Source organism: Microbacterium sp. NPDC089320 (genome assembly GCF_040684875.1).
GTDB lineage: Bacteria > Actinomycetota > Actinomycetes > Actinomycetales > Microbacteriaceae > Microbacterium.
The window spans coordinates 96645-152134 of sequence record NZ_JBFBGY010000005.1 but is presented as its reverse complement, the minus strand read 5'-3'; the positions used below and the strand labels follow the sequence as shown (position 1 = coordinate 152134).

The following is a 55490-nucleotide window of genomic DNA, read 5'->3' as shown; positions in this document are numbered from 1 at the left end:
CGGCTTTGCGGATCGGGATGAGGCCGACGCCTGCGGCGATCGCTGCCGCGCCGGCGAGGATGAACCCGCGTGCCTCGATGCCCGCCACGACGTCGAACTGCCCGGCGAACGGCGCGATGATCGCGTCGGTCGTGGCCCGCAACGCTTCGGCGTCGGCGAGCAGGGGTGTGATGTCGCGGAAGATGATCCCCGCCTCGGGGTAGTCCGGGATGCTGCGGATCAGCGATTCGGCGCGGACGAGGGCGGGGGAGAGTTCGGTGTCTGGCACCGGTCAAGGGTACGCCACGGGCGGGGTTGACAATCATGGGAGCGCTCCCATAGAGTCGCTCATCAATGCATGGGAGCGCTCCCACGAGAGTCCCCGCATCGTCCCGAGCACCACCGCACCACCACTGCACGACCCACCACAAAGGAGTGAACTGTGAACACACGTGCCCGCAAGCGGATCCTGACGACAGCAGCCGTCGCATCCGTCTCCGCCCTGGCCCTCGCCGGCTGCGCCTCCGCCGACTCCGGCGACAGCGCGTCCGGAGACGAGGAGGTCACGCTGACCGTCACCACCTTCGGCACCTTCGGCTACGACGACCTCTACGACGAATACGAGAAGGCGCACCCGAACGTCACGATCGAGGCGACCAACATCGACACCGGCGGCAACGCCCGCACCGACGCGTTCACCAAGATCGCGGCCGGCTCGGGTCTCAGCGACGTCGTCGCGATCGAGGAGGGCTGGCTCGGCGCGATCATGGATGTGTCCGACACCTTCGTCGACCTGCGCGACTACGGCATCGAAGATCGCAAGGCCGACTGGGTCGACTGGAAGTACGGACAGGCGACGGATGCCGAGGGCCGCGTCATCGGCTACGGCACCGACATCGGCCCCAGCGGCATCTGCTACAACGGCGCCGCCTTCGAGGCTGCGGGTCTGCCCAGTGACCGCGAGTCGGTCGCCGAGCTGCTGAACGGCGACTGGGAGAACTACTTCACGGTCGGCGCCGAGTACACGGCCAAGACCGGCAAGGCCTGGTACGACCACTCCGGCTTCGTCTGGAACGCGATGGTCAACCAGCTCGACGAGGGGTACTACACCTCCGACGGCGAGCTGAACGTCGAGGACAACGCCGAGCTGAAGGAGCGCTTCGAACTGCTCGGAGCCGCGACCGAGGGCGGCCAGTCCGCCGCGCAGACCGCGTGGGACTGGAACGGCGGCAAGTCGTTCGTCGACGGCACCTTCGCCACGTTCGTCTGCCCCGGCTGGATGCTCGGCGTCGTGCAGGGCCAGGTCGAAGCCGGCGGCGGCGACGCCTCGACCGGCTGGGACTTCGCCGACGTGTTCCCCGGCGGCGCAGCCAACTGGGGTGGCGCGTTCCTGTCGATCCCTGAGAGCTCGCAGCACAAGGAGGCCGCGGCCGAGCTCGCCGACTGGCTGACGCAGCCCGAGCAGCAGGTCAAGCAGTCCGCCGCGGCGGGCAACTTCCCGTCGACGATCGACGCGCAGGAGACGCTCGCCTCCGAGGCGACGCCGAACGCGTTCTTCAACGACGCTCCCACCGGTGCGATCCTCGCCGAGCGCGCCAAGGGCGTCGTCGCCCAGTTCAAGGGCGCCGATGACTCGGTGATCCAGGAGAACGTCTTCGGTCCGGCCCTCAGCGGCCTCGACCGCGGCGAGACCGACACCCAGGGCGCGTGGGACGCTGCGATCTCGCTCCTGAACGAGCTGGTCGACTGACCCACCCCGCATCCGTTCCGGTCGCAGTTCGTGCCGCGCCGCCTTCACAGGGGCGGCACGGACTGCGACCGGAGCATCTCGGAAGCCCGGAACAGCACCAAGGAAGAGTCATGACACTCACCGATGAGCGCTCGGAGACGACGACCGCGTCGACGAAGAGCGCGAAGCGCCCGAAGACGGATGCCGCAGCGCGGCGTCCCTGGCGGCACCGCCTGTCGCGGTTCGACCAGAACGCCTCCCCGTACTTCTACATCTCGCCGTTCTTCCTGCTCTTCGGACTGGTGGGACTCTTCCCGCTGCTGTACACGGTGTGGGTGGCCGTGCACGAGTGGGATCTGCTCAAGGGGCAGGGCGAGTTCGTCGGCGCCGGCAACTTCGTCGAGATCCTCGGCGATGCGATGTTCTGGAACTCGATCGTCAACACGCTGAGCATCTTCCTGCTCTCGGCCATCCCGCAGCTCGCGGTCGCCCTGGTGATCGCCTACCTCCTGGACCGCGGCCTGCGGACCCCGACCTTCTGGCGCATGAGCGTGCTCATCCCGTTCGTCGTCACGCCGGTGGCTGTCGCCATCATCTTCTCGAGCATCTTCAACGAGGCCGACGGCCTCGCCAACAACCTGCTCAACCTGATCGGCATCGCCGACCAGGAGTGGAAGCACAACACGGCCCTCTCGCACATCGCGATCGCCGTCATGGTGAACTTCCGCTGGACCGGGTACAACGCTCTGATCCTTCTCGCCGCGATGCAGGCGGTGCCGCGCGACCTCTATGAGTCGGCCGCCCTCGACGGCGCCGGAGCGGCGCGACGCTTCTTCTCGATCACGATCCCCACCATCCGTCCGACCCTGATCTTCGTGATCATCACCGCGACGATCGGCGGTCTGCAGATCTTCGCCGAGCCGCGACTGTTCGACGTCTCGACCGCAGGCGGCATCGGCGGCAGCGATCGGCAGTTCCAGACCACCGTGCTGTTCCTGTGGGAGCTCGCCTTCTTCCGGCGAGACCTCGGCGAGGCATCCGCCGTCGCCATCCTGCTGTTCCTGCTCATCGTCGGCATCGGCGTCATCAACTTCCTGATCTCGCGACGCATCTCCACCGGGGACTCACCGAAGAGCCGGGCCGCGCGCCGCCGTGCGCGCACGGCCGCCGGCGCGGCCGCGGCGGCCGCCGCCACCACGACGATCGCCACTACGACCGAGGAGAACGCGCGATGACCGCCACCCAGGCGCTGAGCGTCCCCGAGAAGATCCGCCGCCGTCGCGGGGCGGTCGGCGGCAACGCCGGAATCGGCAGCCGTCCCGGTTTCCTCACCTACGGTCTGCTCGCCGCCTTCATCATCGGCAGCGTCTACCCGCTGTGGTGGTCGGTCGTCGTGGCGAGCGGCACCAATGCGACCCGCGGCGAGACCCTGCCGCTGATCCCGGGTGGCAACTTCGTGGCGAACGCGGCCAAGGTGTTCGACGCGATCCCGTTCTGGCTCGCTCTGGGCAACTCGGTGCTCATCTCCACGATCATCACGATCTCGGTCGTCACGTTCTCGACCCTCGCCGGCTACGCCTTCGCCAAGCTGCGCTTCAAGGGACGCGACGGACTGATGATCTTCGTGATCGCGACGATGGCCATCCCGACGCAGCTCGGCATCATCCCGCTGTTCATGCTGATGCGCGAGCTCGGGTGGACGGGGTCCATCGGCGCCGTCATCGTGCCGACCCTCGTCACCGCTTTCGGCGTCTTCTTCATGCGGCAGTACCTCGTCGACGTGATCCCCGACGAGCTGATCGAGGCGGCGCGCATGGACGGCGCGAACCAGTTCCGCACGTTCCTCACGGTCGGCATCCCGGCCGCTCGCCCCGCCATGGCGATCCTCGGACTCTTCACGTTCATGACGGCGTGGACCGACTACCTCTGGCCACTGATCGTGCTCTCGCCGCAGAATCCGACGCTGCAGACGGCGCTCAGCCAGCTGCAGTCCGGCTACTACATCGACTACTCCATCGTGCTCGCCGGTGCGGTGCTCGCGACCCTTCCGCTGCTCGTCCTGTTCGTCGTGGCGGGCCGGCAGCTGGTCAGTGGCATCATGGCGGGCGCGGTGAAAGGATGACCCCTATGACCCGTGCCTTTCCCGAGAACTTCCTGTTCGGCGCCGCGACAGCGGCGTACCAGATCGAAGGGGCGGCTTTCGAAGACGGGCGCACCGCGTCGATCTGGGATGCCTTCAGTCGCGAGCCGGGTGCCGTCATCGGCGGGGACAACGGCGATGTGGCCTGCGACCACTATCACCGCTACCCGCAGGACGTCGCCCTCATGAAGGAGCTCGGCCTGCAGACCTACCGCTTCTCGACCTCCTGGTCGCGCGCGCGCCCTGACGGCGGCGCGGTCAACGCGAAGGGCGTCGACTTCTACAAGCGCCTGGTCGACGAGCTGCTCGAGAACGACATCCTGCCCTGGCTCACGCTGTATCACTGGGACATGCCGCAGGCGCTGCAGGAGAACGGCGGCTGGACGAACCGCGACACCGTCGGACGCTTTCTCGAATACGCGGGCACCATGCACGACGCGCTCGGCGACCGCGTGAACGTGTGGACCACGCTGAACGAGCCGTGGTGCTCGTCGTTCCTCTCCTATACCGGCGGAGAGCACGCGCCGGGGCACACGAGCGTCGCCGAGGGACTGCTCGCCGCCCACCACCTGCTGCTCGCCCACGGCGAGACGGTCCGCGAGCTGCGAGTCCGGGACGAGAGCCTGAACCTCGGGATCACGCTCAATCACACGGTCGCAGACCCGGCAGACCCGACGAATCCCGCCGACGTCGACGCCGCGCGGCGCGTCGACGGCCAGTTCAACCGCTGGTTCCTCGACCCGATCTATCGCGGCGTCTACCCCGACGACATCATCCGGGACATCAGGGCCGTGGATGCCGACGCCATCGCGCGCTTCACGGATGCCGTCCATGACGGCGACCTCGACATCATCTCGCAGCGCATCGACACGCAGGGCGTGAACTACTACCACGGCGACTTCGTCTCGGGCACGGCTCCGGCGGCGGAATCCGCGAGCGGAGCGCCCGCGACAGCCCGCCCCACTCGCAGTCCCTACCCGTCGCATGAGGGCATCCATCCGGTCGAGCGCGGACTTCCGCGCACGGCGCAGAACTGGGAGGTGCAGCCCGAGGGGCTCACCCGCCTGCTGGAGCGGGTGTGGTCCGACTACGCCCAGCCCGCCGGCACGGTGCTCTACATGACCGAGAACGGCGCCGCCTATGACGACGTCGCGGTGATCGAAGACGGCGAGACGCGGGTGCACGACGCAGACCGCACCGAGTTCCTGCGCCTGCACCTAGCCGCCGTGCTCGACGCGGCGGATGCCGGGGTCGACGTGCGCGGCTTCTTCTACTGGTCGATGCTCGACAACTTCGAGTGGGCCTGGGGCTACGACAAGCGCTTCGGCATCGTGCGCGTCGACTACGACACCCAGGAGCGGAGTCTGAAGGACTCCGGTCGGGAGTACGCTCGCATCATCGCCGCTCGCGCTCTCTGACGCCGGGCGGCGGCACCAGGGAGCATCCGGCCTCGCCGCCGGACGGAGGGAGAGTCGTGTCCACACGAGCGACCATCGAAGAGGTGGCATCGGCCGCCGGCGTCTCACGGTCGACGGTGTCACGCGTCGTCAACGGCTCGACGGCGGTGAGTCCCGAAGCCCTCGAATCGGTCAAGCGCGCCATCGAGGAGCTCAGCTACGTGCCCAACCGCGCGGCTCGCTCGCTCGCCTCGCGCCAGACGCACGCGATCGCCCTGATCGTGCCTGAGGACACCACGCGGTTCTTCGGCGACCCGTTCTTCGCGGCGATCGTGGCGGGCATCACGGGCGCTCTCCGAGGCTCGGACTACCTGCTCAACCTGCTGATCGCCAGCGACGACCCCGGCGACAAGATGACCAGCTTCGTGCGCAACGGCGGCGTCGACGGCGCGCTCATCGTCTCGCACCACACCAGCGATGCGTTCATCGACAGGGTCGCCGACGCCGTGCCCGTGGTCTGGGGCGGCCGACCCGTGCGCATCCGCGAGGGCGACTACGTGGTCGACGTCGACAACGTCGCCGGCGCCCGCACCGCGACCCAGCACCTGATCGAGACCGGACGCACGCGGATCGCGACGATCTCGGGTCCCATCACGATGGTCTCGTCGGTCGACCGCGTGCAGGGCTTCCGCGCGGCGCTGGCCGACGCGGGGCTGTCTCCGTTCGCCGAAGAGGCGGGCGACTACAGCGAGGCCAGTGGAGCGGATGCCGCACGCCGCATCCTCGCGACCGGGCACCCCGATGCGATCTTCGTCGCCAGCGACCTCATGGCGCGCGGCGCGCTCACCGCGCTCCGCTCCGCCGGCGTCCGTGTTCCCGACGACGTCGCCCTCGTGGGGTTCGACGATTCGTCCGTCGCCCTGAGCACTGATCCGCCGCTGACGACGATGCGACAGCCCATGTACGCGCAGGGTGAGGCGATGGCGGGAGTGCTGCTCTCGCGTCTGGCCGGGCGTGAACCGGCGCACACGACGATCCTGCCGACCGAGCTGGTGGTGCGCGCTTCGTCGTGACCCCGGTCGGACCGGATCAGGCCGGGCGCGATCGACGAACACGGATGCGGACCACACGCCCCTCCAGGTCGGTCCGCATCCGTGGGTCTTCGGGCGATCAGCCGATCCGGTCTCGTGATCGCTGATCGACGGTGGCGTGCCACGGCAACGCGCCCCACGGGCCGCCGCGCCTCGGCATCACGGCCGCCGCGAAGTCGGTCCACACATCGCCGAGGCTCTCGAACGATTCCTCGACGAGAATCCCATCGCTCCAGTGCATGATGCGCCCGGCGATGTAGCTCAGACCGAAATCGACCCACGACACGAACGACGGGCGGGCGTCGACGTTGACGCGGTGGATGATGCGACGCGCTTCCGTCATGTCGGAGTACCCGAGCGCCACACCCCAGGTCGCCAGCGCCACGGCCTGTCCGAGTGCGTAGCCGTCGAAGGTCCGCACGTAGACATCGGCCGTCACCACGTCCTTGCCGACTCGCCTGCGCACCTCGTGCTCGATGTGCTCGACGCCGGCGACGAACGGTCGCGCTTCGCGGTCGTCGCCACCCTCGGCGACGATCCGCGCGAGCCATTCCTCCGCCGTCGGAACCCGGCCCAGGGCCGTGTCCAGGTCGTTGCGCACAGCGAGTCGGAGCATCCACGCCTGGCGGCGGCGACGCACGGTGCAGAGGTGGTCGATCATGTCGAGCCAGTCATCGCGGGAGTGGATGCCCCACTGCTCCGCCAGGAGAGCCTGGTCGTCGGGTCCCAAGCCGGGGGCGGTCGGGTCGTTCCAGGGCCCGGACGGGAGGGTGGTGATCTGCAGCAGACCCAGGGCGATCTCGTTCGCCTCGGTGTCGGCGGTGGAGAACCGCTCCGACGGCGCGAGCCTGGGCGGACGCGTGAACCATGATGTCGGGCTCATCACACTCCTGAGGTGGGCCTGGGGCATCTCATAGCTTGAACATCTATTCAGTGGCTAATATATAGCCTCCGGGGGGAGATCCGAAGTCGTCCGATGCTGGGAGCGGGACACGAATGCCACGTTCAGACGAGCACAACCGGGAGCGCGCACGCGAAGCCATCCTCGAATCCGCCATCGTGCTGTTCGCCGAGCGCGGTGTCTCGGGCGCGAGCGTCGCCGAGATCACTCGGCGCGCCGGGGTCGCACAGGGACTCGTGAGCTACCACTTCGGCGGCAAGGATCAGCTCGTGGCCGCCGTGATCGACCGCTGGTACGAGACGCTCTTCGCGATACCGCAGGTCGAGGGGCCCGCGGATGTGCGGCTCGCAGGAATCATCGACGGCGCGCTCGCCGCGGCCGGTTTCGCGCTCCCGGTGCAGCGGGCGGTGTTCGCGATGCAGCAGCAGCCAAGCACGCACCGCATGTTCGCGGAGGCGGAGACGCGGTTCGCCGAGCAGGCGATCGCATCGGAGAACGCGGTGCGGGAGATCTTCCGCGAGCGGGGCGCCGTCGATCCTCCGCTCGAGGAGATCATGCTGCGCACCACCCTCGAGGGCGTCTTCATGAAATACGCCGTCTACGGCGACACCTACCCGCTCGAGGACGCTCGGCGCTGGGTGCGCCGTCTCTATGGCCTGCCCGAGCCCGAGGTGCCTCTTGCCCTGACGCTCGCGCCCCGCGATCCGGATGCGAGGACTCGGGCCGCCGGCGCGCTGCGCGACGAGAGTTGACGGCGGACCGCACGGCGGTCCACCGCAGAGGGCGTCAGGCCAGCTGCATCCGGGCGAACGCCCCGAGCACCACGCGCTCGGACTGCACGAGGTAGCGCTCGAGCTCGGCCGCACCGGCCTGCGCGCCGCGGGTGAGGAAGGTGTCGAGCACGGCGCGATTCTTGCGCACGAAGGGCTCGTGGAGCGAGCGAGGATCATCGATCTTCAGGAACGCGAGTCTCAGCTCGGCGGCCAGGTCGCGATAGGTGCGTGCCAGGCGGGGGCTGTCGGCGAGCGAGACGAGTGCGACGTGGAACGCCATGTTGGCGCTGCCCACTGCCCGCCACGTCTCTGTGTCGTCGAGGAGCGCGTCCTGCGCCGACGCCTCTGCGGCGACCACGGCCTCTTCCATCCGCTGCACCGCAGGATGCTCGGGCTCGGAGTGCAGCAGGGCGGTGCACTCGATGATCCGGCGAGCACGATAGATGTCGATCACGTCGGCGATCGACGGCGAGGCGACGGAGACGCCCCGGTGCGGCACATGCTCGAGCAGGCCCTGCTCGGAGAGCGCCCGGAATGCCTCGCGCAGGGTATTGCGTGCGACGCCGAAGTGCTCGGCGATGGCCGATTCCGACAGGCGTGATCCGGGCGCGAACGCGCCGTCGATGATCTGCTGTCGGAGCGCATCGGCGAGCATGCCCTGCTGGTTCATGCCTTCATCGTAGGCGGCGGTGGCGACGGATCGTTCGAGGAACTGCGCGTGGAAACACGCGACTGCAACTCGGCCGTAGCACGACGGAAACAAAGTTGTTGAACAATATTGCTCGATCCGTTCTACACTGGGTGTCACTCGACACCCACCAACGACGATGGGACATCCCCCGCAATGTCAGAGAACACCACAGCCCCGCTGTCCGCCGAAGACGACCTGCGGCTCTCCGCCGCCAAGAGACGTGCCGGCCGAAGTGCCGTGATCGGCGCGATCTTCCTGATGGCCACGAGCGCCATCGGCCCCGGCTTCATCACGCAGACGGCCACCTTCACCGCGACGATGGGGGCGGCCTTCGCGTTCGCGATCCTCGTCTCGATCCTGATCGACATCGCCGTGCAGCTGAACATCTGGCGCATGATCACCTCGTCGGGCAAGCGCGCCGGCGAACTCGCCAACAGTGCCATCCCCTTCTCGGGCCACGTGATCGCCGTGCTCGTCGTCATCGGCGGTCTCGCGTTCAACATCGGCAACATCGCCGGCGGCGGCCTGGGCCTCAACGCGCTGCTCGGCATCGATGCAAAGCTCGGCGGCGCGCTCACCGCCGCCCTCGCGATCATCATCTTCCTCGTGAAGAAGGCAGGGCCCGTGATGGACGTCGTGCTCGTCATCCTCGGCATCGGCATGATCGGGATGACGATCGTCGTCGCCGTGATCGCCCAGCCGCCGATCGGCGAGGCGCTGCGTCAGACATTCGTCCCCGACGAGCTCAACTTCGCCACCATCACCACGATCGTCGGCGGAACGGTCGGCGGTTACATCACGTACTCGGGTGCCCACCGCTACCTCGACTCCGGTCACACCGGCCCCGAGCAGGCGGGTCCCGTGATGCGCGCCGCCGCGAACGGCATCCTCGTCACCGGCGTCATGCGCTACGTGCTGTTCCTCGCGATCCTCGGCGTGGTCGCCTCGGGCGTCTCGCTCGACCTCTCGAGCCAGGCGGCGAACCCGGCCGGACAGGCCTTCGGCGCGGTGCTCGGCGACGCGGGTCTGCGCATCTTCGGCGCCATCTTCTGGGCTGCGGCGATCAGCTCGGTCATCGGCGCCGCGTACACGTCGGCCACCTTCCTCTCGACCTTCACCAAGAAGCTGAAGGGCGGCTGGCCGCTGCAGCTGGCGACCGTCGCGTTCATCGTCGTGTCGCTGATCGTCTACCTCTCGATCGGCACGGCACCGGCTGCGATCCTCGTGTTCGTCGGCGGGTTCAACGGACTCATCCTCCCCATCGGCCTGACGGTCTTCATGTACATCGGCTGGTTCCGCCGCGACCTGCTCGGGTCGAAGAAGTACCCGATCTGGCTGCTCGTCGCCGGTACGATCGTGACGCTGCTCACCTGGTACATGGGCATCGTCTCGGTGGGCCCGATCTTCGCCTTCCTCGGCATCGGAGCGTGACCCCGTGACATCGATCGATCTGAACTCCGACCTCGGCGAGAACGTCCCCGACCGGGTCGTCAGCGACGACGAGAGCATGCTGCGCCTCGTCACGAGTGCGAACGTGGCGTGCGGCTTCCACGCGGGCAGCCCTGAGGGCATCCGGTCGACGCTCGAGAACGCTGTGGCAGGCGGCGTCGTGATCGGCGCGCACCCCGGCTACCGCGACTACGAGAACTTCGGGCGCACGAAGGTCGACATCGACTCGGCCACGTTGCAGGCGCACGTCGAATACCAGCTCGGAGCCCTGATCGGTCTTGCCGCGGCCGTGGGCGGCCGGGTCGCCTACGTCAAGCCGCACGGAGCGCTCTACAACACGATCGCCCGCGACGAGCGGCAGTCGAAGGATGTGGTGGCGGCGATCCGCGCGATCGACCCGGACCTCGTGCTGCTGGGCCTCTCCGGAGGCGTCGTGCTCGATGTCGCCGAGCGTGCGGGGCTCCCGACCGCGGCCGAGGCCTTCGCGGACCGGGCGTATCAGCCCGACGGTCAGCTCGTCTCGCGCACCGAGCCCGGGTCGGTGCTGCACGACCCCGTCGCGGTCGCCGAGCGCATGGTGCGACTCGCCGGCGAAGGGGTGATCCGCGCGATCGACGGCACGGACGTGCCCGTCAGCGCGCAGTCGATCTGCGTGCACGGCGACAGCCCGGGATCGGTCGCCATGGCCGCGGAGACCAAGCGGATGCTGCAGGACGCCGGCATCACGATCGCGCCGTTCGCGGGAGTCTGACATGACCGTTCTCGCGACCGCCGATCAGCTCGCCGCCGCGCGTGCGGCGCGCGCGGCCATCCGCGCAGGGCACTCCGCGCCGACCAGCGGAGTCGCCGTCGGACTCACGCAGGCGAATCTCATCTCGGTGCCGGCGGACTGGGCCTTCGAGACCCTGCTCTTCGCCCAGCGCAATCCGAAGCCCTGTCCCGTGCTCGAGGTCATCGAGCAGGGTCAGGTGGAGTCGCGGCTCGCGCCGGGCAGCGACATCCGCACGGATATCGGCCGCTATCGCGTCTGGCGCGACGGCGAGCTCGTCGACGAGGTCACCGATGCGACGGCGGCGTGGGAGGAGCATCCCGACCTCGTCTCGTTCCTCATCGGATGCAGCTTCACGTTCGAGACGGGACTCGTGCAGGCGGGGATCCCGATCCGGCATCAGGAGCTCGGGCGCAACGTGCCGATGTATCGCACGGCGATCGACTGCACCCCCGCGGGCCGGCTGAGCGGTGAGACGGTCGTCTCGATGCGGCCGATCCCCGCGGACCGCGTCGCGGATGCCGTGCAGATCTCGGGCCGGACCCCCGCGGTGCACGGTGCACCGGTGCACATCGGCGACCCCGCATCTCTCGGCATCGCCGACCTCTCGCAGCCCGACTTCGGGGACGCTCCCGAGGTGCGCGAGGGCGAGGTGCCGGTGTTCTGGGCGTGCGGTGTCACCCCGCAGGCCGCCATCATGGCCTCCAGGCCACCGTTCGCCGTCACCCACGCGCCCGGATACATGTTCATCACCGACGTTCCGGACGCGGAGTACTTCGTCTGATGCGCATCCTCACGGCATCCGATCGCGCGCTTCTCGTCGAGGCGGCCGACCTCGACGAGGCGATGCGCCTGAATCTCGCTTGGGACGGCGTGCGCGGCGTGGTCGAGCGGATCCCCGGGGCGCGCACCGTGCTCGTGAGATTCGATCCCCTCGTGGTGTCGGCCGCCGACCTCGCCCGGGCCCTGGCCGCGACCGAGATCGACACCGATCACCTGCCGGCCACCGGTGATGTCACGGTGCCGGTGCGGTACGACGGGGAAGACCTCGATGAGGCGGCATCCCTGCTGGGCGTGTCTGCCTCCGAGCTCGTCAACCGCCATCTCGCCGCCGACTGGAAGGTCGCGTTCTCGGGCTTCGCGCCCGGCTTCGGCTATGTCGTGAGCAGCGATCCGCTGTTCGACGTGCCCCGCCGCTCGTCGCCGCGCACCCGGGTGCCGGCCGGATCCGTCGCACTGGCCGGCCAGTTCACCGGGGTGTACCCGCGCGAGAGCCCGGGCGGCTGGCAGCTCATCGGACGCACGGACGCCCTGATGTGGGACATCGACCGTGACCCTCCGGCGCTGCTGTCGCCAGGAACGACGGTGCGGTTCGAGCAGGTGCGCGAGCGGATCGCGGTGCCGGAGAACGGAGACGAAGAGGTTCCTGTCCGGCGCGTCGTCGAGCGACATGCCGCCGGCGGGACACCGGATCCGGGTTCTCCGACGGCCCCCGCCGCCGCGGTCGAGGTCGTGCGTCCGTCGATGCAGCTGCTGGTGCAGGATGCCGGCCGTCCGGGATTCGCGGCGCTCGGCGTCTCGGCGTCCGGCGTCGCCGATCGCCGCGCCATGCGTGAGGCGAACCGTGCAGTCGGCAATGCCGTGGGCGCCGGGGTGCTCGAGAGCGTCGGCGGTGCGGTGCTGCGCTTCCGGGGTTCCGGCGTGGCCGCGGTCGCGGGCGCCGTCGGCTCTCTCGACCTGGTCGACTCGGACGGTGTGGCGCGTCGCATCGAGCACGGCGCGCCCTTCGCGACCGTCGAGGGCGACGAGCTCACGCTGGGGCATCCGACCCATGGGCTGCGCTACGTCATCGCGGTCCGCGGCGGAGTCGCCGTCGAACCCGCGCTCGACAGCCGTGCGAGCGACACCCTCGCCGGGCTCGGACCGAGCCCGCTGGCCGCGGGAGACGTGCTGCTCGTCGGTGACTCCGCTCGGCATCCGGTCGAGCCGGACGTCTCACCGCGAACGCTGCCGGCATCCGGCGAGCTCGTCGACCTCGAGATCACTCTCGGTCCTCGTGACGACTGGTTCACGCATGCGGCGCTCGCGACCCTCACCGGGCAGGAGTGGACCGTGACCCCGCGGTCCGACCGGGTGGGCATCAGGCTCGAGGGCGCCGTGCCCCTCGAGCGATCCGTCAGCGGAGAGCTCCCCAGCGAGGGGGCGGTGACCGGGGCGATCCAGGTGCCGCCCGACGGTCAGCCCGTGCTGTTCCTCCCCGACCACCCGCTCACCGGGGGATATCCGATCATCGGCGCGCTCACCGATCGCAGCCTCGACCTCGCCGGACAGCTGCCGCCCGGCGTGCGCATCCGCTTCATCATCAAGGAGACCTCATGACCACGGTGCTGATCGCGAACCGCGGAGAGATCGCCGTGCGCGTCATCCGTGCCTGCGCCGAAGCCGGCTACACGTCGGTCGCGGTCTACGCCGACCAGGATGCCGACGCGCTGCACGTGCGCCTCGCGGATGAGGCCGTGGGGCTGGGCGGTGACACCGCGGCGACGACGTACCTCTCGATCGAGGCGCTGCTGGACGCAGCTCGCACGAGCGGCGCGGATGCCGTGCACCCCGGTTACGGGTTCCTCTCGGAGAGCGCGGAGTTCGCCCGCGCCGTGGAGGACGCCGGCCTGATCTGGATCGGACCCTCGCCCGACAGCATCGACGCCCTCGGCGACAAGATGACGGCGCGTCGCATCGCTCAGCGCGTCGGGGCGCCCCTGGCCGCCGGCACCGATCAGCCGCTCGCCGGGCCGGACGAGGCCGTGGCCTTCGCCGAGCAGCACGGGCTCCCGATCGCGATCAAGGCCGCGTTCGGCGGTGGCGGCCGAGGTCTGAAGGTGGTGCGCGAGCTGTCGGAGGTCGCGGATGCCTTCGAGGCCGCGACCCGCGAGGCCATCGCCGCCTTCGGTCGGGGGGAGTGCTTCGTCGAGCGATTCCTCGAGAGCCCGCGCCACATCGAGGTGCAGGTGCTCGGCGACGGACGCGGCGGCGTGGTGGTCGTCGGCGATCGCGACTGCTCGATGCAGCGACGCAACCAGAAGCTCATCGAGGAGGCTCCGGCGCCCGGGCTGTCGAACGAGCAGCGCAGGCGGTTCCACGACGCGGCCCGGGCGATCTGCGCCGAGGTCCAGTACCGAGGGGCCGGAACCGTCGAGTTCCTCCTCGCGGCCGACGGCACGATCTCCTTCCTCGAGGTGAACACCCGACTCCAGGTGGAGCACCCCGTCACCGAAGCGGTCACCGGCACGGATCTCGTGCGCGAGCAGTTCCGCATCGCCTTCGGCGAGGGGATCTCGTTCAGCGAGACGCCGACTCCGGCAGGGCACGCCTTCGAGTTCCGCATCAACGCCGAGGACCCGGGTCGCGGCTTCCTCCCCAGCCCCGGCCGGGTCGAGTCGCTGCGCATCCCCGGTGGACCCGGCGTGCGCTGGGACAGCGGCATCGAGGCGGGCGACGTCGTCCAGCCGGCCTTCGACTCGATGATCGCGAAGCTCATCGTGCACGCCGACGACCGCGACGCCGCACTCGTGCGGGCGCGTCGCGCGCTGCGCGAGCTGCTCGTCGAGGGACCGGCGACCGTCATCCCCTTCGATCTGCTCGCGATCGATGACGAGGCCTTCGCCACCGACACCTTCGCGGTGCACACGCAGTGGATCGAGAGCACGCTGCTGCCCCGCCTCGAGCCGCAGCTGCGACCGGCTCCCGTGCCGGATGCCGCACTCCAGCGCTTCCCCGTCGAGATCGACGGCCGCCGAGTCGTGCTCGGACTCCCGGTCGCTCTGCTCGCCGGACTCGGAGGATTGGCGGATGCCGCCGGCGCCGCGGCGCCCGCATCCGATCCGACCGAGTTGCGCGCTCCGGCACCGGGCACGCTCGTGCGCTGGCTCGCCGACGACGGGGCGGAGGTCGCCGAGGGCGACCCGGTCGCCGTGCTCGACGCGATGAAGATGGAGACCACGGTCACCGCCCACCGGGCCGGCACGCTGTCGCACCGAGTGGAGCTCTCGGCGGTGGTCGCTCCCGACGGGGTGCTCGCCGTCATCGCCTGAGAGCGACCACGCCCTGACGCAGAGATCCCGGATGCCGCAGCGGCAGCATCCGGGATCTTCGCGTGCGAGGGTCTTGCGTGGTTACGCGGGGTCTCCGCCGAGCGGTCCGACGGCCTCGAGGGGGCGAGGGTCATCGGCGCCCGTCTTGCGGGCTCGGGCGATGAGGTTGCCCACGTGGTAGATCAGCAGAGCCGCGACGGTGCCCAGCACGATGCCGCCGAAGGCGAAGTCGCCGAGCTGCATCGAGAAGCCCGCGATGCCGATCACGAGCGACACCGCAGCGGTGTACTGGTTGACCGGGCGCGAGAAGTCGACGCGGCTGTCGACCCAGATCTTGATGCCGATGATGCCGATCAGACCGTACAGCGCGGTGGTCGCACCGCCGAGCACACCCGCGGGGATCGAGTTGAAGACCTCGCCGACCTTGGGTGAGAACGCCAGCAGGATCGCGAAGAGCCCGGCGACCCAGTAGACGGCGGTCGAGTAGACGCGGGTCGCGGCCATGACGCCGATGTTCTCGCCGTACGTCGTGGTTCCCGATCCGCCGAAGCCACCGGCGAGGGTCGTGGCGACGCCGTCGGCGATCAGCGCGCGGCCGGTGTGCCTGTTGATGGCCGGGTCCTCGGTCATGGTCGCGACGCCGCGCACGTGGCCGACGTTCTCGGCGACCAGCACGAGCACGACCGGCAGGAACATCGCGATGGTCGACCAGGTGCCCGGGGCGATGAAGTCGGGGAGCTGGAACTCGGGCAGGCCGACCCACGGGGCGTCGGCGATGAGCTCAGCGGGCGTCTTGCCGCCGCGCAGGGCGTTGGGAACGTCGAACGACCCGGTGAAGGCGGCGTAGATGAAGCCGACTGCGACGCCGAGGAAGATCGAGATGCGGCCGAGGAAGCCGCGGAACAGCACCGCGAAGAGGATGATCGCGACGAGCGTGATGGTCGCGGTCACGGGGTCGATCTGGAAGTTGTTCCACGCGGTGGGGGCGAGGTTGAAGCCGATCAGCGCGACGATCGCGCCGGCGACGACCGGGGGCATCAGCGCGTCGACCCAGCGGAGGCCGGCGAACTGCACGACCAGGCCGACGACCGTGAGCAGGATGCCGACGGCCACCACGCCCGCGAGAGCCGAGCCGGTGCCGCCCGCGGCGACGGCGGCGGTGATCGGCGCGATGAACGCGAACGACGAGCCGAGATAGCTGGGCAGCTGGTTCTTCGTGATCAGCAGGAAGATGAGGGTGCCGAGACCGCTGAAGAGCAGCGTGGTCGAGACCGGGAACCCGGTCAGCGTCGGCACCAGGAATGTCGCTCCGAACATCGCGACGACGTGCTGGGCGCCGATCGCGATGGTCGCGGGCCAGTTCAGGCGCTCATCGGGCTTGACGACGGCGCCGGGTTCGACCGTGCGGCCGTTTCCGTGGGTCTTCCACAGGGGCATGCGGGCTCCTCAGGATCGGGGGGAGTGGGAGTGCTGGAGCAACCCTACCGATTCCTGAGTGTTCCCTGGGTGCGTCGAGTCATCCCTCGGGCGGACTTCTGCGTCTCGGGAGGAGGAATCTCGAGGATCCCTCCTCCCGAGACGCAGTTCTCCTCCGCTCGAGGTGAGGAACCGCGCCCTCAGGCCCCGAGGCGCTCGATCAGCTCGCGGTACCGGGCGGCGGTGCGCTCGACGACGTCGTCGGGCAGCACGGGGGGTTCCCCCTGCTTGTCCCAGTTCGCGGCCAGCCAGTCGCGCACGATCTGCTTGTCGAAGCTCGCCATGCGCTCCTTCGGCGTCGTGCCGGTGCGCCAGGCCTCGGCATCCCAGTAGCGCGACGAGTCGCTCGTGAGCACCTCGTCGGCCAGGTGCAGGATGCCGTCGGCATCCGTCCCGAACTCGAACTTGGTGTCGGCGAGGATCAGGCCCTTCTCCTCGGCGATCGCAGCGGCACGCGTGTAGAGCGAGATCGAGACGTCGCGCAGCTCGGCCGCGCGCTCGGCTCCGACGAGCTCGACGGTCTGCTCGAAGGTGATGTTCTCATCGTGCTCGCCCATCGGGGCCTTGTAGGCAGGGGTGAACAGCGGCTCGGGAAGGCGGTCGCCGTTCTGCAGACCGGCGGGCAGCGGGATGCCGCAGACGGTGCCGCTCTCGGTGTACTCGGCCCAGCCGGACCCGGTGATGTAGCCCCGCACGACGCACTCGACCGGCAGCATCTCGAGCGACTGCGCGAGCATGGCGCGGTCGGCGACGCCCGTCGGGATCTCGCCGTCGGCGAGGTGGTTGGGCACGTCGCTCAGCCGGCTGAACCACCAGCGGCTGAGACGCGTGAGAAGAGCGCCCTTCTCGGGGATGCCGGGGGAGAGCACGAAGTCGAACGCGCTCACCCGGTCGGACGCGACCACGAGGATGCGGGTGTCGGCCGCATCGTCCGAGGCATACAGGTCGCGGACCTTGCCCGAGTAGATGTGGCGCCAGCCGGGGATGGTCTGCGCGGTGCTGTCCGAAGGTGTGCTCACCCGCCCATTATCGCGGGTCGGCGTCACCGCTGTCGTGTCAAGGCCTGGTGCGACCCCCGCGGCATCGGCGAGGCTCGACGCAGGACGATCGGAGGAGTCATGACGAAGGATCTCTCCACGGGTGACCGGGTGAGCTGGAACACATCGCAGGGGCGGACGCGGGGAACCGTCGAGGAGAAGCGGACGAAGGACTTCCGGTTCGCCGGGCAGAGCTTTACCGCCTCGGACGACGACCCCGCGTACATCGTGAAGTCGGAGAAGAGCGGCGACACCGCCGCGCACAAGGGGTCGGCTCTGCGCAAGCTGAAGAGCTGAACGCGCACACAGCACGGCCCGAGTGTCGGAGACGCTGTCTAGCGTTGAGACGTGACTGACGACCTCTTCACCGACCGACTGCGCCTCTCGCGAGCCGTTCCCTCCGACCTCGACGCCGTCTTCGCCATCCAGAGCGATCCCCGGGTGTGGACGCACTATCCGAGCCTGCGGCACACCGACCCCGCTCAGACCGTCGAGATGATGGAACGGTGGGGCCGCAGCTGGACCGAAGCCGGTCTCGGATCGTGGGTCGCCCGTCTGCGGGACACCGGCGAGGTCGTCGGCAACGGTGGGTGCACCCTGCTCGGCGGTGCGGTGTGGAACATCGGGTATCGGATCGCCGCTGATCACCACGGGCGAGGGCTGGCGACCGAGCTGGCGCTGGCGGGAGTCGAGAGAGCACGCGAGATCGCGCCGGAGCGTCCCATCATCGCCTACCTCGTCGAGCACAACCGCGCCTCCGCCCACGTCGCCGAGAAGCTCGGCCTCGAGCTGGTGCACCGAGCGCCGGATGTCGGCAATCCCGACCCCTCGGTGATGCGGCTCGTGTACGCGGATCGCGCGCTCACCTCGGATCAGCTCGCGGCCGCTCTGGGCTAGGGCGCCACTCGCCGCCATCGACGTTGCGGTTCGCCGACGACAAGCGTATAGTCCACCTGGACTAATCAGGATGGAGTAGACGCCGTGAAGGATCCGATCGACACGCTGACTCCGATGGGCGTCATGGTGCTCGCGCTGCTGCGCGAGGCAGACATGCACCCCTACGAGATGGTGCGACTGCTGCGGGCCAGGCACGACGACCGACTGCTTGCGATCACCAACGGCACGCTGTACCACACCGTGGCGCGGCTGCAGAAGGCGGGGCTGCTCGACGAGGTCGGCATCGACCGCGACGGCAACCGCCCCGAGCGCACGACCTACACGCTGACGGATGCCGGTCGCGACACGGTCATCGCGTGGGTGCGCAGGGAGCTGCCGCGCGTCGACAGCGAGACCGAGTTCCGCATCGCTCTCGCCGAATCCCACAACCTCGAACGAGACGACGTCGTCGAACTCCTCGGTGAGCGTCGCACCGCGCTGCTCGCCGCCCACGAGATGCACAGCCACGGCCTCGCGAAGGCCAGGGCCAAGGGCGTCCCGCCGCAGGTCCTCGTCGAGGTCGAGCGCGAGGAAGTCCTCCTCGATGCGGAACTCCGCTGGCTCGACGCCCTCCTCACCCGCCTCGACGGCGACGACCTCCCCTGGGGGCCGTCGGCGTTCACCGACACAGACCGCTACCTCGCTCAGCGAAAGGCTGCACAGCAATGACCGATTCCCCCTCGACCGGAGGCCAGCCCGTGGCATCCGCGTCATCCGGTCCCTCGACCGGGACCTTCGCGGCCGGGCACCAACCTGCGAGCCCCTGGCCCGCGCTCTGGGCGCTCGTCATCGGCTTCTTCATGATCCTCGTCGACACGACGATCGTCTCTGTCGCGAACCCGGCCATCAAGGCCGCCCTCGACCCGACAACCAACAACCTCGACAACGTCGTGTGGGTCACGAGCGCCTACCTGCTCGCCTACGCCGTGCCGCTGCTGATCACGGGCCGCCTCGGCGACCGGTTCGGGCCGAAGAACATCTACCTCATCGGCCTGGCGATCTTCACGCTCGCCTCGCTCTGGTGCGGGCTGTCGGACTCGCTCGAGATGCTGATCGCTGCTCGCGCGGTGCAGGGGCTCGGCGCCGCATTCATGACGCCGCAGACGATGGCCGTGATCACCCGCACGTTCCCGCCGAACCGTCGGGGAGCGGCCATGGGGCTCTGGGGGGCCACGGCCGGAGTCGCGACCCTCGTCGGCCCGCTGCTCGGCGGCGTGCTGGTCGACAGCCTCGGGTGGGAGTGGATCTTCTTCGTCAACCTCCCCGTGGGCGTGATCGCCTTCGTCGCCGCATGGATCCTCGTGCCCAAGCTCGCGACCCATCCGCACCGCTTCGACATCCTGGGCGTCGTGCTGAGTGCCGCCGCCATCTTCCTCGTCGTGTTCGGTCTGCAGGAGGGGGAGAAGTACGACTGGGGCGTGATCTGGGGACCCATCTCCGTCTGGGGCATGATCATCGCCGGCATCGTGGTGCTGGGCGTGTTCATCCTGCAGCAGTGGAAGACGAAGAGCGAGGCGCTCGTGCCGCTCGAGCTCTTCCGCGACCGCAACTTCTCGGGAGCGAACATCGCGATCGCGACCGTGGGCTTCGCCGTGACGAGCATGTCGCTGCCGCTCATGTTCTTCCTGCAGATCGCCCGGGGCCTCGCGCCGACGCAGGCTGCCCTGCTGATGATCCCGATGGCGGTGTTCTCGGGCGTGCTCGCCCCGGTCGCGGGCAAGATCCTGGATCGCACGGACCCCCGGTTCATCCTGATCCCCGGCCTTCTCATCTTCGGCACGGCGCTGGTCTGGTACTCGTCTCTCGTGAGCGTCGACACAGAGATCTGGATGTTCCTGTTCCCGTCCGCTCTCCTCGGCATCGGCAGCGCCGGCATGTGGGGCCCTCTCGCGACGACCGCGACGCGACGCCTCCCGATGCGTCAGGCGGGCGCGGGTGCGGGCATCTACAACACCACCCGGACGATCGGCTCGGTGATCGGCTCGGCCGCCATCGCGACGTTCATGCAGTCGCGGCTCGAGGCCAATCTTCCGGGCATGGGTGACTCCGCCGGTTCCATCAGCTCCGGGGGCACGCTTCCACCTCAGGTGGCCGAGGGGTTCTCCGCCGCGATGTCGCAGGCGATCCTGCTGCCGGCGAGCGTCATCGTGATCGGCCTCATCGCCGCGTTCTTCCTGCGCGGTGCGCCGAAGGAGACGGATGCTTCAGCATCCGCCCCCGCAGAGGCGCCCGCCCCCGCGGCCTGAACCGCCCTGACGACGAGCCGGGTCTTCTGCACGATCGTGTGGGGGACCCGGCTCTCCCCAATCCCCGGGCGACTGCGCCGAACCCGACTCGCTCGTGCGATCTCGCTGGCTACGGTCGCTCCGTGCCGACGGTCATGCGAGTTCGCGGATACCGATTCTTCTTCTACAGCAATGAGGGATCGGAGCCACCGCACGTGCATGTTGAGCATTCCGGAATGACTGCCAAATTCTGGCTTGCGCCCGTAAGCTCGGCATCACGGTCAAGGTTCAACGACGATGAACTGCGCGCGCTCCAGCGCCTCGTCGAGCGACACGGAGATCGGTTCGAGGAGGCGTGGTATGAGCATTTCGGTCGATGATGCGGTCGCTGTCGACGTGATGATCGACGACCGTGCGATGCACGTCCGCATCAGGGACGGGCGGACGCTCAGGGCTCCGCTGCACTGGTTTCCGCGCCTCGCCGGAGCGACCGACGCGGAACGTGGTGACTGGCGGTTGATCGGTTCAGGCGAGGGCATCCACTGGAACAGCCTCGACGAAGACGTGTCGATCGCCGGGCTGCTGCGCCGGGCCAGCTGACAGTTCTGTCTCTCCGTTTGGCGACCGACGCCGAGGTGTGATCTCATCGGGCGATGACGATCGAGCTCACGAGGCCCACCACCGACCTGTTCGACTCCTGGGCGGCCGCCGTCGCAGAATTCGGCGACAGCCACGTCGACGGGTCGGGTCTGCAGGCACCCGTCACCCCGGATCGCGCGACGCTCGACGCGCTGATCGAGAAGTCGACCCTCCTCGCCGACACCTCCGCCCCGCTGCCCGATGACGCCGTGCACAACGACCTCTACTGGATCGTCGATGACGGCGAGGTCGTGGGGTTCCTCTCGTTCCGGCACGAGCTGAACGAGTGGCTCCGCGAGGCGGGCGGGCACATCGGCTACTCTGTGCGCGCCTCCCGCCGCCGCCAGGGCTATGCCTCCGCGGCGTTGCGCCTCGGACTCGAGCGTGCCCGCGAGATCGGACTCGACCGCGTGCTGGTCACATGCGACGACGACAACGTGGGCTCCTACCGCACGATCGAGGGCGCCGGTGGCGTGCTGCAGGACGTCAGCGACCAGTCCGAGCGCGCATACGCGATGCTCCGGCGGTACTGGATCGCCCTCTAGCGCCGAGCGCGCGAACGAGCGCGCGAACGGCGCTGGGACACGCTCGGGACACGGCGACACGCCGTCGCCGGTTAGGGTTGATGGTCGACGACCATCCCGGTGGCAGCATCCTGTCGCCCATCCGATCCGAGGAGCACCCGTCGTGATCCGAAATCCCTCTTCTGCTTCCGCGCGCCTGCGCGCGCTCGGACGCACCGCCGGGGCGATGGCGCTCACGGCGTTCATCGCGGCCGGCGCGCTGCTCGGCGGCGCCTCCGCCGCGACCGCGGCCGACGACACCGAGACCTACGTCATCGGCACCGACACGACATTCGCGCCGTTCGAGTTCACCGACGAGAACGGCGACCTCGTCGGCATCGACATGGACCTGCTTCGCGCCATCGCGAAGGACCAGGGCTTCGAGGTCGAGATCCGTCAGCTCGGATTCGACGCCGCGGTGCAGGCGCTGCAGGCCAACCAGGTCGATGCCGTCATGGCCGGGATGTCGATCACCGACGAGCGCAAGCAGACGTTCGACTTCAGCGATCCGTACTTCACCAGCGGCATCCAGCTCGGCGTGCTCGACTCCAGCGACATCCAGTCGCTCGACGACCTCGACGGCGAGGCCGTGGCGGTCAAGACCGGCACGCAGGGGCAGACGTTCGCCGAGGAGAACCAGGACGAGTACGGCTTCCGCATCACGCCGTACCAGGACACCACCGACATGGTCGACGCCGTCAAGGCCGGACAGGCGGTCGGGTATTTCGAGGACTTCCCGGTGCTCGCGTACGGCATCCAGCAGGGATCGGGCTTCCGTCTGATCGGCGAGCCGGAGCTGGGCGGCGAGTACGGCTTCGCGGTCAACAAGGGTCAGAACCCCGAGCTGATCGAGATGTTCAACGAGGGCCTCGCGAACGTGCAGGCGTCAGGTGAATACGACGAGATCGTCGACAGCTACCTCGCCGGCGGTGAGGAGACCACGCAGGCGACCGACATCTTCTCGGTCGCCGTCAAGTACTGGCCCGCGCTGATGGAGGGTCTGTGGCTCACCATCCTCGCGACGCTCGTCGCGATCGTCGCGGCGTTCATCCTCGGCCTCATCTTCGGGTTCGGGCGCGTCTCGGGCTTCGCGCCGTTCCGCTGGGTCGCCACGGCCTACGTCTACGTCTTCCGCGGCACGCCGATCCTCGTGCAGGCGTTCTTCGTGTTCTTCGCCATCCCGCAGCTGTTCCCCGGACTCACATTCAACCCGTTCGTCGCCGGAGCGATCACGCTCTCGCTGAACACGGGTGCATACATGACCGAGATCATCCGCGGTGGCATCCAGGCCGTCGATCCCGGCCAGGCCGAGGCGTCGCGTTCGCTCGGTCTCGGGCACTGGAAGACGATGCAGAAGGTCGTGCTGCCGCAGGCGTTCCGCATCATGATCCCCTCGTTCGTGAACCAGGGCATCATCACCCTCAAGGACACGTCGCTGATCAGCGTCATCGGCCTCGCCGAGCTGACCTTCGTGTCGCGTCAGATCATCGCCTCGACGTACCTGTCGGCGCAGGTGCTGACGATCGTCGCCATCATCTACTTCGTCGTGATCACGCTGCTGACGCTGCTCGCGAACCGCCTGGAGAGGACGTTCAACGCATGAGCAAGATCGAGGTCAGAGACCTGCACAAGTCGTTCGGCGACAACCACGTGCTCAAGGGCATCGATCTCACGGTCGAGGACGGCGAGGTCGTCGCGGTCATCGGCCCGTCGGGGTCGGGCAAGTCGACCCTGCTGCGCTGTCTCAACAAGCTCGAGGAGCCGACGTCTGGTCACGTCATCGTCGACGGCGTGGACCTCACCGACAAGAGCGTCAAGCTCGACGAGGTGCGCCAGCGCATCGGCATGGTGTTCCAGCACTTCAACCTGTTCCCGCACATGACGGTGCTCGAGAACATCACGCTCGCGCCCGTCGAGCTCGGCAAGCTCTCGAAGGCCGAGGCGAAGCAGCGCGCGCTCGCGCTTCTCGACCGCGTGGGCCTGGCCGAGAAGGCCGACGCCAAGCCGGCATCCCTGTCAGGCGGTCAGAAGCAGCGCGTGGCGATCGCCCGCGCGCTCGCGATGGACCCCGAGATCATGCTCTTCGACGAGGCCACCAGCGCCCTCGACCCCGAGATGGTCGGCGAGGTGCTGCAGGTCATCCGCGACCTGGCGTCGGGCGGCATGACGATGGTGCTCGTGACGCACGAGATGGGCTTCGCGCGCGAGGTCTCGGGCCGCACGGTGTTCATGGACGGCGGAGTCGTCGTCGAGGAGGCGCCGCCCGCGGAGCTGTTCGGAGCCCCGAAGAACGAGCGTCTGAAGGACTTCCTCTCGAAGGTGCTCTGAGCGGCTCTCTGCGTCGAAGGCCCCCATCCGGTCTCGGGTGGGGGCCTTCGCCGTCGACAGGTCAGGGCGCCGGGATCGGAGTCGGATGCCGGCGAATCGTCGCGCTGACCAGGGCTGCCACGGCGCAGAGCCCGGCGGCGGCGAACCAGGCGATCGTGTACTGACCGGTGTGGTCGCGCACCATGCCCGCGAGGAGCGATGCGATGCCGGCTCCGATCTGGTGCGAGGCGAACACCCAGCCGAACACGAGGGGTCCCCGGTCGCCGAAGACCTCGCGGCACAGGGCGATGGTGGGCGGAACCGTCGCGACCCAGTCGAGGCCGTAGATCACGATGAACACGATGATGCTCGGCTGCACCTCGGCCGACAGCAGGCTCGGCAGGAAGAGCAGGCTCACGCCGCGCAGTGCGTAATAGGCGGCCAGCAGGATGCGCGGGTTCACCCGGTCGGTCAGCCAGCCCGAGAACACGGTGCCGACGATGTCGAAGATCCCGACCACGGCGAGCAGCCCGGCGGCGGTCGTCGTCGCCATCCCGTGGTCGTGGGCGCTGGGGATGAAGTGGGTGCCGATCAACCCGTTGGTCGTGGCGCCGCAGATCGCGAACCCGATCGCGAGGGCCCAGAACGTCTTGGTGCGGGCCGCGTCGCGCAGCGTCGTGATGGCGAGGCGGGCGGCGCCCCATGCGCTGCCCTTCGGCCTCGCGGTCACGGTGACGGGTCCGGTGTCTCCGTATCGGGTGACGCCGAGATCGCTCGGACGATTGCGCACGAAGATCCAGACCAGGGGGACGACGGCGAGCGCGCCGCCGGCGATGATGAGTGATGCTCCGCGCCATCCGATGTCCTCGGCCGCTGCGGCGATCACGGGCAGGAAGATGAGCTGTCCGGTCGCGCTGCCGGCCGTGAGCACGCCCGAGACCAGACCGCGCCTGGTCGCGAACCAGGTGTCGGTGATCGTGGCCGCGAACACCAGGGCCATCGACCCGGTGCCGAGTCCGATGAGCACTCCCCACGTCAGGATCAGCTGCGCCGGGGTGGCGACGAACACGCTGAGCCCGGCGCCGGCTCCGATCACGCACAGGGCGGTCACGGTCACCGCGCGGATGCCGAAGCGCTGCATGAGGGCGGCGGCGAAGGGTGCGGTGAGCCCGAACAGCAGCAGGTTGACGGTGACGGCGAGCGAGAGCTCGGCGGTCGTCCAGCCGAACTCGTCCTGCAGGGGCAGCATCAGCACCCCGGGGGCGGCGCGGAATCCGGCGGCTCCGATCAGGGCGATCAGGGCGACGAGGGCGACGATCCAGGCGGGGTGGATGCGGCGCTGTCGCTGTCCCGGGGCGCCTGCAGGCATCTCGGCGGGCTCGTCCACCGATTCGGCGGTCATGCGACGCCGCCGCTGATCAGGTCGAAGGGCTCGCCGCCCATGCTGCGTCGCGTCCAGCGGGTGCTGGCGGCGTCGAGCGGGGCGGCACAGGTCGCGCACCAGTCGACGGATGCCGCCACCTCGCCGCATCGCGCGCAGCTGACCGTCAACCCCCAGGGGCCGTCCGGATCGGTGGCTCGGGAGAAGCGCGCGAACGCGTGCAGGATCGGCAGGGTCTCGCGCCCGGCATCCGTCAGCGCGTAGCCGCGCTCGGCGTCGCGGGTGAGGAGCCCGCTGCCGCTCATCGAGGCGAGACGTCGGGCGAGCACGGAGTCGGCGGCGCCCGTCGCATCGCGCAGCTCATCGAAGCGCCTGCGTCCCGAGAACAGCTCGCGCAGGATCAGCAGCACCCAGGGGTCGGCGAGCACATCGGCGGAGCGGGCGATCGGACACGTGGCTGTCGACCAGTCGGAGCGGAGAGGCATGCGCCAACTTTCTTGAAGAAAGCTGGCGGTGTCAAGAGATCGCAGCGGGAATGGCGGAGTACCTGCGCGATTCGGCAGGAAGACGACGGGGTCGAACTACTCCGCGACGCGGGCGGCGATGTCGGTGCGGAAGTGCGAGCCCTCGAGCGTGATGCGGCCGATCGCCTCGTAGGCCCGATCTCGCGCGGTGCGGAAGTCCGACGCCACGGCGACGACGTTGAGCACGCGGCCACCGGTCGCGATCAGCGAGCCGCCCGGTGCATCGGGGCTCGCGGTCGCGGCGTGCACGAGACGCACGCCCTCGACATCGGCGGCATCGGCGAGACCCTCGATCGGACGACCGGTCTGCGGCGCCTCGGGGTAGCCCTCGCTCGCGAGCACCACGGTGATGGCGACGTCGTCGCTGAACACGGGCTCGGGCTGGTCCTCGAGTGTGCCGGACGCCGCAGCGAGCAGCAGCTCCGACAGCGGAGTCACGAGTCGCGGCAGCACGATCTGGGTCTCGGGGTCGCCGAAGCGGGCGTTGAACTCGATCACGCGCACGCCCGCGGGAGTGAGGATGAGGCCCGCGTACAGCAGCCCGATGAACGGCGTGCCCTCCTCGTCGAGCTGACGGATCACCGGCAGGGCGACGTCGCGGGTGACCTCCTCGACGAAGGCCTGCTCGCTGCCGAACTGGTCGGCGAGCCAGGGCAGCGGAGAGTACGCGCCCATGCCCCCGGTGTTGGGGCCCTGGTCGCCGTCGAGCGCGCGCTTGAAGTCCTGGGCGGGGCTGAGTGCGCGCACGGTGTCGCCGTCGCTCAGGAAGAACAGCGAGACCTCGGGGCCCGACAGGAACTCCTCGATCAGCACGGGGCCCGACGGCAGGTAGTGCTCCGCGTGGGCGAGAGCCTCCGCGCGGTCGGAGGTCACGATGACGCCCTTGCCGGCGGCGAGGCCGTCGGCCTTCACGACGTGCGGTGCGCCGAGGTCGGCGAACGCGGCCTCGACCTCTGCGGTCGTGGTGGCGCGCACGGCGCGTCCGGTGGGCACGCCGGCGGCATCCATGATGCGCTTCGCGAACGACTTTGACCCCTCGAGCTGCGCCGCAGCCTTGCCGGGGCCGAACACGGGAATGCCGTGGAATCGAAGGACATCCGCGACTCCGGCGACCAGCGGGGCCTCGGGACCGACCACCACGAGATCCACGGCGTGCTCGTTGGCGAACGAGGTCACCGCGGCGCCGTCGAGCATGTCGAGGGTGACGGGCGTCGCGTCCTGGGCGATGCCGGCGTTGCCGGGAGCGACGAAGATCTCGTGCTCCGCCTGCTCTGCCCGCAGAGCGAGGATGATCGCGTGCTCACGGGCACCGGAACCGAGGACGAGAATCTTCACCCGTCCAGCCTACCGAGGCCGCCCCGCGGGTTTCGGCGGGTTTCGACTCACGGCCGGATCGGACGTTCGACCGACGCGTCCCACGGCACAGTCCACCCCGCGGCATCGAACAGGGCGTCGAGCACCATCGCCGTGAACCCCCACACGATCGTGCCGTCGATGTCGAATGCAGGACCCTTCCACGTGCGGCCCAGGCGGTGGATGGTCGAGGTGTGACGGTTGCCGGGGTCGAGCAGCTGCGCGACCGGCACGCGGAAGACCTCGACGGTCTCGGCGTGGTCGACGGCGGCGACCCGGGAGGGCGTGCGCCACCAGCCGAGCACGGGGGTGACGACGTGGTTGCTGGCGGCGAGGGGCAGTTCGGGAAGGGTCGCGAGGATCTCGACCCCCGCGGGGTCGAGTCCGGTCTCCTCCTCGGCTTCGCGCAGGGCGGTGGCGACAGCATCCGCGTCTGCGTCCTCGGCCCGACCGCCGGGGAACGACACCTGCCCGGGGTGCGACGAGAGGGTCGCGGCCCGTCGCTGCAGCAGCACATCGAGGTCGGCGGCGACCGTCGTCTCGTCGGTCCGGGCCGGGACGCTGTCGAGCCGCCCGAACAGCACGAGCACGGATGCCGGATGCGCCTTCCCGCCGACCGGCGGGAAGGGCTTCGCCCACGCATCGCCGCGCCGCGCCGCCGCGATCAGCTCGGCGCGCGCGCCATGCAGGGTATCGGGATTCTGGCTCATCGCGTCGAGCCTATGCCCGCGGGTGCGCGGTCGGGCGGTCGCGGGTGCGTCCGACCCCGCTCGGCGTACCCTTCTTGCATGCCCTCCAGGAAGATCGACATCATCGACGGCCGCGCCGCGCTCGACGAGGTCAGGCGAGCGGATGCCGCGGGCGAGAAGCCGCAGCGTTCCCCGCTCGCCACCGCCGTGCGCTACCTGCTGCAGCTGCTCGACGAGAAGGCGCCGGGCAACAGCGTCGAGGTGCGGGTCCCCCCGTTCGGCGCCGTGCAGGTGATCCAGGGCCCCCGCCACACGCGTGGCACTCCGCCGAACGTCGTCGAGATGGACCCGGCGACCTGGATCGCCGTCGCCACGGGCGCGGAGCACTGGTCGGATGCGGCAGCCTCGGGTCGGGTGAGCGCCTCGGGCACTCGCGCCGATCTCTCGGACGTCCTGCCGCTGCGCCCCTGACAGGTGTCGCGAGCCGGCCCTGCCCGGCCCCGCGGACAGGCACCCCGCGCCCAGCCAACGGTGGGACAATGGATGCATGTCCTCACACGATTCCTCCCAGACGGTCGAGGCGACCGTCCGCCGCGTGCCGCGCTTCGGCGTGTTCATGGCCATCGGCGTCGTGCTCGGGATCATCGCCGCCGGCATCCTGACGATGATCGGCAGCTACGAGCCCTCCGAGGCCGCCAACGTCGTCTACCCTCCAGGGCAGGTGTTCGGCTTCCTGCTGCTGTGGACGGTGCCGATCGGCTTCGCGCTCGCGAGCGTCGTCGCGCTGATCCTCGAGCGCGTCGCTCGTCGCCACGACCATGTCGTCACGGTCGAGCACGAGACGATCATCGCGAACGACTGATCCCGCCCGAGAGCGTCACGCCAGTTCGGCGATGATGGGCCGGATCGCCGCATCGAACGAGACCACGTCGCGGCGCAGGCCGTCGGTCACCGCCACCGTGAGCGCGCCGATCCACCAGATGCCCCGCTGCGAGAACGGCAGCACCTGCACATTGAGCTCGAACGAGTGCGCGCGGCGCCCGATCTCGCGCTCGAACTCGGCGATCGCGCTGGCATAGGCGCGATAGGACTCGCCCCCGATCGTCCCGCCGCCCGACCGGTTCGCGATCGAGCTGTGGATCGACGACACATAGCGGTCGTGCGCGACGCGGGCGAAGTGCATCGCCGACGCCGCGTGCGGCTCGATCGCCTCGGCGAGCTGTTCGGCGCCTGTCGCCGGCAGCGCCACCAGGGTGTCGAAGCCTTCCACGAGTTCCAGCGGAACACCGGACGGGTGGGCTCGGGGCTCGACGGTCATGTCCCAGTAGTCGCGCCACTGCCTCTCGAGCTCGGGCGTCACCTCGACGGCATCCGGTGCTCGGACGGGCAGATCGCGCAGGCTCGGAAGATCCTCCGGGGCGCGGATGCCGAGCGACTGCCGCAGCGCGAGCGCGACGAGCACCGGAACGCTCGCGTCCTCGCGGATCAACCACTGCGGCTTGTCGGCCATGGCCCCATCGTAGGAGATGCAGAGAGGGGAGAGGAGGTCTCGGCGGGCGGTAGGCTGGAGGTGTGGCTGCCTCCTCCACCAATCCCTATTCCGAAGCCGGCGTCGATACCGCTGCAGGCGATCTCGCCGTCGAGCTGATGAAGTCCTCCGTGCGCGCGACGCACGGCCCTGAAGTGCTCGGCGGTGTCGGCGGATTCGCCGGACTGTTCGACGCGAGCGCGCTGCGCGACTTCCGTCGCCCGCTGCTCGCCACCAGCACAGACGGCGTCGGCACGAAGGTCGCCATCGCGCAGGCCATCGACAAGCACGACACGATCGGCCAGGACCTGGTCGGCATGGTCGTCGACGACATCGTCGTGGTGGGCGCGAAGCCCCTGTTCATGACCGACTACATCGCCTGCGGCAAGGTCTTCCCGCAGCGCATCGCCGACATCGTTCGCGGCATCGCTGAGGCGTGCACCGCGACGGGCACCGCGCTCATCGGCGGCGAGACGGCCGAGCACCCCGGTCTTCTCGGCCCGCGCGACTACGACGTCGCCGGCGCCGCGACCGGAGTCGTCGAGGCCGACGGCATCCTCGGCGCCGACCGCGTGCAGGACGGCGACGTGGTTCTGGCCGTCGAGTCGAGCGGTCTGCACTCCAACGGCTATTCGCTCGTGCGTCACATCGTCACGAACGCCGGCATCGGCTACGGCGACAACGCCGCCGACTTCGGCACGACCTGGGGCGAGGCCCTGCTCGAGCCGACCCGCCTCTATACCCTCCCGCTGCTGCGTCTGATCGAGCAGCTCGGCGGCGGCGCGGGCGGCGGCGTCCACTCGCTCAGCCACGTGACCGGCGGCGGCATCGCGGCGAACCTCGCGCGTGTGCTCCCGCAGGGCAGCTGGGCCGAGGTCGACCGCGGCACGTGGTCGCCGAGCCCGGTCTTCCGCGTGCTCAGCGACATCGCGGGCTCCACGCTGGAGTCCGCCGAAGGCACCTGGAACCTCGGGATCGGGTTCCTCGCGATCGTCGCAGCCGACCAGAAGGATGCCGCGATCGCAGCGCTGGCGGCCGACGGCATGCCCGCATGGCAGGTCGGGACCGTGGGCTTCGGCCCGCGTCCGGCAGGAGAGTTCGAACAGGGCGCCAAGGGCGTCGACGGTGGAGCGGTGCGCCTGATCGGCGCCTACGCGGACGGAGCGAAGTAAGAGTCCATGTGCGGCATCGTCGGAATGGTGGGCTCTGCCCCGGTCAATCAGGACATCTACGACGCACTCCTGCTGCTGCAGCACCGCGGCCAGGATGCGACGGGAATCGCGACCGCTGAGGCGAACGGCGTGATGCACAACGCCAAGGCGCAGGGCATGGTGCGCGAGGCGTTCCGCACTCGCGACATGCGCGGCCTCCTCGGCAACGTCGGCCTGGGTCATGTGCGCTACGCGACCAAGGGCACCGCGTCGAACGAAGAGGAGATGCAGCCGTTCTACGTGAACGCGCCGTACGGCATCATCCTCATCCACAACGGCAACCTGACGAACACGCGCGAGCTCACGGCCGACATGGCCCAGCGCGACCGTCGCCACCTCAACTCGTCGAGCGACACCGAGCTGCTGCTCAACGTGCTCGCCGGCGAGCTGCAGAACACGACGTCTGCTGTCGACCTCGACGCCGAGCGCATCTTCGAAGCCGTCGAGCGCACTCACGAGCGCATCGAGGGCGCCTACGCCGTCATCGCGGTGATCGCCGGCTACGGCCTGCTCGCCTTCCGCGACCCGTTCGGCATCCGCCCGCTGATCCTCGGCCGTCGTCCCTCGACCGTCCCCGGCGCAGAGGGTCGCGACGAGTGGGTCGTGGCGAGCGAGTCGCTGGTGCTCGAGAACGCCGACTACGAGGTGGTCCGCGAGGTCGAGCCCGGTGAGGCGATCTTCATCACCAACGAGGGCGAGCTGCACAGTCGGCAGTGCGCCAAGGAGACCACGCTCGCGCCCTGCGCGTTCGAGTACGTCTACCTCGCCCGACCCGACTCGGTCATGAACGGCGTCTCGGTCTACGAGTCCCGTCTGCGCATGGGCGACCGCCTCGCCGACACGATCGCGAAGCACGTGCCGATGGACAAGATCGACGTCGTCATGCCGATCCCCGACTCCTCGCGCCCCGCGGCCATGGAGGTCGCCCGCAAGCTCGGCATCGAGTACCGCGAGGGCTTCTACAAGAACCGCTACGTCGGCCGCACCTTCATCATGCCCGGCCAGGCCGTGCGCAAGAAGAGCGTGCGTCAGAAGCTGAACGCGATGTCGACCGAGTTCCAGGGCAAGAACGTGCTGCTGATCGACGACTCGATCGTGCGCGGCACGACGTCGAAGGAGATCATCCAGATGGCTCGGGATGCCGGCGCCACCTCGGTGACATTCGCCTCCGCGGCCCCGCCGGTGCGTCACCCGCACGTCTACGGCATCAACATGCCGTCCCGTCACGAGCTCATCGCCCACGGACGCACCATCCCCGAGATCGCCGCCGAGCTGGGCTGCGACCACCTGGTCTACCAGGAGGTCGAAGACCTCAAGGCCGCTATCACCGACGGGTCGGTGCTGAGTGACCTCGACATGAGCTGCTTCGACGGCCGGTACGTCACCGGCACGGTCTCCGACGAGTACCTGGCCTGGGTGGAGGGGTCGCAGACCTCGTGACCTCGGGTGCGCAGCCGCTCTGGCGTGGTCGTGCGCTCGCGCTGGTCGGCATCGTGCTGGTCGCGTTCTCGCTGCGCTCGGCGGTGGCGTCGCTGTCACCCGTGCTCGACCACGTCGCCGAGGACTTCGCGGTGTCGTCGGTGGTCGTCGGACTGATCGGCGCCGCACCGCCCGTGTGCTTCGCGGTGTTCGGTCTTCTCACGCCGCTGTTCGAGCGGCGGTTCGGACTCGAACGCGTCGCCGTCGTCGCGATCGCGCTGATCGCCGCCGGTCTTCTGCTGCGCAGCCTCGCCGTCGATTCGACCTCGCTGCTCGCGGCGACGGCCGTGGTGTTCGCGGGCGTGGGCTCGGGCAACGTGCTGCTGCCTCCGCTGGTCAAGAAGTACTTCCCCGATCGCCTCGGGCTGATGATGACCGTCTACTCGACCACCATGGCCGTGTCGACCTTCGTGCCGCCGCTGATCGCGGTGCCCCTCGCCGACTCGGCAGGGTGGCGCGTGTCGCTGGGGCTGTGGGGCGTGTTCGCCGCGATCGCGCTCGTGCCCTGGGTGGCGATGCTGATCGCGAGCCGAGCGGGTGCCGTCACCGCTGCGTCCTCCCGCGTCGAGTCGGCGTCGCCGGGCGAGGAGAACCGGGAGTCCGACGCTGCGCCCATGGCGACCGGTCCGATCGCGACCACGCCCGCGAACCCTCGTGTCTTCGGGCGGCTGTGGCGTCTGCCCCTGGCATGGTCGATCGCGCTCGTGTTCGGGGCGTCCTCGACCGTCGCCTACGTGTCGTTCTCGTGGCTGCCGTCGATCATGATCGACGTGGGCGGGGTCTCGCCGTCGAACGCGGGACTCCTGCTGTCGCTGTTCGGCCTGATGGGCCTGCCGTGCTCGCTGCTGGTGCCGATCCTGATCGTGCGCTTCCAGGCGACGCGCCCGGTCTTCTTCATCGCGATCGCGGCCGGGCTCGTCGGCCTCGCCGGAATGATCTTCCTCCCGACCGTGGGGCTCCCGCTCTGGGTCGTGCTGTTCGGCCTCGCACCCGCGCTGTTCCCGCTCGCTCTCGTGCTGCTCAGCATCCGGGCCCGCACGCCCGAGAGCGCCGTCGCGCTCAGCGGCTTCGTGCAGAGCATCGGCTACGCCGTCGCCGCGGTGTTCCCGCTGCTGATCGGCCTGCTGCACGACATGACCGACAGCTGGCTGGTCCCGCTCTGGGTGCTGGTCGGCGTGCTGGTCGCGGTGATCCCGGCCGGCTGGATCGCGGGGAGACGCCGCACGATCGAAGAGGACTGGGAGCGTCGGCACGGCCGCTGGTGAGTCACGCGGGTGATCCACGCCGGTGGATCCGCGCGGACTCCGGGGCCGGTCAGCCCACTCGCACCTCGTCGCCGACACTGATCGTGCCGCCGGTCCATGCCGCCGACCCGTCGGCAGGGTCCTGCGGGGGAAGAAGCAGCCGGCCGAGGGTGGGCTCGTCCTGAGCGAACGACGACGTGAGCGTCTTCAGCACCGTGGCGTCGCGCACCCCGGTGTCGGGATTCGCGTGCGTCGCCAGGCAGCGCACGATCGGGCCCGCGGTGTCGAACGCGATGTCTCCGACGGTCACCTGACCGGTCCAGTCGAGCTCTGACCAGGCGGCGGCGTCGCCGACGACGACGTTCGAGCGGAAGCGGCGGTCGTCGACGTCCATGCCGAGGGCGTCGCCCAGCGCGCTCACACTGCTACGGGTGTGCACGGAGACATAGCCGCGTGCTCGGTCCTGGAATCGCGACGTCACCCCGTCGCCGACGAGCACCAGTGGCAGCCGTCCGGGGCGCTGAAGGCGCCGGCCCTCGGCAGTGCCGAGCACGAAGTCGGTCACGGCGTCGGCCAGTTCGATCCGTCCGGCCGCGTCGAGTCCTTCCTCCACGAGGATCGAGCCGGCGTGTTCGATCCGCACCCGCTGTCGCTCGTCGTCATAGTCGGTGCGCAGCGCGGCCAGGGCCGGGAAGTCCTGCAGCGAGAGGCCCTTCGACTTGGACCAGTAGTCGAGGCCGTCGCGGTCTTCCGGCGTGGTCGCGTCGGCGAAGCGGAAGGCCAGCACGCGATCGCCGGCGATCCTCCCGTCAGCCTGCACGGTGAGGGAGTCGACGGACTCGGCCGTGAAGCCCTTGATCGGATGCCGGTACAGTGCGACGACGTGGGCCATGAGGGCATTCTTTCAGCTCGGTCGCGCCGAGTTCGGGAGCCAGCCCGAGGTGACGTCGCGGGATACCGGGATTGTTCGGGCACGACGAAACCCCCGTGCGTCGCACGGGGGAGTCGATGACGAAGGAAAGGGCAGTCAGGCCTTTTCGAGTTCGTCCTCGTCTTCGTCTGCATACTCGTCGGCCCACTTGTCGACGTATGCGTCTTCAGCGTCGCTCGGGTGCGCGAGTTCGCGCTCGAGCGCCGAGTAGTTCACCGACGGACTGAACGACTTCAGTTCGCGGGCGATCTTGGTGTGTTTCGCCTTTTGACGGCCACGGCCCATGCCTGAGACCCCCTCACGAGTTAAGCTGCGGGCAACGACTGGCCCGAGTCATTCACGACACCGGCTGAGGGCCGGTAAGAGTAGCATTCAGAATAGCACGCGGCCAGACCGCACTGGCCCGTTGGCAGCTGGTGAAGGGAGCGATCCTCATGACCGACAACACCTCGACGCCCTCCGACGAGGCCGCGCAGAACGCGACATTGCAGAAGGCCGTGATCGTCGGCATCCAGCCCGGACAGCCCCAGCGGGTGATCGACGAAGCGGCGCGATTCGCCCGGCTTCTTCGCGTGCCGCTGGTGGTCGCGCACGTCGACGTCACGCGATTCGTCACCTATGAAGACCCCGACGGGTATGTGCACTCGGCGCCCATCGACATCAACTTCGATGCCGGCACCGCCGAGTTCGAGGCTGTGCAGGCCGAGGCGACCGCCGCCCTCGACGGCACGGGCCTCACGTGGACGGCGCGCCAGCTCGTCGGCGATCCCGCGCTCGCGATCAAGCAGCTGGCGAACAAGCTCGATGCCCAGCTGATCGTCGTCGGCACCCGCAAGCGCGGCATCGGCGAGTCGATCCGCGAGTTCTTCACCGGGTCCGTCGCCGCCCGCCTCGCGCACCGCCAGCACAGGTCGGTGCTCGTCGTGCCGCTGCAGGAGCCGGTGCCCGACGAGCAGCCCGAGATCTGGACCGAGTAGCCCCCGTCCTCCAAATGACCGAAGCCCCCCCGTCAGGTGACGGGAGGGGCTTCGGTCGTTTGCGGCGGCTGTGTCAGCGGCCGAGCGACGAGAGTGCGGACGTGATCCCTCGGGCTGCGGCGTCCAGCCCGTCCTCCAGCTGCGAGACGACGGATGCCGGCAGGGTGCCGCCCTTTGCCACATGGGTGCGCAGGTCGGTGCGCACGCGCGCACGGAAGGCGTTGATGACGGCATCCGCCCGGTGCAGCTCCTCCCGGCTGACGATGCGCTCATCGTCGCCTGCGGTGCGGGGGCGGGACTTCGATGCGGCGCGGTCGTCCTTCTCGGCCGTGGCGAGATCGGCGCGCAGGCTCTTCATGGCCTCCTTCACGCTCTGTCGCACCTCGTTCGCGATCAGTCGCACCGAGTCGGTCAGGCCTGCCTCGATTCCGGCGAGATCGCCCTCGCGGGACTCGAGTTCGGCGCGTCCGGCATCCGTGATCGCATAGATCGTGGTGCGGCCGTCGACCGTCTTGGTGACCAGACCCTCTTCCTCCAGCTTCGCGAGCCGCGGGTAGATGGTGCCCGCGCTCGGCGTGTACGTGCCGCCCGTTCGGTCTGTCAGCGCCTGGATGATCCCATAGCCGTGCTGCGGCGCCTCGGACAGCAGCGAGAGCAGGTAGAGCCTGAGGTCACCGTGCGAGAAGACTGCGGGGCTCATGCTTCCTCCCATTCGGAGTCGTTCTCGATCGACGCGGGCGAGCGGCGCAGCACGGTGACGCCACCAGAGACGGAGTTCGCCCGCAGGTCGACGAAGCGTCCGGCGAGCTCGCCCGTCGAGCCCGTGTAGTTGTTGATGCCCGAGGACCCGCGTTCGGTGCCGTCGATCAGCAGTCTCCCGCTCAGCGAGCGGATGACGTAGTTCGCGGCGAGCGACTCGTCGAGGCGGACCGTGGTGCCGCCCGAGACCGAGTTGACGTTGATGGTGTTCACATCGCCCGCGGCGTCGACGAGGGTCGACCCCGAGACGATGTCGACGGTCGCGCGACGGATGGTGCCGGTGACGGCGACGTCTCCCGAGACGCTGTTCGCGCTGATCGAGCCCGTGAGCCCGCGCACCTGCACGTCGCCCGACACGGAGTTGACCGTGAGGTCGCCGATGAGGGTGTCGACGATGAGGTCGCCCGAGACGGTGTTGAGCCGGGCGTCGTTGCGGATGCCCGAGATGAGCGCGCCCGCACTCACGACGCCGAGGTTGAGGGCGATCGAGCGGGGAACGGCGACGCTCACCTCGGCCTTGGGGCCGCCCGAGCCGAAGTTGCGGAACACCTCGAGGAAGTTGTCCCAGCCGAGCTGCGGGTGGTCGATCTCGACCTCGCCGTTGCTCGCCTCGATGCGGAGGTCCTTGGTCGTGACGCCGTGCACCTCGATGCGGATGCCCGGTTCGTCGTGCGCGATGACATCGACCTGACCGCCGACCAGACCGATCTTCAGCCGGGTGACGTTCTCGATGTCGATGACGCGTTCTTCGCCGGGGGCGATGAGCCACTTCTCGGTCATGTCTGCTTCTCCTGTGTTGAGGGAACACGATATATCGTGTCTGGAGAGAGTAACACGATATATCTCGATCTTGTCAAGAGCGTGTTCTGGTCGCGCTTGTTGTCGTCTGGACGCGTTCTGGTCGTTCGTTACCGTCTGGTGCCGCGTTGGGCTGTGTTGCGCCGCGTCGTGTCGCTGTTGTGGGGGGTCGCACCGCGTGACAGGTTCGTGTCGCCGTTGGCGCCGTCTGCCGCGAACCTCTGATGGGCGGCGCGAATCATGACCGGAGCGCCGGAACTCTGCCGTTCCGGAATTCCGGAATCTTCTGAGCATGTCGCTACTCCAATTGCTTGATTGATTATGGTATTGGACCTAGTTTGAATCGCACGCTCCCTGGATCGTCGACATCCTCCTCGTGCAGGGCTGGGCGGGGCTAGTGATGCAGCGATTCTGACAACGGAGTCTCTTCATGAGCGAGAAATTGGCGGTGGCATCACCGGTGGAAGCCGTTTCATTCTGGCTCTACGCGGCCCGATCTTCCCGGGGGATGTCGCAGGAAGCGATAGCTCTGCGCGCTGGGCTCGCGGTCCCGACGTACGGGCGTTTAGAACGATCGGGTCTACGAGGGCAGATCAGTCAAGCGAAGCTAGAAACGTTCGTGCGCCTGCTGGTGGCGCTTGATCCCGATGCGAGCGAGCTGGGCCGACTGATAGCCCTGCTGAAGTTGTATGGCGGCTGATCTCGCCTGGGCTGCGGATTACGGGGCCATCGCCTGGCTGCACAGACCGTGCGCGACAATCGCACCGATCACTATCAAGACAATCCCCGTCACAGGGACGAAGGACATTGAACGCTGCCGTGCAAAGAGCAGCGATATCACTCCTGAGGACGCGACGATCACGACACACACCCAAAAGAAGCCATCAATAGTGGCGTAGAGCAGTGTGCCGTCGCAGGTCTGACCACACCCCGGTGCTTCGAGTTGGCGGAGCCAGACAGTGCCCCACGCCGCCGTTGCGATGGCGAGCTCCAGGACCCATAGAAGGGCAGTACGGAGCGGGCGGGGGGCACTGTCGACCATGAGCCCGATCCTAATTGAAGTCGGTCGTCAGGTACTCGAACCATCGGAAGGCCTCAATGACCTTGTTGTTGGCTTCGTACGAATTGTGAATGTTGAGCGCCGTCTGCCCACCAGGATTGGTGGAATCGCAGTAGGCATCTCCCTCGAAGCAATACGAACGGATCTGCTGTTGGTAGCCCACCGTGTTGGAGTTGGGTGGGTACCCCCAGTATTTGAATCCGTTGAGCGTGTTGAGAGCTGTTTGGTTGCGCGAGAACAAGCCCGATGATCCGTTCTGTGAACCTGCCGCATTGATGGGCTGGTTCCTCGCGTAAGAGGGATCCCCGAAGACCGCGATGCCTCTGATCGACTGCCTTGCTTTGGCAGAAAGGGAAGGATTGGCAAACGCGTTCAGAACCACATCGCCACCCTGGGAGTGCCCCATGAGGAAGACCGTGGGCCCGTATTGTCCGCACTGGTTTGCAAGCCAGTTGAGCTCCTGGACGAGAGTGTTCATCCCACTTGCAACACTCACCGGGTAGTTTGCGCCACCCGCCGGATAGTTCAACCCCTTGACATAGTAGGCGGGCCACGCCGCAGCCGCGTGGATCGGGATCTGGTCAAGTTCAGCCCCATATCCTCCGCTGTTGTAGAGGCGTCCGCTATGTACCGAGCCGGTGCCCGCGGGTGCGTTGGTGCCGCGGACTGCGATGATCACCGCGAACTCGCAGATATCTCCCGTAAGGACTGCGTTCGCTGGGGCGGCGCTGCCAAGAACGCCCCCGAGAAGCAGCGCCGCGGACAGCATGCTGATCCAAGCTCGCCGGCGCCGTCCTTGCGACGTACCAGACCGGTTCTTCGCGATCTTCATGAGTTTTCCCCTTCTCTGTGTGGCAGTACTTAGGAGACAACTACGTGCCCGGGAAGGAGAACAGAGCGTCGTCGGCCTGGTGTGATCGGGTCACCAGGTGTATGCGGCTGCACAGCGCCGAGCGGTGCAGTGAGTGAACGACGAACGCCCACACGCGGATGAGTGTCGCGCTCCTTTAGCCCTCTTGGGGGCAGCCGCACCCACCCACCGGAGCGACCCACGGTGCTGGGTATGGTGGGGGCTTGCCAGCGCGTCGCTCACCGCATCGCGGCCGGGTCGTGATTGACGTGAGAGAGACACCAGCAACGAGGCTCCCGACACCGCGTGGAACGAGAGCGCACCGTTGGTGATCTTCGCGAACGATGTCGGTATAGGGATCATCTCGTTCGTCTGCAGAATGCCAACGCTCGGGGTTGGTCTTGACCTTGACGCAGCGTCAACTTCTACCGTGGAGTGATCGACGAACGGACCCACGGAAGGAGGACGCCATGGCCGGTCGCGAATGGTCCATCCAGGACATCGCACGTCTCGCGGGGACCACGAGCAGAACGCTGCGTCACTATGACGACGTCGGCCTGCTCCCGCCCTCGCGCATCGCGCACAACGGCTATCGCCACTACGACGAGGCGGCGCTCCTGCGCCTGCAGCGCATCCTTCTGCTGCGTGAACTCGGGCTCGGTCTGCCGCAGATCGCCGACGTGCTCGACCCGGCGACCCGGCGGCAGAGCGAGCGATCAGCGCTCGAGACGCACCTCGAGCTGCTGCGCGAGGAGCAGAACCGGCTGGCGCGGCAGATCGCGTCGGTCGAGAGCACCATCGAGGCATTGAGAGGAGGTGAAGAACTCATGGCAGAGAACATGTTCGACGGTTTCGATCACACCCGCTACAAGGAGGAGGTCGAGCAGCGTTGGGGTCGCGCGGCCTACGCCGACAGCGACCGCTGGTGGCGCGGGATGACCGACGCCGAACGCGTCGACTGGCAGCAGCGCGTCTCCGACCTCGGTCGCGACTGGATCGCCGCCGCCGAGAGCGGCATCGACCCGGCATCCGCCGAGGCTCAGGACGTCGCCCGCCGCCACGTCGAGTGGCTGACCGGCATCCCGGGGACTCCCGCAGCGGCGCCCGGCGGCGACGTCAGGGCCTACGTCATCGGACTCGGAGAGATGTATGTCGCCGACCCGCGCTTCGGCGCGAACTACGCGACGTCCGCGGGTGGCACGCACGGCGCGGAGTTCGTCCGCGACGCGCTCCGCATCTACGCGGAGGGCAACCTGTAGCCCCCACCACCCCTTCGAATCGCGCACCTTGCAGAAGATTCGGGTCGAAAACTGCAAAGTGCGCGATTCGAAAGCGGGGGGTGTTGCACAGAACCGGACGCCGGATCAAGGCCGAGACCGGATGCCGGGGTGGGCGTAGGGTCAAGGCATGGGCCACCGACGCAGACGCACGGATGCAGCGCCGCTGTTCGCGGCGGCGGCCGTCGCCTACACCGCGAACGTCGCCCTCGGCTCGGCGGTCGCCGCGAGACTCATCGACACCAGCAGCTTCCGCTGGCTGCACCACGCGATCTACATCGCCACGTGTGCGACGTCCGCCGCCGCGTTCTCGGCCATCCTCTGGGGTCGGCCGAGGCGTGCGAGTCGACGTGCCGCCCTGGCCCTCGCCCCGGCCGCCGCGCCGCTCGCCGCGATCCCCTACCTCGGCACGCACAGCCGACGGCATCCGCTGGTCGCGCTCGCCGCAGCCCCCTTCATCGTCGCGGGCTTCGTCTGCTCGCGCCTCGCCACCGACCGGAAGTGAACGCATGGAACTGCTCGACGCCATCCGACGCCGCAAGACCACGAACGGGCCGTTCCTGCCCGACCCCGTGTCGGAGGAGCATCAGCGCATCCTGCTCGAGGCCGCAGGCCGGGCGCCGTCGCAGCTGAACAGCCAGCCGTGGCGGTTCGTGGTGATCGAGAACCGCGACACGATCGACAGGATCGCGCGCATCTCGGGCGACAGCATGACCGAGGCGATGTCGAACGGCACGTTCTTCGAGCGCTACAAGCCGTACTTCCGCTTCAGTCAGGCCGAGATGGAGGAGAAGCGCAGCGGGATGCTGTTCGACAAGCTCCCCGCGGCGCTCCGCCCGTTCACGAGCCAAGTGTTCACCAAGCGCGGTCAGAAGCTCATGAACACGTTCGGGGTGCCCAAGACCCTCGGCGAGGAGAACCACAAGCTCGTGGCGGGCTCACCGCTGCTGCTCGGCGTGATGCTCGACCGCAGCGAGTACCGACCCGGACAGCTGTCGTCGTTCTACTCGGTGTTCAGCATGGGCGCGGCGATGGAGAACGTCTGGCTCACGACGGTCGAGCTCGGCATGGGCATCCAGTTCATCTCGTTCCCGATGGAGGTGCCCGGTCGCTGGGAGGAGATCATCGACCTGCTGCACGTGCCCGACGACCTCGAGCTCATGGCCGTCTACCGCCTCGGCTACCTGCCGCCCGAGCAGCGCCGCCCGGCCATCGACTGGTCGAGCCACCAGCGCAAGCTCGCATCGCAGTACGTGTTCCGCGAGACCTGCGACGAGCCGCAGCAGGGGTGGGACGCCCCGCCGCCGGGGGCCGGAGCGCCGACGGCGGGCTGAGCCTCAGCCGCCGATCCTGCGGGGCAGCGGCTTCAGGTCGCTGAGCGCCGGTCCCTCGATCCGCGTGCCCTCGGCCGTGAACCGGGAGGCATGCAGGGGGCAGTCCCAGGTGCACTCGGCGTCGTTCCAGTCGAGCACCCCTCCGAGGTGCGGGCAGACGGCCGAGACCGCGCGCGTCACTCCATCGACCGTCGAGATGCCCACCGGCCGGCCGCCGCGGTTCGCGACCACGCCCTCGCCCTCAGCAGGTTTCGGCACCGGAACGGGACGGCGCTCGGCGTCGACCCATCCGGTCGTGGCCGCGGCGGCGACCTTGGCGCCCTCGATCGCCCCGCGGGCCAGGTCGGCCGGCACAGTGAGCCTCGTGCCGATCTTGACCATCCATGACGGTCGGTCGTGCCGGCTGGCGCCCAGGATCTCTGCCGTGAGACGCAGGGCGGCGGCGGGCGCGTTCGACAGCCCCCACTTCGCGTAGCCCGTCGCGAAGCGGATGCGACCGAGTCCCCTCGGCATGGCGCCGACGAAGGGGATCTGATTGTTCGACTGATAGTCCTGCGCCGACCAGCGGTGGGTCTCTTCGGCGTCGGGGAAGTACTTCCTCGTCCACTCGACCAGGTCGTCGACCGCGGCCGTCTCGCCGTCGGAGCGTCCGACCGCGTGGCCGTTGCCGCCCACGACGAGGCGCGCGGGGCCGCCGGGGCCGTCGGCGTCGGACACCGGGCGGATGGACCGCGTGGGGCTGTCCACCGAGATGAACGTGCTGTCGGGCACGCCCCCGGGCAGCCGGAACGAGACGCAGTATGACCGGAAGGCGTGCATCTTGGCGAAGTAGAGTCCGCGGTCGAGGATCGGGTACCCGGTCGCGATCACGATGTGATCGGCGAAGAGCGGTCCGAGCGGCGTCTCGACGCGCGGATCGGGCAGTGCATGCGTCGCCGTGACCCGGACTCCCGTGTGCAGGGTTCCGCCGGCGGCGAGCAGCTCGTCCGCGAGCGCGTGGGTCACGAGCGCCGGATCGATGGTCACCTGGTCGTCGAGCGCCACGGCTCCGGCAGCGGGGAAGGCCGTATCAGCGAGCTCCCCTCCCGTGAGCATCCTGGTGTCGAGGCCCGCTTCTCGTGCCGCCTCGTGCACCTCGCGCACCGAGTCGACGCCACCGGCGTCCTGCGCGTATGAGTGGTCGGTCCGTCGTTCGTAGCTGACCCCGGCATGATCGGCGAAAGCGACCAGCCAGTCCATCCCCTCGCGATTGCCCTCGACATACGCCTGCGCCAGCGCCGCCGAGTGGTGTCTGCGGATCTCGGCGAGCCGCTTGCCCTGCAGAAGCGTGAGCTTGCCGGTGTTGCCGCCGGTCGCGAGCTCGGCGACGGATCCGGCCTCGACCACGGCGACGTCGAGCCCTGCACGTGTGAGCATGACCGCGGTGCTGAGGCCGGTGAGACCTGCGCCGACGATGATCACGTCGTGCCGTGCGCCGGGATCGAACGGTGTGCCGAGGGGCGGGGTCCGGTCGAGCTTCCACAGTGGGTTCATGGCCACAGTCTTCGCCCGTCGGCCGCCTTCGCCCACCGGGTTGACATTCGAGGGGAGCCTCCGCACCGGCGCGGCTAGAGTTGCCGCGTGACCCTCCGCCGCCTGCTCCTCGTGTTCGTCGGCGGCACCATCGGCACGGCCGCACGGCTCGCGATGGGGCTGGCGATGCCGGATGCCGGAGGCCTGCCCGTCGCCACACTCATGGTGAACGTGCTCGGATCGCTGCTGATCGGCGTCCTCGCCGCACGTCTGCCCGCCACCTCCGAGCGCAGGCTGCTGCTCGGCACGGGCGTGCTCGGCGGATTCACCACCTACAGCGCGTTCATGACCGGAACGGTCGCGCTCTGGGGCGAGGCTCCCGTGCTCGCCGTCGTCTACGCGGGCGGAAGCCTGATCCTCGGGCTCACTGCCGCCGCCGCGGGCCTGCGGCTCGGGCGGCCGCGACCGCGGCCGGCGACGTCCCCGGCGGGGGGCGAGTCGTGAACCCGCTGCTGTTCGTCGCGGCCGCGCTCGCCGGAGGGCTTGGGGCCGTGCTCCGCTACGTCGTCGACCTCGGTGTCTCGAAGATCGCGGGTCGGCGCTTTCCCTTCGGCATCCTCGTGATCAATCTCACCGGATCGTTCGCACTGGGTCTCCTGACCGCGGCGCTGCCGTCTGAGGCGTTCGTGCTCGGAGCCGGTCTGCTCGGTGGATACACGACCTTCAGCACCGCCATGCTCGACACCGTCGCGCTGTGGGGGAACGGCGAGCGCACGGCATCCGCTGTGAACGCGGTCGGGATGCTGCTTCTCGGGCTCCTCGCCGCGGGCCTCGGGCTCGCGCTCGGCTCCGCGCTCTGAACCGGCGACGCTCGGAGGGACGCGACACGTCGACCCGCGACGCCGGGACGCCGCGCGACCGCGGACGGACGAGTGCTTGCGCGGACCGTCCGCGGCGGGCTATTCTCCTTGCTAATCGTTTAACTGCTAATCGTTTAACACGATGCGCGCCTGTACCGCTCCGGCCCTGATCGACCCGAACCCGTCAAAGGAGACACCGATGTCCCGCACCTCCCGTCGCGCCCTCGGCGCACTCGCCGCCTCAGCGGCAGCCGTCCTCGCGCTCAGCGCGTGCTCGTCGTCGACCGGGGGTGAGAGCTCCTCCGACGGAGATGTCACCCTCAGCTATGCCATCTGGGATGAGAACCAGAAGCCCGCCATGGAAGACATCGCGGCGGCGTTCGAGAAGGAGAACCCGAACGTCACGATCGACATCCAGGTGACCCCGTACAAGGAGTACTTCACCAAGCTGCAGACCGCGGCCACCGGAGGATCCGCAGCCGACGTGTTCTGGATGAACGGCCCGAACTTCCAGCTCTACGCCGCGAACGGACAGCTCGCGCCCCTCGACGACGCCGGAATCGATGAGGCGGACTACCCGCAGGGTCTCGTCGACCTCTACACCTTCGACGGAAAGCTCTACGGGGCCCCGAAGGACTTCGACACCGTGGGGCTCTGGTACAACAAGGTGCTCTTCGACGCGGCAGGTGTCGAGTACCCCGCCGCCGGATGGACCTGGGAGGACTTCACAGCCGCGGCCGCTGCTCTCACCGACCCCGCCACGGGCCAGTTCGGCGTGGCGGCCAGCCAGTACGGGCAGGAGAACTTCTACAACTCGATCGCGCAGGCCGGTGGCGAGGTCATCTCGGCAGACGGCACCGAGAGCGGATACGGATCGCCGGAGGCGCTCGCCGGCATCGAGCTCTGGACCGATCTGATCGAGGCGGGTTCGTCGCCGACCGCGCAGCAGATGACCGACACCAACCCCGAGGATCTCTTCCTCTCGGGCAAGGTGGCGATGTTCCAGAACGGCTCGTGGGCGGCCATCGCCTACGGAGACAACGCCGACATCGCCGACACGGTGAACGTCGCGCCGCTGCCCGCGGGGCCCGAGGGCAACCAGAGCGTGATCCACGGCGTGGGCAACGTCGCCAACGCGAAGAGCCCCCATGTCGCCGAGGCCACGGCGTTCGCCGCCTTCGCGAGTGGAGAGCAGGCCGCAGAGATCCAGGCGGAGACGGGCACCGTGATCCCGGCATTCAACGGCACCCAGCAGGCCTGGGTCGATGCTCTCCCGCAGTACGACCTGCAGGTCTACATCGACGCCCTCGACACCGCGGTTCCCTACCCCGTCTCGAGGAACACGTCCGCGTGGACGAGCATCGAGAGCGAGGTCCTGTCTCAGGTCTGGTCGGGCGCCGTCGCCCCCGAAGCGGGTCTGAAGGATCTGGCCGCGCAGATGCAGACAGCGCTCGATGCCGAGCAGGAGTGACGGAACATGACCGTCGTCGCGTCACCCACGCGCGTGCAGGCAGAGCGGATGCCGGAGGCGCCCCGCCCCGGCATCCGTCGCCGCAGGCGTACCCCCGGCGCCTCGCCCTGGTGGGCTCTGGTCTTCATCGGACCCACCGCCCTCGGCATCGCCGTCTTCTACCTGTGGCCGACCGTGCGCACCCTCATCATCTCGTTCACCAAGTCGGGACCCTTCGGAGGCGCCGAGTGGGTGGGCATCGAGAACTACGCCCGCCTGTTCCAGGATCCTGAGCTGATCGGCGCACTGCGCAACACCGCGATCTACACGGTCATCGCCCTCATCGGCATCCCTCTCGCCGTCGGCATCGCCGCTCTGCTGAACACCGCCGGGCTCAGGGGACGCAGCGCCTATCGCACGCTCTACTTCATTCCCGTCGTGACGATGCCCGCCGCGATCGCGCTCGTGTGGCGCATGATCTACAACGGCGACTACGGGGTGCTCAACGCCGCCCTCGGTTCGGTCGGCATCGAGGGGCGCAGCTGGCTCACGGATCCGAACACGGCGCTCGTCGCGATCGCGGTCGTCGGTATCTGGGCCGGACTCGGCACCAACATCGTGATCTTCCTCGCCGGTCTCCAGGGCATCCCCGACACGATCATGGAGGCCGCCGACCTCGACGGGGCCGGTCCGGTGCGCAAGTTCTTCTCGATCACGATCCCCCTGCTGTCGCCGTCGATCTTCTTCGTCAGCGTCATCAGCGTGATCGGTGCGCTGCAGGTCTTCGACCTCATCTACATGATGCTGGGCCGCAGCAACCCGGCCATGCCCAACACCCGCACGGTCGTCTACCTGTTCTACGAAGCGGGGTTCCTCGACAACGACCGGGGGTATGCCGCCGCCGTGGCGTTCCTCCTGCTCGTGATCATTCTCGTGCTCACGGTCGTGCAGTTCCGTCTGCAGAAGCAGTGGGTGCACTATGAGTGACGTCTCGCTCGACACGCGCGCCGTCGTCGGCGCCTCCGCCGCTCGCTCGACGGGTCGCCCCGGCATGCCGCGCAACCGCGCGATCTGGATCGTGCACGTCGTGCTGCTCGTCGGCGCGATCCTGATGGTCTTCCCGTTCATCTGGCAGCTGCTGACCTCGTTCAAGACGCTGTCCGACTCGGTGCAGGTGCCGCCGAGCCTGCTGCCGCGGGAGTGGGTGTTCACGAACTTCGCCGAGGTCTTCGACTCGATGCCCTTCGCGCAGATGTTCGCCAACTCGGTGCTGCTCACGATCGGGCGTACCGTCGGCCAGGTCGTGCTCTGCACCATGGCGGGCTACGCGTTCGCGCGCATCCCGTTCCCCGGACGCAACGCGCTGTTCGTCGTGTTCCTCTCGGTGCTCATGGTGCCCTCGCAGCTCTACCTCCTGCCGCAGTACGAGATCATCCAGTCGCTCGGCTGGCTCAACACCCTGCAGGCGCTGATCGTGCCGGGGATCTTCAGCGCGTTCGGCACGTTCCTGATGCGTCAGTTCTTCATGTCGATGCCCGCAGAGCTCGAGGAGGCGGCGCGCATCGACGGGGCGAATCCGTGGCAGACCTTCTGGCGGATCATGGTTCCGCTCGCGAAGCCTGGCATCATCGCTCTCGTGGTGTTCACTGTGCTGTGGTCCTGGAACGATCTGCTCTGGCCGTTGATCGTGACGACCGACCCCGCCAGGATGCCGCTGTCCGTCGGACTCTCGCAGCTGGTGGGCATCCACGGCACCGACTACCCGGTGCTGATGGCAGGAGCGCTGCTCGCGACGCTGCCGATGCTGGTCACCTTCATGATCCTGCAGCGGCAGTTCATCCAGGGCATCGCCTTCAGCGGATCGAAGGGCTGACCGATGGCAGAGCGCAGGCAGCAGTCGACGACCTCGCGGCGTCCGACCCTCCGGATGGTGGCCGAGCGCGCAGGTGTGTCGACCGCCACGGTGTCGTATGTGTTCTCGGGGCGCTCGGGCGCGGCATCCGGCTCGGGCGTCGCCGAGGCCACCGCCGCGCGGGTGCTCGCAGCAGCCGACGAGCTCAACTACCGGCCCAACGTCGCGGCTCGCACGATCCGCACGGGTCGCAGTGGCATGGTGCAGCTCTCGCTGCACATGCTCAGCGACCCGTGGTCGTTGGCGGTGGCGGATGCCGTGAACGTCGAGGCGAACAGGCACGGCCTCACGACCCTCATCCTCGCCGACGGCGACTGGCATGCCGCGCTCGACCGGGTCGAGAGCGACGTGGCCTATCTCGACGGAGTGGGAATCGACGCGGATGCCGAGCGCAAGCTCGCCGACCTCGTGCAGCGCGGCCAGCGACTCGTCGTGTTCTCGGAGCACCTCGACCCCGCCGGCTTCGACGTGGTGCGCTCGGACGCGATCCCGGGGTGCGAGATCGCGATGGATCACCTGCTCGAGCGCCACACGGCGATCGGGTGCCTGGCCGCCGAGGGTGCGGTGCGCCTGGCACCCACGCAGACCACGCGATACACGCCGTACGTCGAGAAGATGGCAGCCGCGGGGCTCGAGGCGAACCCCGCCTGGACGGTCACCTACACCGAGGGGCAGGCCAGCGCGTTCGCCGCGGCCGTGCGGATGCTGTCGACAGAAGACCGGCCGCGTGCGATCTATGCGACCACCGACTTCGCGGCCATCGCCGCGATCAATGCCGCGCACATGCTCGGACTCCGGGTGCCGCACGACGTCGCCGTGATCGGCGTGGGCAACACCCCGGACGCGCAGCTGATCGCCCCGACGCTGACGACCGTGGGCCCGACCGACTTCTACGACAGGCAGGCGCGCATCATCGTCGATCGTGCGCTCGCCGCAGACGACTCCGCGGGGCAGCTGCACGAGTTCCCGTGGTCGCTTTTCCCCGGCGCGTCGACCGACCTCGACGCTCCCACCCCTCACTCGCGCTGACGTCGTCGTCGACGCGCACACCTCGACTCTCAGAAGGACCACCGTGGATCTCACCATCGGAATCATCGGCTTCGGCGCGCGCGCCACTCTCCGCGAAGAGGTGCATCGACCGGGGGAGGGCTCTCGCATCACCGCCGTATGCGACCCGTCGGAGCGGGCACGCGATGACGCAAGACGTCTGCTCCCCGACGCTCTCGTGACCGACTCGCTCGACGAGCTGCTCGCCTCGGGGGTGGACGCCGTCATGGTGCTCACGCCCGACGACACGCACGCGGCCCTCAGCATCCGCGCTCTCGAGGCCGGCGTCGCGGTGTTCTGCGAGAAGCCGCTCGCGATCGAGCTCGCCGATGCCGACGCCATGCTCGAGACGGCACGCCGCACCGGCAGCCGGCTGTACATCGGGCACAACATGCGCCACATGCCCGTCATCACCCTGATGCGCGAGCTCATCCAGGACGGCCGCATCGGCGATGTCAGGGCGGTCTGGGTGCGTCACTTCGTGGGGCACGGCGGCGACTACTACTTCAAGGACTGGCATGCCGACCGGCGTCGCACGACGGGGCTGCTGCTGCAGAAGGGTGCGCACGACATCGACATCATCCACTGGCTCGCCGGCGCCTACACCGAGCAGGTCGCCGCCATGGGTGAGCTCAGCGTCTACGGCGGCATCACCGACCGGCGAGAACGCACCGGAGAGCGGATGCCCGACTGGTTCAGCGTCGACAACTGGCCGCCGGCCTCGCTCACGGGTCTGAATCCCGTGGTCGACGTCGAGGACATCTCGATGGTGAACATGCGTCTCTCGGGCGGGATCCTCGCCTCGTACCAGCAGTGCCACTTCACGCCCGACTACTGGCGCAACTACACCGTGATCGGCACCGAGGGGCGCATCGAGAACGTCGGCGACACCGCCGGCAGTGAGGTGAGGCTCTGGAACCGGCGCCACCGCGGGGCGGCGGACGCCGACGAGACCTTCATCGTTCCCGAGGCGGCGGATGCCGGGCACGACGGCGCGGATGCACTGCTGGTGGCCGAGTTCCTGCGCTTCGTGCGTGACGGCGGGCTCACCGAGACGTCGCCGGTTGCCGCGCGAGAGGCGGTGGCGGCCGGGATCCTGGCCACCGAGTCCCTGCGCGGTGAGGGCTCGGCGATCGCCGTGCCGCCACTGGACGCCGATCTCGTCGCGTACTTCGAGCGAGGCCAGATCGAGTAGCGGGCGGGTCGACCTTCACCCGTCTCGCCGGGCGAACCCCCAGGTTCGGGATGCAGAATGTACAAAAGTACATGTACGCCCGTACAGGGATGATCGCGCTGGGGGTCAGGATGAGCGATGGCACGCGTCGCCGCCGTGATCCCGAAGCGCGCCGACGCGAGATCATCACCGCGGCCGCTGAGCTGATCGTCGAGATCGGCGTCGACGCGCTCACCCATCGCAAGGTCGCCGCTCGCGCCGGTGTGCCCCTGGGCTCGACGACGCAGTACTTCGCCACGCTCGACGATCTGCGCGAGGCGGCGATCGGCGCGCTGGCCGCCGAGATCGAGGCACGCATCGACGCGACGCGACAGGCGGTCGTGATCGAGGGGGTGACGCCTGAGGGCCTCGCTCGGCTGGTGCACCGCGGTCTCGAAGACGCGCGCGCCGTCCAGGCCGATCGCGCCGTCGTCACCGCCGCCGTGCACGATCCGCGCGTCCGGCAGTTCGCGCGACTGTGGTCCGACGAGATCGTGGGCTTCATCGCGCCGGTTCACGGAGTCGACCGAGCGCGGGCCGCAGCCGTCTTCATCGACGGCGTACTCTGGCACTCTCAGATCCACGACGAGCCGCTCGACGAAGAGCTCATCCGAGACGCCCTCGCCGGGATCCTCACTCCTCAGGCGTCCACCTCCGCACCGACCGCCGCAGCATCCGACTGATCCGCAGAGAGAGAATCCGCCTTGTCGAACCTCGCCGTCCTGAGTCTGAAGAACCGCGCCCTGATCGCGTTGATCACGATCGTCGCGGCCGTGTTCGGCGGGCTCGCTCTGACGAACCTCAAGCAGGAGCTCATCCCGTCGCTCGAGCTGCCCAACCTGATGGTCATGACGACCTATCCGGGGGCCTCGCCCGAGGTCGTCGAGAACGATGTGTCGACGCCCATCGAGTCGGCGATCCAGGGTGTTCCCGGCCTCGAGGGCACGACCGCGACCAGCACGACGAACGCCTCCATCGTGCAGGCCACCTTCGCCTACGGCACCAACCTGGCGACCGCCGAGCAGAAGATCCAGCAGGCGATCAACCGCATCTCGGGTGAGCTCCCCGAAGACGTGAGCCCGCAGGTGCTGACGGTGTCGATCGACGACTTCCCGGTGATCCAGGTCGCGGTGACCGGTTTCGAGGACGCCGAGAACGCGCAGGCCGAGCTGCAGAGCGTCGCGATCCCCGAGCTCGAAGACGTCGACGGCGTCAACGCCGCAGAGATCATCGGCGGCGTGGGTCAGCGCATCACGATCACGCCCGACCTCGCGGCTCTCGCGGCCATCGGTCAGAGCACGCAGGCGATCACCACCGCGCTGCAGCAGAACGGCACGCTGTTCCCCGGCGGCGACATCACCGAGAACGGGCAGACGCTCACGGTGCAGACCGGCGCGAAGATCACCTCGGTCGACGAGCTCGCGTCGCTTCCGCTCGTCGGCACCAGCGAGACCATCGGCGACGTCGCCACGGTGGTGCAGGAGAGCGACCCCATCTCGTCGATCTCGCGCGTCGACGGCGAGGACGCCCTGTCGATCTCGATCACCAAGCTGCCGGCCGCCAACACCGTCGAGGTGTCGCAGGGCGTCATCGCCGCGCTCGACACGATCGGCGAAGCCTTCCCCGACGCCCAGTTCACGATCATCTTCGACCAGGCGCCGTTCATCCAGCAGTCGATCGAGACCCTCGCCACCGAGGGGATGCTCGGCCTCGTCTTCGCCGTGCTCGTGATCCTGGTCTTCCTGATGTCGGTCCGCTCGACGCTCGTCACGGCGATCTCGATCCCCACCAGTGTGCTGATCACCTTCATCGGGCTGCAGGCGTTCGGCTACTCGCTGAACGTCCTCACCCTCGGCGCGCTCACGATCGCGATCGGCCGCGTGGTCGACGACTCGATCGTCGTGATCGAGAACATCAAACGGCACTACGTGGGCGACGCCGACAAGGGCGACGCCATCCGGCTCGCCGTGCGCGAGGTGGCGATGGCGGTGACGTCGTCGACGATCACCACCGTCGCGGTCTTCCTGCCCATCGTGTTCGTCGGCGACATGGTCGGCGAGCTGTTCCGCCCGTTCGCGATGACGGTGTCGATCGCGATGGTCGCATCGCTGCTGGTGTCGCTGACGATCGTCCCGGTGCTGGCGTACTGGTTCCTCCGCCCGGGCAAGCCGCTGCTCGACGAGAACGGCGTCCAGATCGACCCGGAGGACCCGAATGCTCCGCCGACCCGACTGCAGAAGGGCTACCGCCCGATCCTCGGCTGGACCCTGAAGCACTCCGGTCTCACCGTGATCCTCGCGGTGGTCGTGCTCGGTGCGACGCTCGCTGCCGCACCGCTGATGAAGGTCAACTTTCTCAGCGACTCGGGCCAGAACACCATGACCGTCACGCAGGACCTCGGTCCGACCGCGAGCCTGGAGACCAAGTCGGAGGCGGCGGTCGCCGTCGAGGACGCACTGCTCGACATCGACGGCATCACCCACGTGCAGGCGTCGATCGGATCCAGCGGTTCGGCGCTGCGTGACGCGTTCTCCGGCGGAGCCGGTGTGACGTACTCGGTGCTCACCGATGCGGATGCCGACCAGGAGAAGCTGCGCGCCGACGTGCAGGACGCCATCGACGGGCTCACGGATGTCGGCGAGGTGACGGTCGCCGCCTCTGCGGGCCTCGGCTCGAGCGACATCGAGATCACCGTCTCGGCATCCGACTCCGAAGATCTGCAGACCGCGACCACCGCCGTCGTCGACGAGCTCGACGGACGAGACGGCATCGGACAGGTCACCGACAACCTCGCCGCCGCACTGCCGTACCTGGCCGTCGTCGTCGACCGCGAGGCCGCCGCGCAGCGTGGTCTGTCAGAGGTGGCCGTCGGCTCGATCGTCTCGAACACGATGCGCCCGCAGCAGGTCGGAACAGTCGAGATCGACGACACCGCCCTGACCATCTACCTCGCCGCACCCGAGCCGCCCACCAGCGCGCAGGCGCTGCGCGAGTTGGCCATCCCGACCGCGACCGGCGTCGTGCAGCTGCAGGAGATCGCGACCGTCGAAGAGCGCAACGGCCCCACCTCGATCACCACCGAGCAGGGCCGCCGCACCGCGACGATCACCGTGCCCCCGGCATCCGACAACCTCGCCGTGGCCACCCAGTCGGTCACCGAGGCGCTCGCCGCGGTCGACCTGCCCGACGGCGCGTCGGCCGAGGTGGGCGGTGTCGCCTCGCAGCAGGCCGACTCGTTCTCGCAGCTCGGACTCGCGATGCTCGCCGCGATCCTGATCGTCTACGTCGTCATGGTCGCCACGTTCAAGTCGCTGCGTCAGCCGCTGCTGCTGCTCGTGTCGGTGCCCTTCGCCGCGACGGGTGCGATCCTGCTGCAGATCATCACGGGTGTGCCGCTCGGCGTCGCCTCGCTGATCGGTGTGCTGATGCTCATCGGCATCGTGGTGACGAACGCGATCGTGCTCATCGACCTGGTCAACCAGTATCGCGAGAAGGGGCTGTCCACGGTCGATGCGGTGAGGGCCGGAGGCGAGAAGCGACTGCGGCCGATCCTCATGACGGCGCTGGCGACGATCTTCGCGCTCACCCCGATGGCGCTCGGCATCACCGGGCACGGCGGCTTCATCTCGCAGCCCCTCGCGATCGTCGTGATCGGCGGCCTCATCTCGTCGACCGTGCTGACCCTGATCGTTCTGCCGACGCTCTACAACCTGGTGGAGGGTGCGAAGGAACGGCGTCGCGCCCGCAAGGCGGGATCGGGCGACGACGGGGCTGCGCCGCACGGCGATTCCGATCCCTCCGGGGGCCCTCGCCCGTCGGGTGATCTGGCGCTGGCCGGCGCGGGCGCAGGTGCGACCGACTCGGAATTCGCTCTGCCGCACGCGAACCAGCTGACGCGCCGAGAGCTGCGCGAGCGCGGCGAGTAGCCTCTCGTCGGCCACGACTCAGTGGGAACGCGCTCGATGCCCGTCCGGAATCCTGTTCCGGACGGGCATCGGCCGTTCGTGCTGAGTCGCGCACGCGTCGACCCGGCAGGTCTCAGTCGAGAGTGATGCCCCACTCGAGGGTCCAGGTCTCGCCGGGAGCGAGGCGTCGCAGACCGATGCCGCTGTTCAGTGCATCGGCGGGGGCGCTCATGGGCTCGATGGCCACCGCGAGCGACTGCCCCGGGTACTTGTCGGTCGTGTACACCTGCACGAAGTCGAAACCGGCGCCCTGCCAGAGGGTGAGGCGGCGGCCGTCCGGTGCGGTCAGAGAGTGCCGCACCAGTCCATCGGGATCGCGCTCGAGGTCGGTGAATCCGGTGTCGAGGCTCACATCGCCGACTCGTACGCCGTCGCGCAGTGCCGCATCGGCCGGATGCGCACCCGTGGGCAGCATGCGCTCGTCGGTGTCGATCGCCGTCTGCGCCGGCACGCGCAGCAGCAGATCGTGGGGGTCGACATCGCCGATGGTGAGGAAGGGATGCGTTCCCAGGGCGACGGGCGCCGGGGTGTCCGACCGGTTGGTCAGCGCGTGCGTGACGTCGATCCCGTCGGCGCGCAGCACGTAGGTGACGCTCGTCTCGATCAGATACGGGTAGCCGGTCTGCGGGAAGACCGTCGCGCTGAGCGTGGCGGCCGTCGCGGATTCCTCGATGCCGTAGGCGGTGAAGCGCAGGAGTCCGTGGCTCGCGTTCGCGAACTTCGGCTCGGTGATCGCCAGTTGGCGCTCGGTCCCCTCGTCGTTCCAGCGCCCGTCGCGCACGCGGTTCGGCCAGGGCGTGAGCACGACGCCGGAGCACGACGGCGTCGGCGAGTCGAGCGGATACGGCGCGATCAGGTCGACGGATCCGATGCGCAGGGCGCGCAGCGACGCGCCCACCTGTGCGATCTGAGCGCTGACGTCGCCGAGCTGGAGATGCACCTGGGTGCCGGTGGGGGATGCGGAGTTCACCTCGCCATCGTAGGGCGAGCCGCGTCCGCGATGGGGCTGGGCTGTTTTTCAGGTGCGACCGGTAGACTCGATCTGTCGGCTTCGGACACCCGCGCATGTCGCGGACGTTTTTGTGCAAGAAGTGTGAGTCCAGGGGCCGATGGTGAGCGTCGATCGACGCTAATCAACCATCACATGAATGGCCCCGGCCGCTGACAGTCCGGAACCCCGCCCGATCGCATCCGATCCGGCTGGGTGCTCGCGCGTGTGCGCGGCGCTGTTCTCGTGCGAGAACTCAGAAGGACACACCCATGCCCAAGAACAAGAAGCCCCGCGGCGGACGCCCCTCCGCCAACTTCGAGCCGCGCTACGGCGCGAACAAGACCTCGTTCCACGACCGCCACGCCGGCGGCCGTGACGGAGCTCGCGACACGCGCGATTCCCGAGACGCTCGCGGCGGACGCGCGGATGCCGGCGAGCGGCGCACCCCGGCCGCCGGTTTCGACCGTCGCCCGGGCAGCCGCAGCGCCGGCCACCGCGGCTACCGTCCCGCGGAAGAGGGCGGCGCACCCAAGCAGCGCTGGTCGTCGCAGGAGCGCGCGGGCCGCGACGAGGCTCGTGGCATCCGCAACCGTGCGGAGTCGGGTCGCCGTGAGGCGCCGCACCGCGGCGGTTCCGAGCGTCCTCGTTTCGACGAGCGCGGCGCACAGCGTCAGACCGGCCCCGGCACCTACCGTGACGAGCGCGGCGGACAGCGGTTCGACCGCAACGATCGTCCGCAGCGCGACGACCGTGGGTACGGCGACCGTCAGGGTCGTGGTGGCGACCGCGCTGAGCGTCCTCGGTTCAGCGATCGTGGCGCCGAGCGCCCTCGCTTCGACCGCAATGATCGCAGCGACCGTCCGCAGCGCGACGACCGTGGGTACGGCGACCGTCAGGGTCGTGGTGGCGACCGCGCTGAGCGTCCTCGGTTCAGCGATCGTGGCGCCGAGCG

56 protein-coding genes and 1 pseudogene (1 of these 57 only partly in view) are annotated in these 55490 nt (G+C 68.8%); 40 read left to right on the top strand and 17 right to left on the bottom strand.

Going from position 1 to position 55490, the window contains the following annotated elements; genetic code table 11:
* On the bottom strand, positions 1-268 hold the 5' portion of the coding sequence (locus AB0N61_RS14785; RefSeq protein WP_363365098.1) for an adenine phosphoribosyltransferase. 263 nt of this gene lie to the left of the window's left edge; only the first 268 of its 531 coding nucleotides appear in the window; the start codon lies at positions 266-268; its stop codon lies off the left edge, out of view.
* A gap of 153 nt (positions 269-421) precedes the next feature.
* Between AB0N61_RS14785 and AB0N61_RS14780 the strand changes: the two genes are divergently transcribed.
* The 5 genes from AB0N61_RS14780 (at position 422) to AB0N61_RS14760 (ending at position 6318) form a co-directional block, all read left to right on the top strand.
* Positions 422-1729: an ABC transporter substrate-binding protein gene (locus AB0N61_RS14780; protein ID WP_167946836.1), complete on the top strand. Its 1308-nt coding sequence runs from the start codon at positions 422-424 to the stop codon at positions 1727-1729.
* Positions 1730-1839: 110 nt separating this feature from the next.
* On the top strand, positions 1840-2943 hold the full coding sequence (locus AB0N61_RS14775; protein WP_363365097.1) for a sugar ABC transporter permease: 1104 nt from the start codon (positions 1840-1842) through the stop codon (positions 2941-2943).
* Entirely contained in the window at positions 2940-3830 is an 891-nt protein-coding gene (locus tag AB0N61_RS14770) for a carbohydrate ABC transporter permease (RefSeq protein ID WP_363365096.1), read from the top strand. The genes AB0N61_RS14775 and AB0N61_RS14770 overlap by 4 nt, the downstream gene beginning before the upstream one ends.
* 5 nt (positions 3831-3835) lie before the next feature.
* The gene (locus AB0N61_RS14765) at positions 3836-5266 is read left to right on the top strand and encodes a GH1 family beta-glucosidase (protein ID WP_363365095.1); all 1431 of its coding nucleotides are present in this window, start codon (positions 3836-3838) and stop codon (positions 5264-5266) included.
* Positions 5267-5322: 56 nt separating this feature from the next.
* Entirely contained in the window at positions 5323-6318 is a 996-nt protein-coding gene (locus AB0N61_RS14760; RefSeq protein ID WP_167946828.1) for a LacI family DNA-binding transcriptional regulator, read from the top strand.
* Between the two features lie 97 nt (positions 6319-6415).
* Here AB0N61_RS14760 and AB0N61_RS14755 read toward each other — a convergent pair whose 3' ends face one another.
* The gene (locus AB0N61_RS14755) at positions 6416-7219 is read right to left on the bottom strand and encodes a DUF1266 domain-containing protein (RefSeq protein WP_363365093.1); all 804 of its coding nucleotides are present in this window, start codon (positions 7217-7219) and stop codon (positions 6416-6418) included.
* A 113-nt stretch (positions 7220-7332) separates the two neighbouring features.
* On the opposite strand from AB0N61_RS14755, the gene AB0N61_RS14750 reads away from it, so the two are divergent.
* Positions 7333-7989, top strand: a complete 657-nt coding sequence (locus AB0N61_RS14750; RefSeq protein ID WP_363365092.1) for a helix-turn-helix domain-containing protein — start codon at positions 7333-7335, stop codon at positions 7987-7989.
* Between the two features lie 34 nt (positions 7990-8023).
* Here the strand turns inward: AB0N61_RS14750 and AB0N61_RS14745 are convergent, their stop codons facing one another.
* A complete protein-coding gene (locus AB0N61_RS14745; protein WP_167946822.1) occupies positions 8024-8680 on the bottom strand; it encodes a GntR family transcriptional regulator in 657 nt (218 codons plus the stop codon).
* Positions 8681-8854: 174 nt separating this feature from the next.
* On the opposite strand from AB0N61_RS14745, the gene AB0N61_RS14740 reads away from it, so the two are divergent.
* From AB0N61_RS14740 to AB0N61_RS14720, 5 genes are read left to right on the top strand one after another with little or no spacing between them, the layout of a single operon-like run.
* A complete protein-coding gene (locus AB0N61_RS14740) occupies positions 8855-10132 on the top strand; it encodes an NRAMP family divalent metal transporter (protein WP_363365091.1) in 1278 nt (425 codons plus the stop codon).
* A 4-nt stretch (positions 10133-10136) separates the two neighbouring features.
* Positions 10137-10901 carry a 5-oxoprolinase subunit PxpA gene (locus AB0N61_RS14735; RefSeq protein ID WP_363365089.1) on the top strand — a complete coding sequence of 255 codons (765 nt, stop codon included), beginning with the start codon at positions 10137-10139 and terminating at the stop codon, positions 10899-10901.
* A gap of 1 nt (position 10902) precedes the next feature.
* Positions 10903-11703, top strand: coding sequence for a putative hydro-lyase (locus AB0N61_RS14730; RefSeq protein ID WP_363365088.1), 801 nt, complete (start codon positions 10903-10905; stop codon positions 11701-11703).
* Entirely contained in the window at positions 11703-13298 is a 1596-nt protein-coding gene (locus AB0N61_RS14725; protein WP_363365087.1) for an urea amidolyase family protein, read from the top strand. Before AB0N61_RS14730 ends, AB0N61_RS14725 begins: the two co-directional genes overlap by 1 nt.
* On the top strand, positions 13295-15010 hold the full coding sequence (locus AB0N61_RS14720; RefSeq protein ID WP_363365086.1) for a biotin carboxylase N-terminal domain-containing protein: 1716 nt from the start codon (positions 13295-13297) through the stop codon (positions 15008-15010). Before AB0N61_RS14725 ends, AB0N61_RS14720 begins: the two co-directional genes overlap by 4 nt.
* An 81-nt stretch (positions 15011-15091) precedes the next feature.
* Here AB0N61_RS14720 and AB0N61_RS14715 read toward each other — a convergent pair whose 3' ends face one another.
* A complete protein-coding gene (locus tag AB0N61_RS14715) occupies positions 15092-16447 on the bottom strand; it encodes a solute carrier family 23 protein (protein WP_363365085.1) in 1356 nt (451 codons plus the stop codon).
* A 179-nt stretch (positions 16448-16626) separates the two neighbouring features.
* Positions 16627-17505 (bottom strand): phosphoribosylaminoimidazolesuccinocarboxamide synthase, encoded by an 879-nt coding sequence (locus AB0N61_RS14710; RefSeq protein ID WP_363365084.1) that lies wholly within the window; start codon positions 17503-17505, stop codon positions 16627-16629.
* A 99-nt stretch (positions 17506-17604) separates the two neighbouring features.
* On the opposite strand from AB0N61_RS14710, the gene AB0N61_RS14705 reads away from it, so the two are divergent.
* The 9 genes from AB0N61_RS14705 (at position 17605) to AB0N61_RS14665 (ending at position 24214) form a co-directional block, all read left to right on the top strand.
* Complete coding sequence (locus AB0N61_RS14705) at positions 17605-17820, top strand: DUF2945 domain-containing protein (RefSeq protein WP_363365083.1); 216 nt, start codon at positions 17605-17607, stop codon at positions 17818-17820.
* 51 nt (positions 17821-17871) lie between these two features.
* Positions 17872-18420 carry a GNAT family N-acetyltransferase gene (locus AB0N61_RS14700; RefSeq protein WP_363365082.1) on the top strand — a complete coding sequence of 183 codons (549 nt, stop codon included), beginning with the start codon at positions 17872-17874 and terminating at the stop codon, positions 18418-18420.
* A gap of 84 nt (positions 18421-18504) precedes the next feature.
* The gene (locus AB0N61_RS14695) at positions 18505-19128 is read left to right on the top strand and encodes a PadR family transcriptional regulator (RefSeq protein ID WP_363365081.1); all 624 of its coding nucleotides are present in this window, start codon (positions 18505-18507) and stop codon (positions 19126-19128) included.
* On the top strand, positions 19125-20705 hold the full coding sequence (locus tag AB0N61_RS14690; protein WP_167946800.1) for an MFS transporter: 1581 nt from the start codon (positions 19125-19127) through the stop codon (positions 20703-20705). The genes AB0N61_RS14695 and AB0N61_RS14690 overlap by 4 nt, the downstream gene beginning before the upstream one ends.
* A 134-nt stretch (positions 20706-20839) precedes the next feature.
* Complete coding sequence (locus tag AB0N61_RS14685) at positions 20840-21064, top strand: DUF4160 domain-containing protein (RefSeq protein ID WP_363365393.1); 225 nt, start codon at positions 20840-20842, stop codon at positions 21062-21064.
* Positions 21045-21284 (top strand): DUF2442 domain-containing protein, encoded by a 240-nt coding sequence (locus AB0N61_RS14680; RefSeq protein WP_363365080.1) that lies wholly within the window; start codon positions 21045-21047, stop codon positions 21282-21284. Before AB0N61_RS14685 ends, AB0N61_RS14680 begins: the two co-directional genes overlap by 20 nt.
* Before the next feature lie 53 nt (positions 21285-21337).
* Complete coding sequence (locus AB0N61_RS14675) at positions 21338-21868, top strand: GNAT family N-acetyltransferase (protein ID WP_363365079.1); 531 nt, start codon at positions 21338-21340, stop codon at positions 21866-21868.
* A 142-nt stretch (positions 21869-22010) separates the two neighbouring features.
* Complete coding sequence (locus tag AB0N61_RS14670; RefSeq protein WP_363365078.1) at positions 22011-23489, top strand: amino acid ABC transporter substrate-binding protein/permease; 1479 nt, start codon at positions 22011-22013, stop codon at positions 23487-23489.
* Positions 23486-24214 carry an amino acid ABC transporter ATP-binding protein gene (locus tag AB0N61_RS14665; protein WP_167946794.1) on the top strand — a complete coding sequence of 243 codons (729 nt, stop codon included), beginning with the start codon at positions 23486-23488 and terminating at the stop codon, positions 24212-24214. The genes AB0N61_RS14670 and AB0N61_RS14665 overlap by 4 nt, the downstream gene beginning before the upstream one ends.
* Positions 24215-24275: 61 nt before the next feature.
* Here the strand turns inward: AB0N61_RS14665 and AB0N61_RS14660 are convergent, their stop codons facing one another.
* From AB0N61_RS14660 to AB0N61_RS14645, 4 genes are all read right to left on the bottom strand, one after another.
* Positions 24276-25595: an MFS transporter gene (locus tag AB0N61_RS14660; RefSeq protein WP_363365077.1), complete on the bottom strand. Its 1320-nt coding sequence runs from the start codon at positions 25593-25595 to the stop codon at positions 24276-24278.
* Positions 25592-26059: a helix-turn-helix domain-containing protein gene (locus tag AB0N61_RS14655; RefSeq protein WP_363365076.1), complete on the bottom strand. Its 468-nt coding sequence runs from the start codon at positions 26057-26059 to the stop codon at positions 25592-25594. The genes AB0N61_RS14660 and AB0N61_RS14655 overlap by 4 nt, the downstream gene beginning before the upstream one ends.
* Before the next feature lie 96 nt (positions 26060-26155).
* A complete protein-coding gene (gene purD / locus AB0N61_RS14650) occupies positions 26156-27433 on the bottom strand; it encodes a phosphoribosylamine--glycine ligase (RefSeq protein ID WP_363365075.1) in 1278 nt (425 codons plus the stop codon).
* A 47-nt stretch (positions 27434-27480) separates the two neighbouring features.
* Complete coding sequence (locus AB0N61_RS14645; protein WP_363365074.1) at positions 27481-28161, bottom strand: CoA pyrophosphatase; 681 nt, start codon at positions 28159-28161, stop codon at positions 27481-27483.
* Between the two features lie 78 nt (positions 28162-28239).
* Here AB0N61_RS14645 and AB0N61_RS14640 point away from each other — a divergent pair, with 78 nt between their 5' ends.
* Positions 28240-28611 carry a sterol carrier family protein gene (locus tag AB0N61_RS14640; RefSeq protein ID WP_167946784.1) on the top strand — a complete coding sequence of 124 codons (372 nt, stop codon included), beginning with the start codon at positions 28240-28242 and terminating at the stop codon, positions 28609-28611.
* Positions 28612-28687: 76 nt separating this feature from the next.
* Positions 28688-29002, top strand: a complete 315-nt coding sequence (locus AB0N61_RS14635) for a potassium transporter Trk (protein WP_167946782.1) — start codon at positions 28688-28690, stop codon at positions 29000-29002.
* A gap of 15 nt (positions 29003-29017) precedes the next feature.
* On the opposite strand, the gene AB0N61_RS14630 is transcribed toward AB0N61_RS14635, so the two are convergent.
* Positions 29018-29650, bottom strand: coding sequence for a zinc-binding alcohol dehydrogenase (locus tag AB0N61_RS14630; protein WP_363365073.1), 633 nt, complete (start codon positions 29648-29650; stop codon positions 29018-29020).
* A gap of 62 nt (positions 29651-29712) precedes the next feature.
* Between AB0N61_RS14630 and purM the strand changes: the two genes are divergently transcribed.
* From purM to AB0N61_RS14615, 3 genes are read left to right on the top strand one after another with little or no spacing between them, the layout of a single operon-like run.
* Positions 29713-30840, top strand: a complete 1128-nt coding sequence (purM, locus tag AB0N61_RS14625) for a phosphoribosylformylglycinamidine cyclo-ligase (RefSeq protein ID WP_363365072.1) — start codon at positions 29713-29715, stop codon at positions 30838-30840.
* Between the two features lie 6 nt (positions 30841-30846).
* Positions 30847-32319, top strand: coding sequence for an amidophosphoribosyltransferase (purF, locus tag AB0N61_RS14620; protein ID WP_363365071.1), 1473 nt, complete (start codon positions 30847-30849; stop codon positions 32317-32319).
* A complete protein-coding gene (locus tag AB0N61_RS14615; protein ID WP_363365070.1) occupies positions 32316-33623 on the top strand; it encodes an MFS transporter in 1308 nt (435 codons plus the stop codon). The genes purF and AB0N61_RS14615 overlap by 4 nt, the downstream gene beginning before the upstream one ends.
* Before the next feature lie 49 nt (positions 33624-33672).
* On the opposite strand, the gene AB0N61_RS14610 is transcribed toward AB0N61_RS14615, so the two are convergent.
* Both AB0N61_RS14610 and AB0N61_RS14605 read right to left on the bottom strand, forming a co-directional pair.
* The gene (locus tag AB0N61_RS14610; protein WP_363365069.1) at positions 33673-34494 is read right to left on the bottom strand and encodes an MOSC N-terminal beta barrel domain-containing protein; all 822 of its coding nucleotides are present in this window, start codon (positions 34492-34494) and stop codon (positions 33673-33675) included.
* Positions 34495-34629: 135 nt separating this feature from the next.
* Complete coding sequence (locus tag AB0N61_RS14605) at positions 34630-34818, bottom strand: DUF3073 domain-containing protein (protein ID WP_042537993.1); 189 nt, start codon at positions 34816-34818, stop codon at positions 34630-34632.
* 149 nt (positions 34819-34967) lie between these two features.
* Between AB0N61_RS14605 and AB0N61_RS14600 the strand changes: the two genes are divergently transcribed.
* Entirely contained in the window at positions 34968-35510 is a 543-nt protein-coding gene (locus AB0N61_RS14600) for a universal stress protein (RefSeq protein ID WP_167946770.1), read from the top strand.
* A 73-nt stretch (positions 35511-35583) separates the two neighbouring features.
* Here AB0N61_RS14600 and AB0N61_RS14595 read toward each other — a convergent pair whose 3' ends face one another.
* Both AB0N61_RS14595 and AB0N61_RS14590 read right to left on the bottom strand, forming a co-directional pair.
* Positions 35584-36210, bottom strand: a complete 627-nt coding sequence (locus AB0N61_RS14595) for a PadR family transcriptional regulator (RefSeq protein WP_363365068.1) — start codon at positions 36208-36210, stop codon at positions 35584-35586.
* Positions 36207-37049, bottom strand: a complete 843-nt coding sequence (locus AB0N61_RS14590; RefSeq protein WP_363365067.1) for a DUF4097 family beta strand repeat-containing protein — start codon at positions 37047-37049, stop codon at positions 36207-36209. The genes AB0N61_RS14595 and AB0N61_RS14590 overlap by 4 nt, the downstream gene beginning before the upstream one ends.
* 448 nt (positions 37050-37497) lie before the next feature.
* Here AB0N61_RS14590 and AB0N61_RS14585 point away from each other — a divergent pair, with 448 nt between their 5' ends.
* Positions 37498-37767 (top strand): helix-turn-helix transcriptional regulator, encoded by a 270-nt coding sequence (locus tag AB0N61_RS14585; protein WP_167945284.1) that lies wholly within the window; start codon positions 37498-37500, stop codon positions 37765-37767.
* Between the two features lie 352 nt (positions 37768-38119).
* On the opposite strand, the gene AB0N61_RS14580 is transcribed toward AB0N61_RS14585, so the two are convergent.
* Entirely contained in the window at positions 38120-38959 is an 840-nt protein-coding gene (locus tag AB0N61_RS14580) for a cutinase family protein (RefSeq protein WP_167945285.1), read from the bottom strand.
* Positions 38960-39447: 488 nt separating this feature from the next.
* On the opposite strand from AB0N61_RS14580, the gene AB0N61_RS14575 reads away from it, so the two are divergent.
* The 3 genes from AB0N61_RS14575 (at position 39448) to AB0N61_RS14565 (ending at position 41588) form a co-directional block, all read left to right on the top strand.
* The gene (locus AB0N61_RS14575) at positions 39448-40236 is read left to right on the top strand and encodes a MerR family transcriptional regulator (RefSeq protein ID WP_363365066.1); all 789 of its coding nucleotides are present in this window, start codon (positions 39448-39450) and stop codon (positions 40234-40236) included.
* A gap of 148 nt (positions 40237-40384) precedes the next feature.
* Positions 40385-40759: a hypothetical protein gene (locus AB0N61_RS14570; protein ID WP_363365065.1), complete on the top strand. Its 375-nt coding sequence runs from the start codon at positions 40385-40387 to the stop codon at positions 40757-40759.
* Between the two features lie 4 nt (positions 40760-40763).
* Positions 40764-41588 carry a nitroreductase family protein gene (locus AB0N61_RS14565; RefSeq protein ID WP_167945288.1) on the top strand — a complete coding sequence of 275 codons (825 nt, stop codon included), beginning with the start codon at positions 40764-40766 and terminating at the stop codon, positions 41586-41588.
* A 3-nt stretch (positions 41589-41591) separates the two neighbouring features.
* Here the strand turns inward: AB0N61_RS14565 and AB0N61_RS14560 are convergent, their stop codons facing one another.
* The gene (locus AB0N61_RS14560; protein ID WP_363365064.1) at positions 41592-43121 is read right to left on the bottom strand and encodes an FAD-dependent oxidoreductase; all 1530 of its coding nucleotides are present in this window, start codon (positions 43119-43121) and stop codon (positions 41592-41594) included.
* Between the two features lie 87 nt (positions 43122-43208).
* Here AB0N61_RS14560 and AB0N61_RS14555 point away from each other — a divergent pair, with 87 nt between their 5' ends.
* From AB0N61_RS14555 to AB0N61_RS14515, 9 genes are all read left to right on the top strand, one after another.
* Positions 43209-43604 (top strand): CrcB family protein, encoded by a 396-nt coding sequence (locus AB0N61_RS14555; RefSeq protein ID WP_363365063.1) that lies wholly within the window; start codon positions 43209-43211, stop codon positions 43602-43604.
* Complete coding sequence (locus AB0N61_RS14550; protein WP_363365062.1) at positions 43601-43960, top strand: CrcB family protein; 360 nt, start codon at positions 43601-43603, stop codon at positions 43958-43960. The genes AB0N61_RS14555 and AB0N61_RS14550 overlap by 4 nt, the downstream gene beginning before the upstream one ends.
* A gap of 199 nt (positions 43961-44159) precedes the next feature.
* A complete protein-coding gene (locus AB0N61_RS14545; protein WP_363365061.1) occupies positions 44160-45431 on the top strand; it encodes a sugar ABC transporter substrate-binding protein in 1272 nt (423 codons plus the stop codon).
* A 6-nt stretch (positions 45432-45437) separates the two neighbouring features.
* Complete coding sequence (locus AB0N61_RS14540; protein WP_363365060.1) at positions 45438-46397, top strand: sugar ABC transporter permease; 960 nt, start codon at positions 45438-45440, stop codon at positions 46395-46397.
* Positions 46390-47283 carry a carbohydrate ABC transporter permease gene (locus tag AB0N61_RS14535; RefSeq protein WP_363365059.1) on the top strand — a complete coding sequence of 298 codons (894 nt, stop codon included), beginning with the start codon at positions 46390-46392 and terminating at the stop codon, positions 47281-47283. Before AB0N61_RS14540 ends, AB0N61_RS14535 begins: the two co-directional genes overlap by 8 nt.
* 3 nt (positions 47284-47286) lie before the next feature.
* Positions 47287-48351: a LacI family DNA-binding transcriptional regulator gene (locus tag AB0N61_RS14530; RefSeq protein WP_363365058.1), complete on the top strand. Its 1065-nt coding sequence runs from the start codon at positions 47287-47289 to the stop codon at positions 48349-48351.
* Between the two features lie 43 nt (positions 48352-48394).
* Positions 48395-49564, top strand: a complete 1170-nt coding sequence (locus tag AB0N61_RS14525; protein ID WP_363365057.1) for a Gfo/Idh/MocA family oxidoreductase — start codon at positions 48395-48397, stop codon at positions 49562-49564.
* Between the two features lie 50 nt (positions 49565-49614).
* Positions 49615-50265: a TetR family transcriptional regulator gene (locus tag AB0N61_RS14520; protein ID WP_363365056.1), complete on the top strand. Its 651-nt coding sequence runs from the start codon at positions 49615-49617 to the stop codon at positions 50263-50265.
* Positions 50266-50286: 21 nt separating this feature from the next.
* Positions 50287-53508 (top strand): efflux RND transporter permease subunit, encoded by a 3222-nt coding sequence (locus AB0N61_RS14515; protein WP_363365054.1) that lies wholly within the window; start codon positions 50287-50289, stop codon positions 53506-53508.
* Between the two features lie 112 nt (positions 53509-53620).
* On the opposite strand, the gene AB0N61_RS14510 is transcribed toward AB0N61_RS14515, so the two are convergent.
* A complete protein-coding gene (locus AB0N61_RS14510; protein WP_363365053.1) occupies positions 53621-54517 on the bottom strand; it encodes an aldose 1-epimerase family protein in 897 nt (298 codons plus the stop codon).
* A gap of 290 nt (positions 54518-54807) precedes the next feature.
* Between AB0N61_RS14510 and AB0N61_RS14505 the strand changes: the two are divergent.
* Positions 54808-55490: pseudogene (locus AB0N61_RS14505) on the top strand (ATP-dependent helicase); the annotation flags it as partial.

Excerpts from the sequence above, each read along its gene's own strand:
- AB0N61_RS14775 (WP_363365097.1), top strand. The coding sequence starts at position 1,840 with ATGACACTCACCGATGAGCGCTCGGAGACGACGACCGCGTCGACGAAG.
- AB0N61_RS14770 (WP_363365096.1), top strand. The coding sequence starts at position 2,940 with ATGACCGCCACCCAGGCGCTGAGCGTCCCCGAGAAGATCCGCCGCCGT.
- AB0N61_RS14765 (WP_363365095.1), top strand. The coding sequence starts at position 3,836 with ATGACCCGTGCCTTTCCCGAGAACTTCCTGTTCGGCGCCGCGACAGCG.
- AB0N61_RS14755 (WP_363365093.1), bottom strand. The coding sequence starts at position 7,219 with ATGAGCCCGACATCATGGTTCACGCGTCCGCCCAGGCTCGCGCCGTCG.
- AB0N61_RS14750 (WP_363365092.1), top strand. The coding sequence starts at position 7,333 with ATGCCACGTTCAGACGAGCACAACCGGGAGCGCGCACGCGAAGCCATC.
- AB0N61_RS14745 (WP_167946822.1), bottom strand. The coding sequence starts at position 8,680 with ATGAACCAGCAGGGCATGCTCGCCGATGCGCTCCGACAGCAGATCATC.
- AB0N61_RS14740 (WP_363365091.1), top strand. The coding sequence starts at position 8,855 with ATGTCAGAGAACACCACAGCCCCGCTGTCCGCCGAAGACGACCTGCGG.
- AB0N61_RS14730 (WP_363365088.1), top strand. The coding sequence starts at position 10,903 with ATGACCGTTCTCGCGACCGCCGATCAGCTCGCCGCCGCGCGTGCGGCG.
- AB0N61_RS14725 (WP_363365087.1), top strand. The coding sequence starts at position 11,703 with ATGCGCATCCTCACGGCATCCGATCGCGCGCTTCTCGTCGAGGCGGCC.
- AB0N61_RS14720 (WP_363365086.1), top strand. The coding sequence starts at position 13,295 with ATGACCACGGTGCTGATCGCGAACCGCGGAGAGATCGCCGTGCGCGTC.
- AB0N61_RS14715 (WP_363365085.1), bottom strand. The coding sequence starts at position 16,447 with ATGCCCCTGTGGAAGACCCACGGAAACGGCCGCACGGTCGAACCCGGC.
- AB0N61_RS14705 (WP_363365083.1), top strand. The coding sequence starts at position 17,605 with ATGACGAAGGATCTCTCCACGGGTGACCGGGTGAGCTGGAACACATCG.
- AB0N61_RS14690 (WP_167946800.1), top strand. The coding sequence starts at position 19,125 with ATGACCGATTCCCCCTCGACCGGAGGCCAGCCCGTGGCATCCGCGTCA.
- AB0N61_RS14685 (WP_363365393.1), top strand. The coding sequence starts at position 20,840 with ATGCGAGTTCGCGGATACCGATTCTTCTTCTACAGCAATGAGGGATCG.
- AB0N61_RS14680 (WP_363365080.1), top strand. The coding sequence starts at position 21,045 with ATGAGCATTTCGGTCGATGATGCGGTCGCTGTCGACGTGATGATCGAC.
- AB0N61_RS14675 (WP_363365079.1), top strand. The coding sequence starts at position 21,338 with ATGACGATCGAGCTCACGAGGCCCACCACCGACCTGTTCGACTCCTGG.
- AB0N61_RS14665 (WP_167946794.1), top strand. The coding sequence starts at position 23,486 with ATGAGCAAGATCGAGGTCAGAGACCTGCACAAGTCGTTCGGCGACAAC.
- AB0N61_RS14660 (WP_363365077.1), bottom strand. The coding sequence starts at position 25,595 with ATGACCGCCGAATCGGTGGACGAGCCCGCCGAGATGCCTGCAGGCGCC.
- AB0N61_RS14655 (WP_363365076.1), bottom strand. The coding sequence starts at position 26,059 with ATGCCTCTCCGCTCCGACTGGTCGACAGCCACGTGTCCGATCGCCCGC.
- AB0N61_RS14645 (WP_363365074.1), bottom strand. The coding sequence starts at position 28,161 with ATGAGCCAGAATCCCGATACCCTGCATGGCGCGCGCGCCGAGCTGATC.
- AB0N61_RS14640 (WP_167946784.1), top strand. The coding sequence starts at position 28,240 with ATGCCCTCCAGGAAGATCGACATCATCGACGGCCGCGCCGCGCTCGAC.
- AB0N61_RS14635 (WP_167946782.1), top strand. The coding sequence starts at position 28,688 with ATGTCCTCACACGATTCCTCCCAGACGGTCGAGGCGACCGTCCGCCGC.
- AB0N61_RS14630 (WP_363365073.1), bottom strand. The coding sequence starts at position 29,650 with ATGGCCGACAAGCCGCAGTGGTTGATCCGCGAGGACGCGAGCGTTCCG.
- purF (WP_363365071.1), top strand. The coding sequence starts at position 30,847 with ATGTGCGGCATCGTCGGAATGGTGGGCTCTGCCCCGGTCAATCAGGAC.
- AB0N61_RS14610 (WP_363365069.1), bottom strand. The coding sequence starts at position 34,494 with ATGGCCCACGTCGTCGCACTGTACCGGCATCCGATCAAGGGCTTCACG.
- AB0N61_RS14605 (WP_042537993.1), bottom strand. The coding sequence starts at position 34,818 with ATGGGCCGTGGCCGTCAAAAGGCGAAACACACCAAGATCGCCCGCGAA.
- AB0N61_RS14600 (WP_167946770.1), top strand. The coding sequence starts at position 34,968 with ATGACCGACAACACCTCGACGCCCTCCGACGAGGCCGCGCAGAACGCG.
- AB0N61_RS14595 (WP_363365068.1), bottom strand. The coding sequence starts at position 36,210 with ATGAGCCCCGCAGTCTTCTCGCACGGTGACCTCAGGCTCTACCTGCTC.
- AB0N61_RS14590 (WP_363365067.1), bottom strand. The coding sequence starts at position 37,049 with ATGACCGAGAAGTGGCTCATCGCCCCCGGCGAAGAACGCGTCATCGAC.
- AB0N61_RS14585 (WP_167945284.1), top strand. The coding sequence starts at position 37,498 with ATGAGCGAGAAATTGGCGGTGGCATCACCGGTGGAAGCCGTTTCATTC.
- AB0N61_RS14580 (WP_167945285.1), bottom strand. The coding sequence starts at position 38,959 with ATGAAGATCGCGAAGAACCGGTCTGGTACGTCGCAAGGACGGCGCCGG.
- AB0N61_RS14575 (WP_363365066.1), top strand. The coding sequence starts at position 39,448 with ATGGCCGGTCGCGAATGGTCCATCCAGGACATCGCACGTCTCGCGGGG.
- AB0N61_RS14570 (WP_363365065.1), top strand. The coding sequence starts at position 40,385 with ATGGGCCACCGACGCAGACGCACGGATGCAGCGCCGCTGTTCGCGGCG.
- AB0N61_RS14565 (WP_167945288.1), top strand. The coding sequence starts at position 40,764 with ATGGAACTGCTCGACGCCATCCGACGCCGCAAGACCACGAACGGGCCG.
- AB0N61_RS14560 (WP_363365064.1), bottom strand. The coding sequence starts at position 43,121 with ATGAACCCACTGTGGAAGCTCGACCGGACCCCGCCCCTCGGCACACCG.
- AB0N61_RS14545 (WP_363365061.1), top strand. The coding sequence starts at position 44,160 with ATGTCCCGCACCTCCCGTCGCGCCCTCGGCGCACTCGCCGCCTCAGCG.
- AB0N61_RS14540 (WP_363365060.1), top strand. The coding sequence starts at position 45,438 with ATGACCGTCGTCGCGTCACCCACGCGCGTGCAGGCAGAGCGGATGCCG.
- AB0N61_RS14535 (WP_363365059.1), top strand. The coding sequence starts at position 46,390 with ATGAGTGACGTCTCGCTCGACACGCGCGCCGTCGTCGGCGCCTCCGCC.
- AB0N61_RS14530 (WP_363365058.1), top strand. The coding sequence starts at position 47,287 with ATGGCAGAGCGCAGGCAGCAGTCGACGACCTCGCGGCGTCCGACCCTC.
- AB0N61_RS14520 (WP_363365056.1), top strand. The coding sequence starts at position 49,615 with ATGCAGAATGTACAAAAGTACATGTACGCCCGTACAGGGATGATCGCG.